The organism is Ensifer sp. ZNC0028 (assembly GCF_000799055.1).
In the GTDB taxonomy this organism is placed as follows: Bacteria; Pseudomonadota; Alphaproteobacteria; order Rhizobiales; family Rhizobiaceae; genus Ensifer.
Window position 1 is genome coordinate 1 of sequence record NZ_JTLA01000104.1, and the last position, 51595, is coordinate 51595.

General features: G+C 63.2%; 51 protein-coding genes and 1 riboswitch. Of the genes, 30 read left to right on the forward strand and 21 right to left on the reverse strand.

Features of this window, described 5'->3' with window-relative positions:
- Positions 1-335: 335 nt before the first annotated feature.
- A complete protein-coding gene (gene ispG, locus L981_RS24065; RefSeq protein WP_043622224.1) occupies positions 336-1589 on the forward strand; it encodes a flavodoxin-dependent (E)-4-hydroxy-3-methylbut-2-enyl-diphosphate synthase in 1254 nt (417 codons plus the stop codon).
- Between the two features lie 30 nt (positions 1590-1619).
- Here ispG and L981_RS24070 read toward each other — a convergent pair whose 3' ends face one another.
- The 3 genes from L981_RS24070 to L981_RS24080 form a co-directional block, all read right to left on the reverse strand.
- Entirely contained in the window at positions 1620-2261 is a 642-nt protein-coding gene (locus tag L981_RS24070) for a LysE family translocator (RefSeq protein ID WP_043622227.1), read from the reverse strand.
- Between the two features lie 85 nt (positions 2262-2346).
- On the reverse strand, positions 2347-3402 hold the full coding sequence (gene hisC / locus L981_RS24075; protein ID WP_043622230.1) for a histidinol-phosphate transaminase: 1056 nt from the start codon (positions 3400-3402) through the stop codon (positions 2347-2349).
- Positions 3403-3406: 4 nt separating this feature from the next.
- Complete coding sequence (locus L981_RS24080; protein WP_043622232.1) at positions 3407-4321, reverse strand: polyprenyl synthetase family protein; 915 nt, start codon at positions 4319-4321, stop codon at positions 3407-3409.
- Positions 4322-4466: 145 nt separating this feature from the next.
- On the opposite strand from L981_RS24080, the gene mtgA reads away from it, so the two are divergent.
- From mtgA to L981_RS24105, 5 genes are all read left to right on the forward strand, one after another.
- The gene (gene mtgA, locus L981_RS24085) at positions 4467-5240 is read left to right on the forward strand and encodes a monofunctional biosynthetic peptidoglycan transglycosylase (RefSeq protein WP_043622235.1); all 774 of its coding nucleotides are present in this window, start codon (positions 4467-4469) and stop codon (positions 5238-5240) included.
- A 102-nt stretch (positions 5241-5342) separates the two neighbouring features.
- Positions 5343-6077 carry a DUF1868 domain-containing protein gene (locus tag L981_RS24090; protein ID WP_043622238.1) on the forward strand — a complete coding sequence of 245 codons (735 nt, stop codon included), beginning with the start codon at positions 5343-5345 and terminating at the stop codon, positions 6075-6077.
- Positions 6074-6721 carry a glutathione S-transferase family protein gene (locus L981_RS24095; RefSeq protein ID WP_043622241.1) on the forward strand — a complete coding sequence of 216 codons (648 nt, stop codon included), beginning with the start codon at positions 6074-6076 and terminating at the stop codon, positions 6719-6721. The genes L981_RS24090 and L981_RS24095 overlap by 4 nt, the downstream gene beginning before the upstream one ends.
- A gap of 145 nt (positions 6722-6866) precedes the next feature.
- On the forward strand, positions 6867-7052 hold the full coding sequence (gene rpmF, locus L981_RS24100; RefSeq protein ID WP_034802928.1) for a 50S ribosomal protein L32: 186 nt from the start codon (positions 6867-6869) through the stop codon (positions 7050-7052).
- Positions 7053-7209: 157 nt separating this feature from the next.
- Entirely contained in the window at positions 7210-7611 is a 402-nt protein-coding gene (locus L981_RS24105) for a membrane protein (RefSeq protein WP_034802925.1), read from the forward strand.
- A 94-nt stretch (positions 7612-7705) separates the two neighbouring features.
- Here L981_RS24105 and phaR read toward each other — a convergent pair whose 3' ends face one another.
- Positions 7706-8284 (reverse strand): polyhydroxyalkanoate synthesis repressor PhaR, encoded by a 579-nt coding sequence (phaR, locus tag L981_RS24110; protein ID WP_043622245.1) that lies wholly within the window; start codon positions 8282-8284, stop codon positions 7706-7708.
- Positions 8285-8507: 223 nt separating this feature from the next.
- Here phaR and L981_RS24115 point away from each other — a divergent pair, with 223 nt between their 5' ends.
- The 8 genes from L981_RS24115 (at position 8508) to L981_RS24150 (ending at position 17711) form a co-directional block, all read left to right on the forward strand.
- Positions 8508-9689, forward strand: a complete 1182-nt coding sequence (locus L981_RS24115) for an acetyl-CoA C-acetyltransferase (protein ID WP_043622249.1) — start codon at positions 8508-8510, stop codon at positions 9687-9689.
- A gap of 13 nt (positions 9690-9702) precedes the next feature.
- Entirely contained in the window at positions 9703-10062 is a 360-nt protein-coding gene (locus tag L981_RS24120; protein WP_043622251.1) for a hypothetical protein, read from the forward strand.
- A gap of 17 nt (positions 10063-10079) precedes the next feature.
- Entirely contained in the window at positions 10080-10805 is a 726-nt protein-coding gene (locus tag L981_RS24125; RefSeq protein ID WP_043622253.1) for a beta-ketoacyl-ACP reductase, read from the forward strand.
- A gap of 669 nt (positions 10806-11474) precedes the next feature.
- Entirely contained in the window at positions 11475-14525 is a 3051-nt protein-coding gene (locus L981_RS24130) for a helicase-related protein (protein WP_043622323.1), read from the forward strand.
- 8 nt (positions 14526-14533) lie between these two features.
- The gene (locus tag L981_RS24135; RefSeq protein ID WP_043622255.1) at positions 14534-14947 is read left to right on the forward strand and encodes an RNA-binding S4 domain-containing protein; all 414 of its coding nucleotides are present in this window, start codon (positions 14534-14536) and stop codon (positions 14945-14947) included.
- A 270-nt stretch (positions 14948-15217) separates the two neighbouring features.
- On the forward strand, positions 15218-15556 hold the full coding sequence (gene fdxA, locus L981_RS24140) for a ferredoxin FdxA (RefSeq protein WP_034802896.1): 339 nt from the start codon (positions 15218-15220) through the stop codon (positions 15554-15556).
- Between the two features lie 410 nt (positions 15557-15966).
- Positions 15967-16536 carry a CarD family transcriptional regulator gene (locus tag L981_RS24145; protein WP_034802893.1) on the forward strand — a complete coding sequence of 190 codons (570 nt, stop codon included), beginning with the start codon at positions 15967-15969 and terminating at the stop codon, positions 16534-16536.
- Positions 16537-16844: 308 nt separating this feature from the next.
- The gene (locus L981_RS24150; RefSeq protein ID WP_043622257.1) at positions 16845-17711 is read left to right on the forward strand and encodes an RNA polymerase factor sigma-32; all 867 of its coding nucleotides are present in this window, start codon (positions 16845-16847) and stop codon (positions 17709-17711) included.
- A 192-nt stretch (positions 17712-17903) separates the two neighbouring features.
- Here the strand turns inward: L981_RS24150 and L981_RS24155 are convergent, their stop codons facing one another.
- The 4 genes from L981_RS24155 to thiB form a co-directional block, all read right to left on the reverse strand.
- Positions 17904-19376, reverse strand: a complete 1473-nt coding sequence (locus L981_RS24155; RefSeq protein WP_245281709.1) for a M48 family metalloprotease — start codon at positions 19374-19376, stop codon at positions 17904-17906.
- Between the two features lie 339 nt (positions 19377-19715).
- Complete coding sequence (gene thiQ / locus L981_RS24160) at positions 19716-20435, reverse strand: thiamine ABC transporter ATP-binding protein (RefSeq protein WP_043622263.1); 720 nt, start codon at positions 20433-20435, stop codon at positions 19716-19718.
- A complete protein-coding gene (gene thiP / locus L981_RS24165) occupies positions 20432-22057 on the reverse strand; it encodes a thiamine/thiamine pyrophosphate ABC transporter permease ThiP (protein WP_256364292.1) in 1626 nt (541 codons plus the stop codon). The genes thiQ and thiP overlap by 4 nt, the downstream gene beginning before the upstream one ends.
- Before the next feature lie 7 nt (positions 22058-22064).
- Positions 22065-23093, reverse strand: coding sequence for a thiamine ABC transporter substrate binding subunit (thiB, locus tag L981_RS24170; RefSeq protein ID WP_043622265.1), 1029 nt, complete (start codon positions 23091-23093; stop codon positions 22065-22067).
- Positions 23094-23144: 51 nt separating this feature from the next.
- Positions 23145-23263: riboswitch (TPP riboswitch) on the reverse strand.
- Between the two features lie 133 nt (positions 23264-23396).
- Between thiB and L981_RS24175 the strand changes: the two genes are divergently transcribed.
- From L981_RS24175 to L981_RS24195, 5 genes are all read left to right on the forward strand, one after another.
- The gene (locus tag L981_RS24175) at positions 23397-23882 is read left to right on the forward strand and encodes a GNAT family N-acetyltransferase (protein WP_043622268.1); all 486 of its coding nucleotides are present in this window, start codon (positions 23397-23399) and stop codon (positions 23880-23882) included.
- Positions 23883-23966: 84 nt separating this feature from the next.
- Positions 23967-24617, forward strand: coding sequence for a thiamine diphosphokinase (locus L981_RS24180; RefSeq protein WP_043622326.1), 651 nt, complete (start codon positions 23967-23969; stop codon positions 24615-24617).
- Between the two features lie 3 nt (positions 24618-24620).
- Positions 24621-26447 carry an ABC-F family ATP-binding cassette domain-containing protein gene (locus L981_RS24185; RefSeq protein WP_043622272.1) on the forward strand — a complete coding sequence of 609 codons (1827 nt, stop codon included), beginning with the start codon at positions 24621-24623 and terminating at the stop codon, positions 26445-26447.
- Positions 26448-26606: 159 nt separating this feature from the next.
- Complete coding sequence (locus L981_RS24190; RefSeq protein ID WP_043622328.1) at positions 26607-27110, forward strand: MarR family transcriptional regulator; 504 nt, start codon at positions 26607-26609, stop codon at positions 27108-27110.
- Positions 27107-28339 carry a multidrug effflux MFS transporter gene (locus L981_RS24195; protein ID WP_043622274.1) on the forward strand — a complete coding sequence of 411 codons (1233 nt, stop codon included), beginning with the start codon at positions 27107-27109 and terminating at the stop codon, positions 28337-28339. Before L981_RS24190 ends, L981_RS24195 begins: the two co-directional genes overlap by 4 nt.
- A gap of 99 nt (positions 28340-28438) precedes the next feature.
- On the opposite strand, the gene L981_RS24200 is transcribed toward L981_RS24195, so the two are convergent.
- Positions 28439-29656: an argininosuccinate synthase gene (locus L981_RS24200; RefSeq protein ID WP_034802869.1), complete on the reverse strand. Its 1218-nt coding sequence runs from the start codon at positions 29654-29656 to the stop codon at positions 28439-28441.
- A 172-nt stretch (positions 29657-29828) separates the two neighbouring features.
- Here L981_RS24200 and L981_RS24205 point away from each other — a divergent pair, with 172 nt between their 5' ends.
- On the forward strand, positions 29829-30470 hold the full coding sequence (locus L981_RS24205; RefSeq protein ID WP_043622278.1) for a LysE family translocator: 642 nt from the start codon (positions 29829-29831) through the stop codon (positions 30468-30470).
- A 261-nt stretch (positions 30471-30731) separates the two neighbouring features.
- Here L981_RS24205 and L981_RS24210 read toward each other — a convergent pair whose 3' ends face one another.
- The 7 genes from L981_RS24210 to L981_RS24240 all read right to left on the reverse strand — a co-directional run bounded on the left by L981_RS24210 (position 30732) and on the right by L981_RS24240 (position 36827).
- Entirely contained in the window at positions 30732-31526 is a 795-nt protein-coding gene (locus tag L981_RS24210) for an ABC transporter ATP-binding protein (RefSeq protein WP_043622281.1), read from the reverse strand.
- Positions 31523-32401, reverse strand: coding sequence for an ABC transporter permease (locus tag L981_RS24215; RefSeq protein WP_043622284.1), 879 nt, complete (start codon positions 32399-32401; stop codon positions 31523-31525). Before L981_RS24215 ends, L981_RS24210 begins: the two co-directional genes overlap by 4 nt.
- A gap of 214 nt (positions 32402-32615) precedes the next feature.
- A complete protein-coding gene (locus tag L981_RS24220; protein ID WP_043622288.1) occupies positions 32616-33569 on the reverse strand; it encodes an ABC transporter substrate-binding protein in 954 nt (317 codons plus the stop codon).
- A 140-nt stretch (positions 33570-33709) separates the two neighbouring features.
- Positions 33710-34945, reverse strand: coding sequence for a 23S rRNA (adenine(2503)-C(2))-methyltransferase RlmN (rlmN, locus tag L981_RS24225; RefSeq protein ID WP_043622331.1), 1236 nt, complete (start codon positions 34943-34945; stop codon positions 33710-33712).
- A gap of 234 nt (positions 34946-35179) precedes the next feature.
- Positions 35180-35683, reverse strand: coding sequence for an invasion associated locus B family protein (locus L981_RS24230; RefSeq protein WP_043622333.1), 504 nt, complete (start codon positions 35681-35683; stop codon positions 35180-35182).
- Between the two features lie 399 nt (positions 35684-36082).
- Complete coding sequence (locus L981_RS24235; RefSeq protein ID WP_034802857.1) at positions 36083-36460, reverse strand: YkvA family protein; 378 nt, start codon at positions 36458-36460, stop codon at positions 36083-36085.
- Positions 36461-36509: 49 nt separating this feature from the next.
- Complete coding sequence (locus L981_RS24240) at positions 36510-36827, reverse strand: 4a-hydroxytetrahydrobiopterin dehydratase (protein WP_043622291.1); 318 nt, start codon at positions 36825-36827, stop codon at positions 36510-36512.
- Positions 36828-36912: 85 nt separating this feature from the next.
- Here L981_RS24240 and L981_RS24245 point away from each other — a divergent pair, with 85 nt between their 5' ends.
- Complete coding sequence (locus L981_RS24245) at positions 36913-37389, forward strand: low molecular weight protein-tyrosine-phosphatase (protein WP_043622294.1); 477 nt, start codon at positions 36913-36915, stop codon at positions 37387-37389.
- Here the strand turns inward: L981_RS24245 and thpR are convergent.
- Both thpR and L981_RS24255 read right to left on the reverse strand, forming a co-directional pair.
- Positions 37326-37916, reverse strand: coding sequence for an RNA 2',3'-cyclic phosphodiesterase (thpR, locus tag L981_RS24250; protein ID WP_043622298.1), 591 nt, complete (start codon positions 37914-37916; stop codon positions 37326-37328). The two genes, L981_RS24245 and thpR, sit on opposite strands and share 64 nt — an antisense overlap.
- Before the next feature lie 114 nt (positions 37917-38030).
- A complete protein-coding gene (locus L981_RS24255) occupies positions 38031-38672 on the reverse strand; it encodes an arylesterase (RefSeq protein ID WP_052201995.1) in 642 nt (213 codons plus the stop codon).
- A 66-nt stretch (positions 38673-38738) separates the two neighbouring features.
- Between L981_RS24255 and L981_RS24260 the strand changes: the two genes are divergently transcribed.
- The 4 genes from L981_RS24260 (at position 38739) to L981_RS24275 (ending at position 43658) form a co-directional block, all read left to right on the forward strand.
- Entirely contained in the window at positions 38739-39464 is a 726-nt protein-coding gene (locus L981_RS24260) for an ABC transporter ATP-binding protein (RefSeq protein ID WP_043622338.1), read from the forward strand.
- Entirely contained in the window at positions 39461-42013 is a 2553-nt protein-coding gene (locus tag L981_RS24265) for an ABC transporter permease (protein ID WP_052201996.1), read from the forward strand. Before L981_RS24260 ends, L981_RS24265 begins: the two co-directional genes overlap by 4 nt.
- A 221-nt stretch (positions 42014-42234) precedes the next feature.
- Positions 42235-42981 (forward strand): Bax inhibitor-1/YccA family protein, encoded by a 747-nt coding sequence (locus tag L981_RS24270; protein ID WP_043622301.1) that lies wholly within the window; start codon positions 42235-42237, stop codon positions 42979-42981.
- Positions 42982-43103: 122 nt separating this feature from the next.
- Positions 43104-43658: a GNAT family N-acetyltransferase gene (locus L981_RS24275; RefSeq protein ID WP_043622303.1), complete on the forward strand. Its 555-nt coding sequence runs from the start codon at positions 43104-43106 to the stop codon at positions 43656-43658.
- A gap of 117 nt (positions 43659-43775) precedes the next feature.
- Here the strand turns inward: L981_RS24275 and L981_RS24280 are convergent, their stop codons facing one another.
- The 3 genes from L981_RS24280 to acnA all read right to left on the reverse strand — a co-directional run bounded on the left by L981_RS24280 (position 43776) and on the right by acnA (position 48164).
- Positions 43776-44180 (reverse strand): DUF2794 domain-containing protein, encoded by a 405-nt coding sequence (locus L981_RS24280; protein WP_034802844.1) that lies wholly within the window; start codon positions 44178-44180, stop codon positions 43776-43778.
- Positions 44181-44494: 314 nt separating this feature from the next.
- Positions 44495-45268: a thioredoxin family protein gene (locus L981_RS24285; protein ID WP_043622306.1), complete on the reverse strand. Its 774-nt coding sequence runs from the start codon at positions 45266-45268 to the stop codon at positions 44495-44497.
- 205 nt (positions 45269-45473) lie between these two features.
- On the reverse strand, positions 45474-48164 hold the full coding sequence (gene acnA / locus L981_RS24290) for an aconitate hydratase AcnA (protein ID WP_043622309.1): 2691 nt from the start codon (positions 48162-48164) through the stop codon (positions 45474-45476).
- 270 nt (positions 48165-48434) lie between these two features.
- Here acnA and ccmA point away from each other — a divergent pair, with 270 nt between their 5' ends.
- From ccmA to L981_RS24310, 5 genes are all read left to right on the forward strand, one after another.
- Positions 48435-49085, forward strand: a complete 651-nt coding sequence (gene ccmA / locus L981_RS24295; protein WP_043622312.1) for a heme ABC exporter ATP-binding protein CcmA — start codon at positions 48435-48437, stop codon at positions 49083-49085.
- Positions 49086-49148: 63 nt separating this feature from the next.
- A complete protein-coding gene (gene ccmB / locus L981_RS24300; RefSeq protein ID WP_043622315.1) occupies positions 49149-49808 on the forward strand; it encodes a heme exporter protein CcmB in 660 nt (219 codons plus the stop codon).
- 164 nt (positions 49809-49972) lie between these two features.
- Positions 49973-50740 (forward strand): heme ABC transporter permease, encoded by a 768-nt coding sequence (locus L981_RS24305; RefSeq protein WP_043622318.1) that lies wholly within the window; start codon positions 49973-49975, stop codon positions 50738-50740.
- Complete coding sequence (gene ccmD / locus L981_RS34025) at positions 50740-50916, forward strand: heme exporter protein CcmD (RefSeq protein ID WP_082006145.1); 177 nt, start codon at positions 50740-50742, stop codon at positions 50914-50916. The genes L981_RS24305 and ccmD overlap by 1 nt, the downstream gene beginning before the upstream one ends.
- A complete protein-coding gene (locus L981_RS24310) occupies positions 50913-51521 on the forward strand; it encodes a DsbE family thiol:disulfide interchange protein (protein WP_043622321.1) in 609 nt (202 codons plus the stop codon). Before ccmD ends, L981_RS24310 begins: the two co-directional genes overlap by 4 nt.
- Positions 51522-51595: the final 74 nt, after the last annotated feature.

Consider the following 51595-nt stretch of genomic DNA (forward strand, 5'->3'; position numbering starts at 1 on the left):
TCATCCGGCCTGCCGGCCACCTTCTCCCCGCTCGCGGGGAGAAGGAAACGCGCGGTCGGCTCCAGCCCCTCTCGCATCCTCGGCGTACGTTGCGGACAGAGTGACGAGGGCTCGGCATGTCCCTTCTCCCTGCTTGCGGGGAGAAGGTCGCGGCAGCGGGATGAGGGGCTTCGCACCAGAGGTCGCCATCAAATCGCCGTCAGGGCATGATGTCGCCGTTGACAATCAGGCTTTCCTCATCCACCTGATGGGCAAAGAGCTCGGGTACTTTGAGGAAAGTTAGTGCGGGTTTTGCCCGTATTCCCGCCCGGCTTAGTGACCACGAAGAGGCCCTTATGTCTTCCGCCTTCGATTTCGATCCGCAACCCCGTCGTGGCTCCGTCGCTGTCGATGTCGGCGGTGTCATTGTCGGGGGCGGGGCTCCGGTCGTGGTCCAGTCGATGACCAACACCGACACCGCCGATATCGACGGAACGGTGGCGCAGGTCGCGGCCCTTCACAAGGCCGGCTCGGAACTGGTGCGCATTACCGTCGACCGCGACGAGAGTGCGGCGGCGGTGCCGAAGATCCGCGAGCGGCTCGAGCGGCTCGGCCTTGATGTCCCACTCGTTGGCGACTTCCACTATATCGGCCACAAGCTGCTTGCCGATCATCCGGCCTGCGCGGAAGCGCTGGCCAAGTATCGCATCAACCCGGGCAATGTCGGCTTCAAGGACAAGAAGGACAAGCAGTTCGCCGAGATCGTCGAGATGGCGATCCGCTACGACAAGCCGGTGCGCATCGGCGTCAACTGGGGTTCGCTCGACCAGGAGCTGCTGACGCGGCTGATGGACGAGAACAAGGCGAACGGCTTTCCGCTCACGGCCCAGGAAGTGACGCGCGAAACGATCGTGCAGTCGGCGCTGCTGTCGGCCGAACTTGCCGAAGAGATCGGCCTGCCGCGCAACCGCATCATCCTGTCGGCCAAGGTTTCCGGCGTGCAGGACCTGATCGCCGTCTACGCCATGCTGTCGGCCCGCTCGGACCACGCGCTGCATCTCGGCCTCACCGAGGCCGGCATGGGGACCAAGGGTATCGTCGCCTCATCCGCCTCGCTCGGCATCCTGATGCAGCAGGGTATCGGCGACACCATCCGCATCTCGCTGACGCCGGAGCCCGGCGGCGACCGCACCCGCGAGGTGCAGGTGGCGCAGGAACTGCTGCAGGTCATGGGCTTCCGCCAGTTCATTCCGGTCGTTGCCGCCTGTCCCGGCTGCGGACGCACCACGTCGACCGTGTTCCAGGAACTCGCCCAGAAGATCCAGGACGATATCCGCCGCAACATGCCGGTCTGGCGCGAGAAATATCCCGGCGTCGAGGGCCTGAAGGTCGCGGTCATGGGCTGCATCGTCAACGGTCCCGGCGAAAGCAAACATGCCGATATCGGCATCTCGCTACCGGGCACCGGCGAAATGCCGGCCGCTCCGGTCTTCATCGACGGCGAGAAGGCGATGACGCTACGCGGCCCCAACATCGCCGGTGACTTCGAGACGCTGGTTTCCGACTATATCGAGAAGCGCTACGGCCGCGGCCAGGCGGCTGCCGAGTAAGCAGCCTCGCTTGGTCTGAGCGCGATGGTCTCAGAGCCGTGACGTCAGCAGCTTGAAGCCAGCAAAGGCGAAGAAGCCGGCCATCAGGCTCTCGATCAGCCGCTTGGACCTCAGATAAGCACGGTGGACCGGCGACAGCGAGAAGACGATCGCAAAGCCGCAGAAGGTCATCAGGCCGAGCACCATGCAGCCACCGATGAAGGTGGCAGTGACGCCGACGGGCGCACCTTCGGGCATCCCCAGCGAAACCAGCATGATCCAGGAGAAGATCGCCTTCGGGTTGGTCAGGTGAATGCCAAGCCCCTTGAGATAGAGCCGCTTCAGCGACGTCTGCGCCTTCGCCATCGGCACGATCGCGCTTTTGTCGCTGCGCATGGCGGCGCGCAGCGCGTTGTAGGCGAGCCAGAAGAGATAGCAGGCGCCGGCGATCTTCAGGACGATGATCGCATGGCCGTAGGCGCGGATCAGCGCCGATAGACCGGAGGCCGTCAGCATCGCCCAGGTGTAGCTTCCCGTGAGAACGCCGAGGGCAAGCGCCAGTCCGGCCTTGCGTCCCTGACTGACCGAGGTGGTGATGATCGCGAGGATCGCAGGCCCCGGTGAAGCGGTCGCGATCAGATAGGCGGTCCAGGCGATGAGCAACTGCGGCAGATAGGGCGTCAGATCGAACATGTCAGACAAAGCTCCGGCGAGGTCGCCGGAGGCTAGATCAGTTCGTCGCTGGTTTGAAACGGCGAAATGTCACCGAGACAAGATGTCAGACGATCTCGTCGAGCGCCTCGATCAGACGGGCGCATTCCTGATCGGTGCCGATGGTGATGCGCAGGAAATCGCCGATGCGCGGCTTGGCGAAATGGCGCACCAGCACGGCGCGTTCACGCAGCGCCTTCATCAGCGTTTCTCCGCTATGGCCGGGATGGAGGGCGAAAACGAAGTTCGCCGACGAAGGTAGCACCTCGAAGCCGCGCGCAGTCAGTTCGGCCGTGAGCCGGTCGCGCGACGCGATGATCTTGGCACGGGTCTCCTCGAACCAGGCTTCGTCCTCGATTGCGGCAATGGCGCCAGCCTGGGCCGGACGGCCGAGCGGATAGGAATTGAAGCTGTCCTTCACCCGCTCCAGCGCCTCGATCAGCGGTCGCTGGCCGATGGCAAAGCCGACGCGCAGGCCGGCAAGCGCACGCGACTTGGAGAAGGTCTGGACGACCAGCAGGTTCTCGAATTTCGAAACCAGCGTTGCGGCGGACTCTCCGCCGAAGTCGACATAGGCCTCGTCGATGACGACGGGCTGGTCCGGATGGCTTGCGACCAGCCGATCGATGTCGGCGAGCGGCAAGGCTATGCCGGTCGGGGCGTTGGGGTTCGGCAGGATGATCGCGCCTGAGGGCCGATCGTAGTCGGCGAGATCGATCTCGAAGCGATCGTTGAGCGGCACCTCGACCGTGTCGATCTCGAAGAGTCGCGCATAGGTCGAATAGAAGCTGTAGGAAATATCCGGGTACAGCAGCGGCGCGTCATGTTTCAACAGGCCGGCGAAGATATGCGCCAGCACCTCGTCGGAGCCGTTGCCGACGAACACTTCTTCGGTGGTCACGCCATAGCGCGTGGCAATCGCCTGGCGCAGCTTCAGCGCCAGCGGGTCGGGATAAAGGCGAAGATCGTTGCTCGCTGCCGCGGCGATCGCGTCGAGCACCTTCTCAGACGGGCCGTAGGGGCATTCGTTGGTGTTGAGCTTCACCAGGTTTTCGATGCGCGGCTGTTCGCCCGGCACGTAGGGTTTCAGCTTGGAGACGATCGGCGACCAGTACTTGCTCATGGATCTAGCTCCTGCGGTTGGCGATGAAACGGGCGGCTTCGACGAGAATGGCCGAGCGCTCGCCATAGGGCGCAAGCAGCACTTCGGCTTCTGCGACCAGTTGCTCCAGCCGCTCTTCCGCCCAGGCCTGGCCATGGAGGGCCACCAGCGTGCCCTTGCCGCGGGCGGCGTCCTTGCCGGTTGCCTTGCCCATGGTCTCCGCATCGGCGGTGAGGTCGAGCAGGTCGTCGGCAAGCTGGAAGGCAAGGCCGATCTTTTCGCCAAAGGCGCGAAGCCGCGCGCGATCGTCCCTGGAGGCGCCGGCGACGATGGCTCCAGCCTCGCAGGCAAAGCGGATGAGGGCCCCCGTCTTCATCGCCTGCAATGTGACGATCCCGGCCTCGTCCGGCGGCAATTTTTCCGCGGCCAGGTCGAGCGCCTGTCCGCCGGCCATGCCGCCGTGGCCGGCGGCGCGTCCGAGCGCCAGAACCAGTGCCACCTTCTGAGCATCCGAAAGCGAGGTCTCGGGGGCTGCGATGATGTCGAAGGCGAAGGTCAGCAGGCTGTCGCCGGCAAGGATCGCCGTTGCCTCGTCGAAGGCCTTGTGCACGGTCGGCTGGCCGCGGCGCATGTCGTCGTCGTCCATCGCCGGCAGGTCGTCATGGACGAGCGAGTAGCAATGCACGCATTCGAGTGCCGCGCCGACGCGCAGGGCCGCGTCGCGATTGCTGCCGAGCAGATCGGCGCATTCGATCACCAGGAAGGGGCGCAGGCGCTTGCCGCCGTTCAGCACGCCGTGGCGCATGGCACCCAACAGGTTTGCCGGCCGGGCGATTTCGTCGGCTTCCGTCGTCTGGCCGAGCAGACGTTCCAGCAGCGCCTCGACGGTGCGGGCATTGGCGGCGAGGCGACGGGTAAAAGGCGATGGTTCCTGGCTCATGCGCGCTCTTTGACATGGGCGAAGAGGGCTTTCAACGGGGATTCGTGTCGCAGCCGCGCGCTTTCCCTGGGACAGCCGCCTGCACGCCTTGCCTTTTGCCAGAAAGCCCGTTCAACTCTGCCTGCGCATGCACTAAGAGAAGCGGATGGACAGCGAGGTGAACAGTCAGGCCGCGAACGTCGTTCCGGAAGCGCGCGAGGAGGGCGAAGTGCCTTCCAGTCGCTGGTCTTCGCTTCGCCGGACGTTGCGCACGCGCCGCCGCCAGATCGTGCTCGCCGTGCTTGGCCTGCTCGTCCTTCCTTACGCACTGATCGTTCTCTATCTGGTGGAGTTCATTCATCCGGTTTCAACGCTGATGCTGCGCGATCTCGTGCTGCTGCGCGGCTACGATCGGCAATGGGTCGAGTTCGACGATATCGCCCCGGTTCTGGTGCAGTCGGTAATGATGTCGGAGGATGGCCAATTCTGTGCCCATGACGGCGTCGATTGGGGCCAGATGCGGGGCGTGGTCGAGGATGCGCTCGAAGGGGAATCCACCCGTGGAGCCAGCACCATTCCGATGCAGACCGTGAAAAACCTCTATCTCTGGAACGGCCGCTCCTTCCTGCGCAAGGGCATGGAACTGCCGCTGGCGGTTGCCGCCGACTTCGTCTGGAGCAAGCGGCGGATGATGGAGATCTATCTCAATATCGCCGAATGGGGCGACGGGATCTATGGTATCGAGGCGGCTGCCCGCCACCATTTCGGGATTTCGGCGTCGAAGCTTTCGCGACGGCAGGCGGCGCTGCTTGCTGTCTCGCTGCCCAATCCGAAAGAGCGCAACGCCGGCAAACCCGGCCGCGGTCTCAAGCGCCTGGCGAACCTGATCGAGCGCCGCGCCAGCCGCTCCGGCGGTTACATCACCTGCCTTTATAATTAGGATCAGACCTTTTCATTGGATGGGCTCACTGGGCGATGTCATGCTCGCGTTGTAGAGTTCTGCCATCTGGGCCTCTCTCCCCTTGAAAGGCCCGATCGCTCCATGACCTTGATTTCCCCCTCGCTTCTCGCCTTTGGCCGCAACGCCAACCATGCCCTGCCGAGACATCTCGGAACGCGCTACGACCCCGAAGGCCGCTTCCTGCCGGAACCGGGCAACACCGTCGTCTCTCACGTCACCGCTGGATCGCGTTCCGAGGTCGCCGTACTTGCGGTGCGCGACCGGTTGATGGCGATGCCCGAGGCGCGGCAGTTCGCCTTTACCCACCCGTCCAGCCTGCACATGACGATCTTCCAGGGCATCATCGAACACCGCCGGAAGCTTCCTTACTGGCCGGCTGGCATGCCGCTCGATACGCCGATCGAGGTGATGACGGCGTATTACCGCGAACGGCTTGCGGATTTTGCGCCGCTGGAGCAGTTCCGCGCCCGCGTGACTGAGGTTACGCCGACGGGCCTTGCGCTCGAAGGCGACGGTGCCGCCGACCGCGCTTGCCTTAAAGCCTGGCGCGACGCTTTCGCAGAAGCCTTTGGCTATCGCCATCCTGATCATGACGATTACGAATTCCACATCACCTATGCCTACCCCGTCGATTGGCTCGACGATTCTGCGCTACCGCGCTGGCAGATGATGCTGGACGAACAGCTCGCTTTTCTGCGCGAGCAGGTGCCGGTGATCGCGCTCGATCCACCCGCCTTCTGCTCGTTCGAGGACATGAACCATTTCGAGGAACTGATCGTTTTCTCGGAGAGACCAGCAACCAAGGAACGGAAATGACCGGACTTACGCTTTTTGTCGGCAACAAGAACTATTCGTCTTGGTCGATGCGGCCATGGATCGCGATGACGGCGGCAGGCATCGCCTTCGACGAGGTGGTCATCCCCTTCGACTTCGCCGCGGGAAACCCGGACATTCGCGCGGTCTCGCCGACGGGTAAGGTGCCGCTGCTTAGGCATGGCGATTTCCTTGTCTGGGAATCGCTGGCGATCATCGACTACGTCGCCGAGCTTTTTCCCGATGCAGGGCTGTGGCCGGCCGACCGTCAGTCGCGCGCCCGGGCGCGCAGCTATTCGATGGAAATGCTCTCCGGTTTCAGGGCGTTGCGCGGCGCCTGCCCGATGAATGTCCGCCGGGCGAAGAAGGCGCTGGACGTTGCCGAGGACGTCCGTTCGGATGTCGCTCGCATCGAGACGATCTGGCGGCAGGCGCTCGCCCAATCCGGCGGTCCGTTCCTCTTTGGCGCCTTCACCGCGGCCGATGCGATGTACGCACCTGTGGTCAACCGCTTCGACGTCTATGATCTCGTTGCGGATCCAGAAACGCTCGGCTACATGAACCGCGTAAAGGCACATCCGGCGTTCCTGAAATGGGAAGAAGCCGCCCGCGCAGAGCCTTGGGTCGTCATCGAAGACGAGATCTGAAAAGGTCGAGTCGAAAAATTGCCCGTGGGGACTGGTCAAACAGCAGCTGGCCATGTATAAGCGCGCCAAATTTCCGTGATTAACATCTGTTTTACACGGCCATTTCGGCTGCTGAACAGTGTTTGCCCGATAAGTGGAGAATGAAATGGCTGTACCTAAAAGAAAAACGAGCCCGTCCAAGCGTGGCATGCGCCGTTCGGCTGACGCTCTGAAGACCCCGACCTACGTCGAAGACAAGAACTCCGGCGAACTGCGTCGCCCGCACCACATCGACCTGAAGACCGGCATGTACCGTGGCCGTCAGGTTCTGACCCCGAAGGAAAGCGCATAAGCGTTTCCGTTCGCGGATTAGGTTCAAAGGGCTGGCTCTGCCGGCCCTTTTGTTTTGCATCTGACATGATCTTGCTTGGACGCCGTGGTATCGCTGGCGCCTTGCGTGACGACGCCGCACGAACATGGTCCCCCATAAACGCGGTCAAGGAGTTCTGATGCTTGCTGCCATACCGCTGCTGATCCTGCCTTTTGCAATCTACAATCTCGCGATGATCGGAATGTTCGGCGGCCTCGCCGGCCTGAACGCCGACATGGTGTCGCTCTCCATGCTTTCAGGCGCGACCTGGACGATGCGCTTCGGCGACCTCCTGATCGTCGGCGCCCTACTGCTGCTCTTCGTCGAGCTACTGAAGGCGACGCGCACGAGCAGCCGCGCACTGATGGATCATCTGCTGTCAATGATCCTGTTCATCGTCTTTTTGATCGAATTTCTGCTGCTCGCACCGGCGGCAACGCAGCTCTTCTTCATCCTGATGACCATCAGCTTCATCGATGTCATCGCCGGCTTTGCCGTGTCGATGCGCTCGGCCGGCCGGGATGTGTCGATCGGCCTCTAGGCCTGACGGTTCGGGGCGACGCCGCCCCGATTTCCGCGATCGCTGTTGCAGGTGAAGTGAAGGCGGGAAGCAGTTTTCCCTGCCTGGTCGTCCTTCAGCCGAGATTGTCGAGCTTGGTCTGGAGCGCGCGCAGCTGCTCCTTCAGTTCGTCGATATCCTTGGCTTCGGCCTTCTTCGTTTCCTTCACCGGCGGCGCGGTGATGAAGGGCGAAAACATCTGCATGGCCTGATGGAACATCTCGGTGTTGCGACGCACCTGTTCTTCGACAAGTTGCAGCGGAACCTGCAGGTTCTTACTGAGCGGCGTGTCGCCGAAGGCCTTGTTGATCTGCTCGCGCATCTGCGACTGCTGCTCGGTGAAAGCCTGCATCGAATGTTCGAGATAGCTCGGCACCACCATCTGCATCTGGTCGCCGTAGAACGAGATCAGCTGGCGCAGGAAGGAGATCGGCAGCAGCGTGTTGCCGGTCTTGGACTCCTGCTCGAAGATGATCTGCGTCAGCACGGAATGGGTGATGTCCTCGCCGGATTTTGCATCCTGAACGATGAAGTCCTCACCCTTCTTCACCATCACAGCCAGGTCGTCGAGCGTGACATAGGTGCTGGTCCCGGTGTTGTAGAGCCGCCGGTTCGCATATTTTTTGATAACGATCTGGCCTTCGTGCTTCGCCATCAGGGTCTCCTCTCCCCCATCATCCCGTCTTTATTGCGTTTTTCAGAGTATCCGCAAAAGCGCGCCGCTGACAATGTCTTTGTGCGTTGCGGCGACGCAAGTGCAAAATCTTGCGGTTGCGTTTTAGGTGACGCTTTTATGGCACTGCATCAAGGCGTTTGACTTGCGTCGCGCGCTTTGCCAGTCTGCCCGTATTAGGCCAGAAGATCTGAGGAAACGTCCCATGAGCAATCCCTCCATCGTGATCGCCAGCGCCGGCCGCACCGCGGTCGGATCCTTCAACGGCGCCTTCGGCAACACGCCGGCGCACGAGCTTGGCGCCGCCGTCATCAAGGGCGTGCTCGAGCGCGCAGGCGTCGAAGCCGGTGAGGTCGACGAGGTTATCCTCGGCCAGGTGCTGCAGGCCGGCGAAGGCCAGAACCCTGCGCGCCAGGCTGCGATGAAGGCCGGCGTTCCGCAGGAAAAGACGGCCTGGGGCATGAACCAGCTCTGCGGCTCGGGGCTTCGTGCCGTGGCTCTCGGCATGCAGCAGATTGCAACCGGTGATGCTGAGATCATCGTCGCCGGCGGCATGGAATCCATGTCGATGGCGCCGCACTGCTCGCATCTTCGCGGCGGCGTGAAGATGGGCGACTTCAAGATGATCGACACGATGATCAAGGACGGCCTGACCGACGCCTTCTACGGTTATCACATGGGCATTACCGCCGAAAACGTCGCCCGCCAGTGGCAGCTCAGCCGCGAGGAGCAGGATGCGTTCGCGCTCGCCTCGCAGAACAAGGCCGAAGCCGCCCAGAAAGCCGGGCGCTTTGTGGACGAGATCATTCCCTTCATCGTCAAGGGCCGCAAGGGCGACGTGACCGTCGACCAGGACGAATATATCCGCCACGGTGCAACGCTCGACCAGATGACGAAGCTGCGCCCCGCCTTCGACAAGGAAGGCACGGTCACCGCCGGCAACGCCTCGGGCCTCAATGACGGCGCCGCAGCAACGCTACTGATGACCGAGGCGCAGGCCTCCAAGCGTGGTATCCAGCCGCTTGCCCGCATCGTTTCCTGGGCAACCGCCGGCGTCGATCCGCAGGTCATGGGCACCGGCCCGATCCCGGCCTCGCGCAAGGCGCTGGCCAGGGCCGGCTGGGCGATCGGCGATGTCGAACTGGTGGAAGCCAACGAAGCCTTCGCGGCCCAGGCCTGCGCGGTCAACAAGGATCTCGGCTGGGATCCGTCGATCGTCAACGTCAATGGCGGCGCGATCGCCATCGGTCACCCGATCGGCGCTTCCGGCGCCCGCGTGCTCAACACGCTGCTGTTTGAAATGAAGCGCCGCGGCGTTTCGAAGGGGCTTGCAACGCTCTGCATCGGCGGCGGCATGGGCGTCGCCATGTGCGTCGAGCGGCTCTGATCGGTCTGGCGGCATGAACAGCGCCAGGTGGGTTGCATTTTCCCTGCTTCTGGCCGGTTCGCCGATCGTTTCTGCACATGCCAATCCCGCGCCTCTCGACGAGGCGCGGCTGGTACAGTGCATGCTGAAACACACGACTTCCGACGAGGAGAGCGTTTTCAAGGACGTGATGGTCGCGGCCTTGAAGGATGACAGCGGCGCGCTGAAGGTGTCGCTGGAGCAGCTCTCCGAGGTGATGATGGGTCTCGCGCTGGAAAAGTGCGAGGTGGCTCTGTCCGCGCTGGCTACGCCGCAGTTTCAAGCGGCCGCCGGGCTCTACGGGCAACAGGTCGGCGAAAAGCTGATGAAGAAGGCATTCGAAAAACTGAACTGATCAAGTGGGAGGCGCATATGAGCAGGGTAGCATTGGTCACGGGTGGGTCGCGCGGCATTGGTGCGGCAATTTCCATCGCACTCAAGAATGCCGGCTACAAGGTGGCTGCCAACTATGCCGGCAATGACGAGAAGGCCCAGGCCTTCAAGCAGGAAACCGGCATCCCGGTCTACAAGTGGGACGTCTCCAACTATCAGGCCTGCGCCGAAGGCATCGCCAAGGTCGAGGCCGACCTCGGTCCGGTGGACGTGCTGGTCAACAATGCGGGCATCACCCGCGACGCCATGTTCCACAAGATGACGCCGGAGCAGTGGGGCGAGGTGATCGGCACCAACCTCACCGGTCTCTTCAACATGACGCATCCGCTCTGGTCGGCCATGCGCGACCGCGGCTTCGGTCGCGTCATCAACATCTCGTCGATCAATGGCCAGAAGGGCCAGATGGGCCAGGCCAACTATTCGGCGGCCAAGGCCGGTGATCTCGGCTTCACCAAGGCGCTTGCCCAGGAAGGGGCGGCCAAGGGCATTACCGTGAACGCGATCTGCCCCGGCTATATCGGTACGGAGATGGTGCTGGCGGTGCCGGAGAAGGTGCTCAACGAGCGCATCATCCCGCAGATCCCGGTCGGGCGCCTCGGCGAACCGGAAGAAATCGCCCGCTGCGTGGTGTTCCTCGCCTCCGACGATGCCGGCTTCATCACCGGCTCGACGATTTCGGCGAACGGCGGACAGTTTTTCGTCTGAGCATCAGGCAAGCTGAACACCGGCGAACGGCGCCTTTCGAGGCGCCGTTTCCATGTGGTGGCGGCGCATGAGAATCCTGCTCGAAATCCTGAAGTTGCGCCGGCAGTTCCGTTGCCGGGGCGGGGCGTAGACACTATATCTTGTGGAGAACAAAGGTGGAATGACGCGCGGTCTGCGAGTCGCTGCCGAATGTTCCCGCACTGATCGCGACTCCAAGCTGCGATTCTCATTCTCTCGCTTGGGTGAATCCCTGACGAATTTCGTGAAAAATTTTCCAGGCTTTCCAGAGTCTTGGATTCGGAATCCTTGGACCCGTCAGGCAATGGGAGAGCCGGGATTGTTGCACGCCAAAGCGCCTGATGGGCGGAATCATTGCCAGATTCAGCATGTGGTGCAACGTTCGGTGTTGAAATCTATATGTAGTCGTGAACATACAGTGAATCACAATGAGTCGTCGATTCGTCGCCGATTCGTTCCACGGCTGTTCCAATTGTCGATTGTGCCGACCACAACAGGTGGTGCAATGGGCTGGGAGATGCCAAGCGATGGTTTTAGTTGTCTGCGCCCCTTGCGTTTGGCTCGGTGCGTGGGCATGTGTTTGCCGCCAGCGTGAAAAGACGCTGCCGTAATTTCTGAATGCCCGGGATCGATGACGTGTCCGTTCACCCCATGATCCTGAGCGGCCGCGGCGTCACCGCGGTGCTCGGGCCCACCAATACCGGCAAGACGCATTACGCGATCGAGCGCATGATTGCGCACGACAGCGGCGTCATCGGCCTGCCTCTGCGCCTCTTGGCGCGCGAAGTCTATACGCGCCTGGTCGAAAGGGTCGGCCACCACAACGTCGCGCTGATCACCGGCGAGGAAAAGATCACGCCGCACCGGGCGCGCTATTCGGTCTGCACCGTCGAAGCGATGCCGCGCGAGACGACGGCCTCCTTCGTGGCAATCGATGAAGTGCAGCTTGCCGGAGATCTCGAGCGCGGCCACATCTTCACCGACCGGATCCTGCACCTGCGCGGCCGCGGCGAGACGCTGCTGCTCGGTGCCGGAACGATGCGGCCGATCCTCGAGCAATTGCTGCCCGGCATCACCGTGGTCGAGCGGCCGCGCATGTCGCAGCTGCTCTATGCCGGCTCGAAGAAGATCACCCGCCTGCCGCATCGCACGGCAATCGTCGCCTTCTCGGCCGACGAGGTCTATGCGATCGCCGAGCTGATCCGCCGCCAGCGCGGCGGTGCCGCCGTCGTTCTCGGCGCGCTGTCGCCGCGTACGCGCAATGCCCAGGTGGCGCTCTACCAGGAAGGCGACGTCGAATACCTGGTCGCGACCGACGCGATCGGCATGGGGCTCAATCTCGACGTCGACCATGTCGCCTTTGCGCAGGACCGGAAGTTCGACGGCTATCAGTTCCGCAATCTCAATCCGGCGGAGCTTGCGCAGATCGCCGGCCGCGCCGGCCGGCATTTGCGCGACGGTACGTTCGGTGTGACCGGCCGTGTCGATCCCTTCGACAACGAACTCGTCCATCGCATCGAAGCGCATGAGTTCGATCCGGTGAAGGTGCTGCAGTGGCGCTCGAAGGCTTTCGACTACGCTTCGATCGCCGCTCTGAAGAAGAGTCTTGAGGCCGCGCCAACGGTTCCCGGCCTTGCCCGGGCGCTACCTGCGGTAGACCAGCAGGCGTTCGAGCATTTGGCCCGGTATCCCGAGGTCGTCGACATCACGACCAATGCCGAGCGGGTGGAAAAACTGTGGGAAGCCTGCGCGCTGCCGGACTATCGGCGCATTACACCGGCTCAACATGCCGACTTGATCTCGACGATCTACGCGGATCTTGTCCGCCGCGGTACCGTAAACGAAGATTTCATGGCCGAGCAGGTCAGGCGTGCCGATCATACGGACGGTGAGATCGACACACTTTCGGCGCGAATCGCGCAGATCAGGACATGGACTTATGTGTCGAACCGGCCCGGATGGCTGGCCGATCCGACACACTGGCAAGAAAAGACGCGGGAAATTGAAGATCGATTATCCGACGCACTACATGAACGGTTGACGAAACGCTTTGTTGATCGCAGGACATCTGTGCTCATGAAGCGCCTGAGAGAGAATGCTATGCTGGAAGCTGAAATCAGTGTGAATGGTGATGTCTTCGTCGAAGGACACCACGTAGGACAACTAACCGGTTTCCGGTTTACGCTGGCGACCGGCGGAGACGGCCCGGATGCCAAGGCCGTGCAGGGTGCGGCGCAGAAGGCGCTGGCGCTCGAGTTCGAAGCGCGGGCTGCCCGTCTGCATGCTTCCGGCAACAACGATCTGGCGCTTTCGTCGGATGGTCTGGTGCGCTGGCTCGGCGATCCCGTCGCCCGTCTGACGGCAAGCGACCACGTCATGCGCCCGCGCGTCATCCTTCTGGCCGACGATCAGCTGCAGGCGAACGCCCGCGAGCACGTTCTGGCGCGCATCGAGCGTTTCGTGAACCATCACATCGGCACGGTCTTGAAGCCGCTCGACGATATCTCGCGCGCCGAGGATCTCGAAGGTCTCGCCAAGGGCCTCGCCTTCCAGCTCGTCGAGAACCTCGGCGTGCTGTTCCGCCGCGATGTTGCAGACGACGTCAAGTCGCTCGACCAGGACGGTCGCGCTTCGATCCGCAAGTACGGCGTTCGCTTCGGCGCCTACCACATCTTCCTGCCGGCGCTGCTGAAGCCGGCTCCGGCCGAACTCATCACGCTCCTCTGGGCGCTGAAGAACGATGGCCTCGACAAGCCGGGCTATGGCGACCTCATCCCGATGCTCGCAGCCGGTCGTACGTCTGTCGTTACCGATCCGTCCTTCGAGCGGACCTTCTACAAGCTTGCCGGTTTCCGCTTCCTCGGAAAGCGCGCGGTGCGCATCGATATCCTCGAGCGCCTCGCCGATCTCATCCGGCCGCTCCTGCAGTGGAAGCCGGGCACGCAGCCGCGTCCGGAAGGCGCCTATGACGGCCGTCGCTTCACCGCGACCACCTCGATGCTCTCGATCCTCGGCGCAACGCCCGACGATATGGAAGAGATCCTGAAGGGCCTCGGCTACCGTGCAGACAGCGTCAAGGCCGAGGAGGCCCAGGCCTTCCTCGCTGGCCAGGATGGCGGTGCTGCCGTTGCTGCCGCCGCGTCCGAGCCGGCTTCTGCCGTCGATGATGCTGATGCCGGCGACAGTGCGGCTGAAGCCGAGACTGCCGTCGTCGAGGCGCCTGTTGCCGAGGCCGAGAAGGCCGAAGCTGAGGTTGCCGTCGCTGCCGACGGGCTCCAGCCTGCTGAGGCTCAGGTGACCGAGGCCCAAGTGACGGAGACCGGCGAGCCGGTCGAAGCCAAGCCCGTTCTGCTCTGGCGTCCCGGCACCCGCCAGGACAACCAGCGCCAGGGCGGTGGCCGCCACGAGGGTGAACAGCGTCGCGGCGGTCAGCGCCACGGGCGTGGTCAAGGCCAGGGCCAGGGCGAAGGACGTGACGGCGGCCGCAAGGGTGGTCAGCAGGCGCGTGGCAAGCGTCATGACGGTGGCAAGCCGGAAGGCGGGCCGCGTCAGGAACGCGGCGATCGTCATGATCGTCACGACCGCGGCGGCAAGCCGGGCCAGGGCAAGTTCGAGTCGCGTCCGCCGCGTCGCGAAAAGCCGGTGGATCCGGATTCGCCCTTCGCCAAGCTTGCTGCTCTCAAGGAGCAGATGAAGAAGTAAGGTAGACCATGGAAAAACAGCCTGCGTCCAACCCGGCCTCGCGCCAGCGTCTCGACAAGTGGCTGTTTTTCACGCGGCTGATCAAATCCCGATCGCTTGCGCAAAAGGCGATCGAGGATGGCCGCGTCGCCGTCAACGACGAGCGCGTGACGCAGTCTTCGTTTCAATTGAAGACGGGCGATATACTCGAACTCGCACTCGACCGGCGCAGTCTCATCGTCCGGGTTCTTGGCCCGGGCGAGCGGCGCGGTCCCTATGAGGAAGCGCGTCTGCTCTACGACGATCTGACGCCGGAGCAGCCGAAGGAGAAATTGTCGGCCTACGAGCTTGCCACGCGTGAACGTGGCGCAGGCCGGCCGACGAAGAAGGAGCGGCGGGAAACCGACCGGCTGAAGCCCGATTTCGATCCCCGCGACGACTGAAGGGCGTCTCGTTCCCTACCGGCCCCTGGCTGCAAAACGCTACGCACTTTTGCGCGACGGCCTTTAGAAAACTCTGCCTTTGCCGTGGCGTTTCGCGCATTGAATATTCTTGCAAAGGGTCCATAAAGCCTTTACCTGACAGACCCACGTTGGGTGCATCGGGTTTGCTTCGGCAGCTATGCGCGCCGGACATTCCTAGCATGCGCGGACGACGAGCATCACCATTGATTGCCGTCTGCCATCAAACGTGAGCATCGGCTGGAGTACCTCATGACGTATGTCGTGACCGACAATTGCATTCGCTGCAAGTATACCGACTGTGTCGAAGTCTGCCCCGTGGATTGCTTCTACGAGGGTGAGAATTTCCTCGTCATTCATCCTGACGAGTGCATCGACTGTGGCGTTTGCGAACCGGAATGTCCTGCCGAGGCGATCAAGCCGGATACCGAGCCGGGTCTTGATATGTGGCTGAAACTGAACGCGGATTTCGCTTCGAAGTGGCCGAACATCACCGTCAAGCGCGATCCGATGCCGGAAGCGAAGGAAATGGACGGCGTCGAAGGCAAGTACGAGAAGTTCTTCTCGACCGAGCCGGGCCAGGGCGACTGAGACGAAACGGTCGCCACCGTTCGCCGAGCCTGACGAAGCAGAACTGCTCCCGGGCGCAAAGCTGGGGAAAACACGAGCCGCGCTCGCAGTTGCGAGAATGGTGGCTTGATGGCTGCCATGCAGCAAATTATTGATTTCGGCACTTTTTTGTGATAGGTTCCTTCTACTGATCCACAGAGGGTGTTTTTGCGCGCCCGAAAACCATCACGAAAGCAAACGATCTCCAAAACGCGGTTTCTCCCTAGTACGCAACATGGCGTTGCTCTGTTGTGACCGCATTTTATGAGGCTGTTTGCATTCCTTGGACGGACCAGGATGTACCCACCCGGCGGTATCCCCGTCTATCCCGGGCCTCACTGACCCGGCCCCGGCCAGAATGGCCGGCGCGAAACAGGGAGTTTTTGAAACGAATGACGACCCAGCAGAAAAAATCTTCGACACGCCAGGGCTTCAAGACCGGTGAATCGATCGTCTATCCGGCCCACGGTGTTGGCCAGATCGTGGCGATCGAAGAGCAGGAAGTCGCCGGCATGAAGCTTGAGCTTTTTGTCATCGATTTCGAGAAGGACAAGATGCGCCTGAAAGTGCCGGTGGCCAAGGCCGTCAGCATCGGTATGCGCAAGCTCTCCGAAACCGATTTCGTCGACCGCGCGTTGAAGGTTGTGCAGGGCAAGGCTCGCGTGAAGCGCACCATGTGGTCGCGCCGCGCGCAGGAATACGATGCCAAGATCAATTCCGGCGACCTGATTTCCATCGCGGAAGTCGTGCGCGACCTCTACCGCGCCGAAAACCAGCCGGAACAGTCCTATTCCGAACGCCAGCTCTATGAAGCTGCCCTCGACCGCATGGCGCGCGAAATCGCTGCCGTCAACAAGATGTCGGAAACCGAAGCTGTTCGCCTCGTCGAGGCCAATCTCAGCAAGGGTCCGAAGCGCGGCAAGGCGATCGACGAAGACGACGCTCAGGACGAAGCTGCATAAGCCGTCCGACTGCACCGAGACTACCAAAAAGCCCGGCCATCGCGCCGGGCTTTTTCTTTGATCGCGTGGAACTTTTGCCGCCTGCGCGCATTTATAAAAGCCGGCAGAAACGCGCCGCTTGCGCGCCGGGCGATCTTGGTTCTGTGCTTCGTCACCGTTCAGGTTCGTGACTTGGAAGTTAGGGCGCCGCGTCGTTTCTTCAAGTTTCGACATCGCGGCGCGAGACGCCCCTGCTGCCGGACATCTTCTCCGTCCGGCCTTTTGGACTTCACACGCAATGGCGCCCGGCGCCAGTCACGGAGTGATCGATGAAGACTCTCACTGCAGACCGGCGGATGATCAAGATCGCAATGGAGGCGCCCTATCTCGAGCGCGACGAGGAGCATAAGCTGGCGCAAGCCTGGCGAAACGACAACGATCAGGAAGCCCGCAACAAGATCGCCATGTCGCATATGCGCCTGGTGATCTCGATGGCCGCGAAGTTTCGCAATTTCGGCCTGCCGATGGGTGACCTCGTCCAGGAGGGCCATATCGGTCTCCTGGAGGCGGCAGCCCGTTTTGAGCCGAGCCGCGAGGTCCGCTTCTCGACCTATGCCACTTGGTGGATCCGGGCGTCGATGCAGGATTATGTCCTGCGCAACTGGTCGATCGTCCGCGGTGGCACCAGTTCTGCGCAGAAGGCCTTGTTCTTCAACCTTCGTCGCCTTCGTGCCCGGCTTGCCCAGGGTGACAGGCAGCTTACATCGCAGGCTATGCACGAGGAGATCGCCGCTGCCCTCGGTGTCAGCATCGCTGACGTGCAGACGATGGATGCGCGGCTTTCCGGCAGCGACACCTCGCTGCAGGCGCCGGTCGGCGGCAGCGATTCCGATGGCGGTGAACGGCTCGATTTCCTCGCCAGCGACGCGCCGTTGCCGGACGAGCAGGTGAGCGAGATGATCGACGGCGAACGGGCCCGCGTCTGGCTGCGCGATGCGCTGGGAGCGCTGACGGAGCGCGAGATGCGCATCATCCGCGCCCGGCGACTGACGGAAGAAGGGGCGACGCTCGAAGAGCTCGGCATCGATCTCGGAATTTCCAAGGAACGCGTGCGGCAGATCGAAACCCGGGCCCTGGAAAAGCTGCGGGCGGCGCTCGCGACGAGAGCGCCGGCGCTGACCGCGGGAATTCATTGACCGTCTGACGCCGCCACGCCGGCTGTGCTCGGCGACCCGGCACTGAGCCGGGCTGCCCGTTGATGGCTTGGCAATGAGACGATTGGCGCTGGGCGTTTTGGGCAATCGTAGAGGCACCCAGCGACGCGCTTGCCTTACAGACGGCAGGCAATCACGCGCGCACCAACGCGCTGCAACCGCGCCCACCTCACGCTATTCGGAAACGATCTTCACCTTGTCGCCCGGCTTTATCGTCGAGCTGACCTGCATCGCATTGATCACCCGGAAGAGGTCGAGCTTGCGGTCGGTTCCCATCATGCGGGCCGACAACGTAGTGATCGTATCGCCGGGCCGGACCGTCACGACCCGGATCCGCAGCGGCTTCAGCGACTGCGTCTCAGCGGCCGTCATGCGGCGGAACGAGGTGCGCAACTGGTTTGCGGTCGGCTCGAGCGCGTTCGACCCCTTGGGCACGGCGGTCAGGAAGCGGTAGATCCGCGTATCGATACGAATGACCGTCACGTCGAAATCCCAACGGTCGGCGGAGGCGCGTGCGGTTGCGGCTTCCAGGCCGTTGACGCTGATCTGCCGGATCGTATCGGGCTTCAGGCCCGTCACCCAACCGCTGGCGATATAGTCGGTCAGGCTTCGGCCACCCGTGTCGGCGACGCCGTCGAAGCGCACGGCGATGTCGCCGGCGCCGGTCGCCAGAACCGCCTCGGCCTTGTTGTCGATCTGGAATCCGGCGGGCACGTCGAAGCGGATGCCGAGTTGGCCGTGCAGGAAGGTCTGCCCGCGCACATAGCCTTCCTGCGGGCTGTCGCCATAGAGCAGGCCGTCGATGCCGGCGAGATAGTAGTCGCGCCCGCGGTCGCCGCTGGTGCCTTCGGGACCGAAGGCACGGGCATGCCGGCGCGCGAGATCGACGCGCTGGGGCGCGTTCGGGTGGCTCGACAGGAAGTCGAGGCTCTGGTCGGATTCCGGATCGACCGCCGTGAAGCGGCTATAGGCGGCCATCGAGTCGAGGAAGCGCGCGGCGGCATAGGGGTCGTAGCCGGCCTCGCCGAGCATGCGCACGCCGATCACGTCGGCCTGGAGTTCCTGGTTGCGCGAGAAAGCCGCAAGCCGGAGCTTGCCGCGGGCGAGTGCCTGCTTGCCGGCGATATCGGAGGACAGCACCTCGGAGACCACCCGGCTGGCGATCACTTCCGCTTCCTCGCGCTGCTGCCTCTCGATGCCATGGTTGGCGGTGACGTGAGCCATCTCGTGCGACAGCACGGCTGCGACCTCGGAGGCGTCGTTGGCAAGCGCCAGCAGGCCGCGGGTGACGTAGAGATAGCCGCCAGGCAGCGCGAAGGCGTTGATCGCCGGCGAATTCAGGATGGTGATGCGATAGGACTGCTGCGGATTCTCGGAGACCGCCGTCAGCGCGCCGGTGATGCGCGCCACCAGGCGCTCGGTCTTGGCGTCCTTGTACTCGCCGCCGTAGCTTGCGACGATGCGCGGATGTTCGCGCGCGCCCAGCTGTGCGCGCGGATCGTTCTTCTGGACTTCCTCGACGATCTGCGGATTGGAGGAAGGCGAAACCGTCGGCTGATAAGTCTGCTCGATCACGGATTGGCATGCGGAAAGGAGCGTGGTCGCAAGCAATGCAACCACGGCGCGTCCACGCAGCCGTCCGCCCATCGGCGGGATCCGGTCGTGTGTGACTGTATGCCTCTCCATGCCTCAGCCCGTTTCCGTCCGTCGCTCCGCCCGCATCCTGCGGAAACGTGGAACGACGGCGTTGAAAGTCCTACTTTTTCAGCCCGGCAGCGTTGCTCTGCCGCGACCTTTCAGTCCTGGTCTTGCTGTATCTGATTTCAGCGCCACCTGCCTAGTTTGTCTCGGTAGAAATAGTTGCCCCGTGGTATCACGGCAACGGATGCGGGAATATTCGCGCCTTGCCGGATATTTCGCGCGTCGCATGGCGCCGCGGTCAAATTGTGGCAACCGGCCAAGGGCGCGGTGAATCCGATCCGTCCTTCAAGTATTGCCGAGAAAGCGGTCGATCGCCGCATTATCCCGCCGCTCCAGGAAACGGTCGAGGGTATCGTTTGCGATGATACGCCCCTGGTCGAGAAAAAGCACGCTGTCGGCCAGGGCTTTCACGTCTTCGGGATGGTGTGTGATCATCAGGATCGTGTTGCCCTCTTCCGCGTGCAGGTCCCGCAGGAGTGTGCGCATGCCGGCGCGCATGCCGGGATCAAGCGCCGCGAAGGGCTCGTCGAGAAGCAGCAGCGGGCGCTTTCGCACAAGCGCCCGGGCAAGCGCGACACGCTGGCGTTCGCCGCCGGAAAGCGTTGGCGGCAGCCTTTTGTCGAAGCCTTCGAGCCCGACGCGGCGGAGCGCGTCTTCGATCTTGTCGCGGTCGGTCGCGGTCAATCGAAGCGCCGGGTCGATGCCGAGGCCGATATTGGTCGTGACGTCGAGATGGGCGAAAAGGTTGTTGTCCTGGAAGATCATCGAGACCGGCCGTTCCGACGGCGCCCGATCGGCCACGTTCTCGCCGAGAATGCGGACCTCGCCGCGATCGGGGTCCTCGAACCCGGCAATAAGGTGGAGCAGCGTCGACTTGCCGGAGCCAGACGCACCGGCGACGGCGACGATGCCACCGGTGGCAATCGCGCAATCGAAGGTGAGCGCGGCCGTTTCGAAACGGACCTCGACATCGCGCAGCTCTATCGCGGGGACGGGGTGGGTCATGCTTTGCGTCTTTCCGGCCGGCTGTCATTCGCCGTGCCGAGGATGGTGAAGATCAGGCACAGAAGCCCGAGGAAAAGGGCGAGACCGGCGGCGTCGGCGGTGCGGTAGCTGCCCATGCGGCTGTAGAGCAGCCAGGGCAGCGTGACCATGTCTTGGCTGCCGAAGAGGGCGACGGCGCCGAGATCGCCGAGCGACAGCGCCATGGCGAAGGAAAGTGCCATCAGCAGCGGCTTGCGCAGCGCCGGAAAGTCGATCCATCGCAGGCGATCAAAACCACGGATGCCAAGGCTTGCCGTCAGCCGTTCCGATCGCGCCGCATGGGTCGCCATTGCCGGCGCGAGGATGCGATGGACGAAGGGAAGTGCCATCAGCGCATTGATCGCCACGACGATAACGGGCGCAAAACGCGCGACATCGCCGAAGGGACGCAGCAGAAGGAACCAGCCGGCACCAAGTACCACGGGCGGCACCAGCAGGATCAGCGAGGTGCTGGCGCCGATGGCGCCGGCAAAGCCGCGGGCGAGCGACGTCGCGTGACGCGGCGCGGTGACGGTCGCGGCTGCGCGGATCATCACGGCCGCCATGGTGACGGAGGCGAGGGCCGAGGCGAGCGCGATTGCCGCGCTGGTCAGTAGCGCCCGGTGCACCGCCGGGTCGCGCGCGAGCTTCAGCAGATCGGCTTCGAGGCCGGAGATGAGGACGGCGACCAGCGGTGCGCCGAGAAACAGAAAGGCAAGGGCGATCCAGGCGGCATCGCTCAGGCGCGCGATCCTGGATGCGCCATCGAAGCGGCGCACGGTGCGGCCACCGGTCATGCCCTCTTCCGGTTCGGTCGCCAGATAACGAAGCAGGAACAGCAGCAGGCCGGTCATGGCGATCTGCAGGGCCGATAGCGCGATCGCGCGGGGCGGATCGAAATCGAAGCGCAGCGCTTGGTAGATCGCGACTTCGATTGTGCTGGCCGCAGGCCCGCCGCCGAGCGTCAACACGAGGGTGAAGCTGGTGGCACAGAGCATGAAGACGAGGCCGGCGGCACCTGGAAGGAGGCCGCGCAGGACCGGCCATTCGATGAAACGGAAGAGTGCGCGCGACGGCATGCCGAGATTGGCGGCGCTGCGCCAGTACTCGGCGGGGATGCGCTCGAGCCCGGCCAGGAACAGGCGTGCCGCAAGCGGCATGTTGAAGAATACGTGGGCGAGCAGGATGCCGAACAGGCCGTAAATGCTGACGGGCTGCGCGAGGCCGAGCCAGCGCAGGCCGGAATTGAGGAAGCCCTGGCGCCCCCAGATCTCGATCAGCCCGAGTGCGCCGACGAGAACCGGCAATCCGAGCGGCAGCGCCATCAGGCGCAAGAGCCAGATGCGGCCGGGAAACTGCGGCCGTCGCGCCAGCGCCCGGGCGACGGGGATGGCAAAGAGCACCGACAGCAGCGTCGAGAGTGTCGCCTGCAGCAGCGTGAAGCGGGTGACGCGCCAGATATAGGCGTCGAAGAGCGCGTCATCGCTGGCGCCGCCCGTCTGGCTCAGCAAGGCGACGATCGCCAGGCCGACGAAAAGGACGAAGGCGCCGAGGCAAATTGCCCCGGCGACCACTGTCATGCGATTTTCGCGCAGTGCGAACAATCCGGCCTCAGTTCTTGCTCATGGCGGCGAGCCATTCGTCGATCCAGGCCTTGCGGTTCTTGGCGACTTCCTCCGAGGGCAGGAGGAAGGTGTTATCCGGCTTGACCAGCTTGTTGAAGGCGTCCGGCAGCGGCTCCTTGGTCGCCGCGACCGGCATCATCCAGTTGGTCGTCGGGATGATCGACTGGAACTCCGGACCGGTCATGAAGGCGAGGAACTGTTTTGCCAGTTCCGGCTCCTTGGCGTTCTTGGTCATGCCGGCGACTTCGATCTGGATGTAGTGGCCTTCGGAGAAGGCAGCCGCCTGATAGCGCTCGGTGTTTTCCGCGACCATGTGGTAGGCCGGCGACGTGGTGTAGGACAGCACCATCGGCGCCTCGCCTTTGGTGAAGAGGCCATAGGCTTCCGACCAGCCGGGAGTGACGGTCAGGACGCGGTCCTTCAGCTTCGCCCAGGCAGCACCCGCCTCGTCGCCATAGACGGCCTTGACCCAGAGCAGGAGGCCGAGGCCCGGCGTCGAGGTGCGCGGGTCCTCGACGACGATCTTCTGCGACGGGTCGCCTTCGACCAGTTCCTTCAGGCTCTTCGGTGGCGTCTTCAGCGTCTCGGTGTCGTAGACGACGGCGAAGTGGCCGTAGTCATAGGGCAGGAAGGTGTCGTCGGAGAAGTTCCCGGGCACGGTGACGCCGGTTGCCTCGATACCGTGCGGCGCGAAGAAGCCCGTTTCCTTGGCTTCCGCAACCAGATTGGTGTCGAGGCCGAGCACGATGTCGGCCTTGGAAGCCTCGCCTTCGAGCTTCAGGCGGGTGAGCAGCTCGACGCCGTCGGCGACGCCGACATAGTTGACCTTGCACTCGCAGGTCTTCTCGAAGGCTTCCGCAACCTTGGCGCCCGGTCCCCATTCGGTGATGAAGCTCTCATAGGTATAGACCGTCAGCGTCTTGTCGGCGGCGGTCGCGACGCCGGAGAAAACAAGGCTCGCGGCCGTCGCAAGGGCTAGCCGGCTAAAGAGTTTGAGTTGCGATGAATTGGACATGGCGAGGACCTCTCTCCCAAAGTTCGTTGTTGCATGGGAAAAGGGCGTATCGATCCGATCGCGTCTAATCCCTCCGCCGGTATGAGCCGGATCAGGTTCCGCGGGTTGGCGTTTTGACGCCTCTCAGCCTCCGGCCGCTGTGCGGTCGGGAGGCACCCCGTTAGAGCGGCAAGAGATTTACCGCTGCCAAGGCCCCAAGGCAAGCGATGTTTGCGGGGAAGCAAGGGCGGCTGGCCGGCACGACGGCGCATGTTTGCGTAAGCCGCCAACTGCGCTACACAACGGCAGCGAGGAGAAAATGTCATGCCCGATATGCTCGTTCGACTTTATGCCCTGCCGGCTGAGCCTCAGTCGAAGCTTGGTCCTGGCGTCAGCATTCGCCGCGCCATGGCGCCGGAGCGCCGCCTTGTCGTGTCCTGGATCGAAAAGACCTTTGGCGCCGGATGGGCGGGCGAGGCGGAAGCCGCCTTTTCCTCCACCCCGACGCGCATGCATGTCGCAGTCCGTGAGGAAAAGATTGTCGGCTTTTCCTGCCACGACGTAACGGCACTCGGCTTCTTTGGTCCGACCGGTGTCGACGAAAGCATGCGCGGGCAGGGCATCGGCGAGGCGTTGCTGCTTGCAAGCCTGACGGCCATGCGCGAGGCCGGCTACGGCTACGCGATTATCGGCGGTGTCGGGCCGGCGAAGTTCTACGAGCGGGTGGCCGGGGCCGTCGAGATTCCGGATTCGACCCCCGGCGTTTATGCCGGCATGCTGTTCCCCGATCCGGTGCCCGAGGGGCATTGACGGTCTGACCAAAATCTTAAGAACCGGTCGCCCGACGGTTTTCTTCGTTTTCCTTCGGCGGTCCTTTGCGCTATGGGCTTTGCCATGGCTCGATCGACCTTCACCATTCTGCTTGGCGGCGCCCTTTCGCTGACCGACCGGCTGGCTCACCAGCTGGCCGCAAGTCGCTTCATCGCGGCTGATGGCGGCATGCGCCATGCGCGGCTGCTCGGCATCGTGCCCGATGTCTGGGTCGGTGATTTCGACTCGACCGAGGAAGCCCTTCTTGCGGACTACGCCTCGGTTCCGCGCGAGCCCTATCCGGCGGCAAAGGCCGCGACGGACGGTGAGATCGCGGTCGAGGCGGCGCTGTCGCGCGGGGCCGATCGCCTGATCTTCGCCGGCGCGCTCGGCGGCACCCGCAGTGATCATGCGTTCATGCATCTGCTTCATGCCGTCGCCCTTGCCGAGCGTGGGCTTTCGGTGTTGATGACGTCGGGCGAGGAAGAGGCCTATCCGCTGCTGGCCGGCTCGCTCGAAGTCGACCTGCCCAAGGGCTGCCTCTTCTCGGTCCTCGGGTTGACCGAGCTGACCGGTCTTTCGATCGTCAATGCGCGTTATCCGCTCGACGATTTCACCCTGCCGTTCGGCTCGTCCCGAACCGTTTCCAACGTTGCGGAGGGTCACCTTCGCTTCACTCTCAAGAGCGGCCGTGCCCTCGTGCTTGCCCGCCCCTATGACCTTTCCGGAGCCTGAGCCTTGGCGCCTCCCATTCTGAAACTCGACGATATCTTCCTCACCTTTGGCGGCACGCCGCTGCTTGCCGGCGCCAATTTTCAAGTGGAGCCGGGCGACAAGATCTGCCTGGTCGGCCGCAACGGCTCGGGCAAATCGACGCTGATGAAGATCGCCGCGGGCCTTGCAGAGGCGCAGTCGGGCGAAGTGTTCCGCCATCCCTCGGCAACCATCCGCTATCTGCACCAGGCGCCGGATTTCGACGGTTACGACACGGTGCAGGCCTATGCCGAGGCGGGCCTCGGCCCGAGCGACGATCCCTATCGCGTCGCCTATCTGCTGCAGCATCTGGGGCTGACCGGCGAAGAGGATCCCAAGCGCCTTTCCGGCGGCGAAGCGCGTCGCGCAGCACTTGCCCGCGTCATGGCGCCGGAGCCGGACATCCTTTTGCTCGACGAGCCGACCAACCATCTCGATCTGCCGACGATCGAATGGCTGGAAGACGAACTGATCCGCAGCCGCTCGGCGCTGGTGCTGATCTCGCACGACCGGCGCTTCCTGGAAAAGGTCTCGACCGCCACCGTCTGGCTCGACCGTGGTCAGTCCCGTCGCCTCGACCGTGGCTTTGCCCATTTCGAGGCCTGGCGCGACGAGGTGCTGGAGGCCGAGGAGCTGGAGCAGCACAAGCTCGGCAAGGCGATTGAGCGCGAGGAACATTGGCTGCGCTACGGCGTGACCGCGCGGCGCAAGCGCAACATGCGCCGCCTCGGCGAGCTGCAGACCATGCGGGCGACCTATCGCGGCCACAAGGGGCCGCAGGGCACCGTGCAGGCGACTGCCGCCGACGCCAAGGAATCCGGCAAGCTGGTGATCGAGGCCGAGAAGATCACCAAGGCCTATGGCGAGCGCACAATCGTCGCGCCGTTCTCGATCCGCGTGCACCGCGGCGACCGCATCGGTCTCGTCGGCCCGAACGGTGCCGGCAAGACGACGCTCCTGAAGATACTGACCGGACAGATCGAGCCGGACACGGGCACGGTCAAGCTCGGCACAAATCTGGAAATCGCGACGCTCGACCAGAAGCGCGAAGACCTCAATCTCGACGATACGCTGGCGCACTACCTGACGGACGGGCGCGGCGACAACCTGCTGGTCAATGGCGAGCAGCGCCACGTTACCGGCTACATGAAGGACTTCCTGTTCCAGCCGGAGCAGGCGCGCACCCCGATCCGTGAGCTTTCGGGCGGCGAGCGCGCAAGGCTGATGCTGGCGCGCATTCTCGCGCGGGCGACGAACCTTCTGATCCTCGACGAGCCGACCAACGATCTCGACATCGAGACGCTCGACCTGCTGCAGGAGATCGTTGCCGGCTTTGCCGGAACGGTGATCCTCGTCAGCCACGACCGCGACTTCCTCGACCGCACCGTCACCTCGACGATCGCACCAGCCAATCCGGAGGCGCCGGATGGGCGCTGGATCGAGTATGCCGGCGGCTATTCCGACATGATGGCGCAGCGCAAGGGCGCGATCGAGGAGAAGCGCAAGGCCGAGAAGGCGGAGAAAGCCAAGGCCGATGCAGCCGCACCCACGGCCGAAGCGCCGAAGGCTGCCAAGGGCAAGCTTTCCTACAAGCAGAAGTTCGCGCTCGAAAACCTGCCGAAGGAGATCGCCAAGGCGGAGGCCGAGGCTGCCAAGCGCGAAGAAAAGATGGCGGATCCCAACCTCTTCACAAAAGATCCAAATGCTTTTGCGAAACTGGCACAGGAACTGGAAAAGCTGCGTGCCGACCTCGCTCGCATGGAAGAGGAATGGCTGGAGCTCGAGATGCTGCGCGAGGAGCTCGAGGGCTGAGATACAGCCAAGACGGCTCCATGCGTGAATGCGAAGGTAATACGTTGAATCCTTGCGGGTTTTACCGTTAAACTGGTAAGGGAAAGATGGTTTGCCGCGTTGAACGTTATCAGATGCTATGATAAGTAAAACTTATTATATCACCTGTGAACGATCATGATGCCCTTCAAGCTAGAATCCGAAACTATTGGGATGCTTCTGACCGATGTCTCGCGCCTCTTGCGCGGGGCCTTCGACCGCAAGGTCAATGCCATGGACCTGGGCATCACACCCGGCGAGGCGCGCACCCTGATCCAGGCGGCGCTTACCGAGGGCATCAAACAGGCCGAAATCGCAACGCGCATGGGCATTGAGCCGATGACGCTGTCGGCCTATCTCGACCGGCTGGAGACGAACGGGCTCGTCGCCCGTGTTCCCGATCCGGCGGATCGTCGCGCCAAGAATGTCATCATCACCGAAAAGGCGGGTCCGCTGCTCAACGAGCTGATGACCGGGCTTCGCGAAATGATGGATGCCTATACCGAGGGGCTGGATGCGGAAGCGCGCGCGCTTCTCTGTTCCAACCTGCGCATCCTGCGTGACAATCTGCGTCAGCTCGATCCGTGCCTTGCCGGCAAGGATACAGCGGAGAAGGCCGAGGTTCGGGTCGGAGCCGCGCAATGACGCGTCGCATGAGCGAGCGGCGCACGAGCATCATCGGCGCCTTCCTAGTGGCGCTCGGGCCCGTTTCCATGGCGCTCTATACGCCGGCGATGCCGGAACTGGTGCGGGCCTTCTCCTCCAGCGAAGCGGCGATCAAGATGACGCTGTCGCTCTATTTTGCGGGTTTCGCCTTCGCCCAGCTTGTCTCGGGTACGCTTTCCGACGTGATCGGACGCCGGCGCGCGACGCTGATCTTCATGGCCATCTACCTCGTCGGCAGCCTGATGGCGGCCTTTGCGCCTTCCGTCGCGGTGCTTTTGGCCGGCCGCCTGGTGCAAGGCATCGGCGCCTCCGTCGGGATGACCGTGGCGCGTGCGATCGTGCGCGACCAGTTCACCGGGACTGAAGCCGCACGCATCATGAACATGATTGGCATGATGCTGGCTCTCGGACCCGCCGTGTCACCGACGCTTGGCGGCCTGGCGCTCGGTCTCTTCGGGTGGCAGTCGATCTTCTTCCTGATGGTCGGCTTTGCCGCCATGGCCTGTCTCACCGTGCAGTTTTTCATGGCCGAGACCGCGACCCCGGATCCGGCCAAGGGCCACCTGAAGCCCATCCTTGCGGCCTATCGGCGGTTGGTGAGCGACAGCCGCTTCGTTTCCTCGACACTTGTGATCGGCGGAGCGGTCGGCGCACTTTATGCCTGGGCGACCATGCTGCCCTTCGTACTGATCAATGCAGTGGGGCTGACACCGACCGAGTTCGGCGTCGGCATGCTGATGCAGTCGGGCCTTTTCTTTTCGGGAACGGTGGTGGTGCGGCTGCTGATGCGGCGTTTCACGCCGCAGTCGCTGGTGCCGGCCGGCCTCGTCTTCATCGGTGCGGCCAGCCTCGCCCTTGCCTACACCATGCACATGCTGCCCCCGAGCTTCCTCTCGGTCATGCTGCCGATCGGGATTTATGCCTTCGGCATCGCCTTCGTCATGCCCTATATGATGACGGCGGCGATGGCGCCGTTTCCGGACATCGCTGGCACGGCGTCGGCAGTGATGGGTTTCGTCCAGATGGGCTCGGGGCTGCTTGGTGGCGCGGTCGCCGCGGCGGTCGGCGCTCCGGTGCTGGCGCTCGGCACGATCATTCCATGCTTCGGCCTCGTCTGCATCCTGAGCTATGTCTGGTATCGCCGCAACGTTCGCTCGCAGCCGCTCGCCGTGCCGGTCAAGGATCCGCTTTCGGAAGCGGCGGAGTAGAAATCTGGTGCGGCATCGGCATCGATACCGCTTCGCCCTGCATATGAAAAAGCCTCCGCGAACGGGTCGCGGAGGCTTCTTTTTTCAAAACGCGTCGTCTTAGCGGTTGCGCGCGGCCAGCGTGCGCAGGCGCAGCGCGTTGAGCTTGATGAAGCCGGCGGCATCCTTCTGGTCGTAGGCGCCCTGGTCGTCCTCGAAGGTGACGAGCTTGTCGGAGTAGAGCGACTTGTCGCTCTCGCGGCCGATGACCATGACGTTGCCCTTGTAGAGCTTCAACGTCACTTCGCCTTCAACATGCTCCTGGCTCTTGTCGATTGCGGCCTGCAGCATCTCGCGCTCCGGTGAGAACCAGAAGCCGTAATAGATCAGCTCGGCGTAGCGCGGCATCAACTCGTCCTTGAGGTGGGCAGCACCCCGGTCGAGCGTGATGCTCTCGATTGCGCGGTGCGCGGAGAGCAGGATGGTGCCGCCGGGGGTCTCGTAGACGCCGCGCGACTTCATGCCGACGAAGCGGTTCTCGACGAGGTCGAGACGGCCGATGCCGTTGTCGCGGCCGTACTCGTTGAGCTTGGCAAGCAGGGTTGCCGGCGACAGGCGTACGCCGTTGATCGAGACGGCGTCGCCGCGCTCGAAGCCGATCTTGATGACGGTCGCCTGATCCGGAGCGGCTTCCGGCGAGATCGTGCGCATGTGCACGTATTCAGGGGCTTCCAGTGCCGGGTCTTCGAGAACCTTGCCCTCGGACGAGGAGTGCAGCAGGTTGGCGTCGACGGAGAACGGCGCTTCGCCCTTCTTGTCCTTGGCAACCGGGATCTGATGCTTCTCGGCGAATTCGAGCAGGTCGGTGCGGCTCTTGAACGACCAGTCGCGCCACGGCGCGATGATCTTGATGTCCGGGTTCAGCGCATAGGCCGAAAGCTCGAAGCGAACCTGGTCGTTGCCCTTGCCGGTCGCGCCATGGGCGATCGCGTCGGCGCCGGTCTTCTTGGCGATGTCGATCAGGTGCTTGGAGATCAGCGGGCGGGCGATCGAGGTGCCGAGCAGGTAAACGCCTTCATAGACGGCGTTGGCGCGGAACATCGGGAAGACGAAATCCTTGACGAACTCCTCGCGGACGTCCTCGATGTAGATCTCCTTGATGCCGAGCATCTCGGCCTTCTTACGGGCCGGCTCGAGCTCTTCGCCCTGGCCGAGGTCGGCGGTGAAGGTGACGACTTCCGCGCCGAGTTCGGTCTGCAGCCACTTCAGGATGATCGAGGTGTCGAGACCGCCCGAATAGGCGAGAACGACCTTTTTCACGTCTTTATGCGATGCCATGGTTTCCGTCCGTCTGGTCTTGGGGAGGGCGGCGATGCCGCGTGCAAATCTGCGGCACTTTAGCCAGAACCTGCGGCGATACAAGCGCTAGAACGCCTGACGATGCGAATCCGCTGGCAAAAGCGCAGGCGCATGATTACTGGAGGCGACCCCCCGCGCCGAGGAAACGATGATGGACTTCATTCCCAGCCTGCCGACCCTCCTGACCTTCGCGGCTGCGACGCTGCTTCTGGCAGCCACGCCCGGCCCGGACATGACGCTTTCGATCAGCCGGGCCCTCGCCCAGGGCAAGAAGGCAGCCCTTTTCGTCGTGCTCGGTACCAGCTTCGGCATCGTCGTGCATACGCTGCTCGTCGCCTTCGGCATCTCGGCGCTGATCACCGCTTCGCCGACCGCCTTTGCCATCCTCAAGACCGGCGGTGCCGCCTATCTGCTGTGGCTTGCCATCCAGGCGATCCGCTTCGGCTCCAGCATTTCGGTGCAGAAGGTCGAGCCGACGGAAGGCAAGGCGCTTGCCAACATCTCGGCCGGATTCTGGGTGAACCTCTTGAACCCCAAGGTCATCATCTTCTTCATGACCTTCCTGCCGCAGTTCGTCAGCGCCGACGATCCTTCGGTCACCGGCAAGCTTCTGTTCCTCGGCGCGTTCTTCATCACCATCGGCATGCCGGTGAACATGCTGGTCGTCTTCACTGCCGACTGGCTTGCCTCCTGGCTGCAGCGCAACAGGGGCGTAATGCGGGCACTGGACTTCAGCTTCGCCGGCGTCTTTTCGGTGTTCGCGGTGAAGATCTTCATGACGACGGCGCGGTAATTTTTACCGGAAGCTTTGCCCCTCATCTGCCTACCGGCATCTTCTCCCCGTTCTGACGGGGAGAAGAGCGCATGCCGCACTGTACGGCGGGAAACGGGACCGTTGGTGATGCAGGCAAGCTTGGAGGACTGGCCGATTGCGGCCTATGCAAAGGCCTGATGGGGACCGAGCGATCGCCGCGGGTTTTCTTCTCCCCGTGTCTACGGGGAGAAGATGCCGGCAGGCAGATGAGGGGCAGCAACAGTTGTCGAGCAGGCCGGATCAGCCGATGAGCAATGCGTCGTCGTCGAGCGTCTGGCCGCGGATGCGGCGGAACATGGCGATGAGGTCTTCGACCTGCAGTTCCTTGCGGCTGTCGCCGGCGACGTCGAGCACGATCTCGCCACCGTGCAGCATGATGGTGCGGTGGCCGTAGTCGAGCGCCTGGCGCATCGAGTGGGTCACCATCATCGTCGTCAGCTTGCGCTCGGAAACGATCTTCTGCGTCAGGTTCATCACGAATTCGGCCATGCCAGGGTCGAGCGCTGCCGTGTGTTCGTCGAGCAGCAGCACTTCGGAGCCGGCAAGCGTCGCCATGACCAGCGAGACCGCCTGACGTTGGCCGCCGGACAGAAGATCCATGCGGTCGCCCATGCGGTTTTCAAGGCCGAGGTTGAGCTCGGCGATGCGCTCGCGGAAATGCTCGCGGCGCTTCGGGCCGAGGGCGGCCGCGAGGCCGCGTGCCTCGCCACGCTTGGCGGCGAGCGCCAGGTTTTCCTCGATCGAGAGCGCGCCGCAGCTTCCGGTCAGCGGATCCTGGAAGACGCGGGCGACGAGGCCGGCGCGGGCGGCGGTGCCCTTGCGGCTGACGTCGGTCTTGCCGATCGTCACCTGGCCGGCACTCGGCAGCACGTCGCCGGCGAGCACGCCGAGCAGCGTCGACTTGCCGGCACCGTTGGAGCCGATGACTGTGACAAACGAGCCCTGCTCGATCGTCAGGCTGACGCCGTTCAGCGCCTGCTTCTGCAGCGGCGTGCCTTTGCCGAAGATGACCTGGATATTGTTGACACTGATCATGCCGCACCTCCACGACGCAGGCGGGGAAGGACGAGGGCGAAGGTGACGAGGGCTGCGGTAACGAAATTGAGGTCGGAAGCCTGCAGCCCGAGCATGTCGGTCGAGAGCGCCAGCTGGATGGCGATGCGGTAGAGGATCGAGCCGAGCACGCAGCCGATGAGCGCGATCAGGATGCCGCGGGCGCCGAGCAGCGTCTCGCCGATGATGACGGCCGCAAGACCGACGACGATGGTGCCCACGCCCGAGGTCACGTCCGCGAAACCGTTGGTCTGGGCAAAGAGCGCGCCGCCGAAGGCGACGAGCGCGTTGGAGATCGCCATGCCGAGATAGATCTGGCGGTTGGTATCGACGCCTTGAGCGCGGGCCATGCGGGCATTGGCGCCGGTGGCGCGCATCGCAAGGCCGGCATCGCTCTCAAGGAAGCGCCAGACGATGATGACGGCGACGACGACGAGCACGCCGATGAACAGCGGCCGGACGTAGAAATCGCGCAAGCCCAGGCCGTAGAAGGGCGATAGCATCGTGTCGGCATTGATCAGCGCGACGTTCGGCTTGCCCATGACGCGCAGGTTCACCGAGAACAGCGCGATCATCGTCAGGATCGAGGCGAGCAGGTTGAGGATCTTGAAGCGCACGTTGAGCATCGCCGTGACGATACCGGCGGCGGCACCCGCCACCATGGCGACACAGGCCGCAAGCCACGGGTTGACGCCGGCGATGATCAGCACGGCGGTGACGGCTGCCCCCAGCGGAAAGGATCCATCGACGGTCAGGTCGGGGAAATCGAGCACCCGGAATGCGAGAAAGACGCCAAGGGCGACGAAGGCGTAGACCAGCCCCAGTTCCACGGCTCCCCAGAAAGCGATTAGACTCAACCCCAGACCCTCTTTTTACGTGTCGCGCGTGGTTGTCGTTATGGGCGCGACGCTCCCGCTTGGCACATGGGGCCCAAGGCCGGCGCATGTGCGGCTCAGAACTTTCGGAGCGGCCCCGAGATCCAAAGGATCGGGCCCCTCATAGCGAACCGCCCCCGTATGGAACGGAGGCGGGCAAAACGCAACAAACTTGAACCTGAAAAGGTCGAAAGCGTTATTCAACGACGCGGGTTGCGCGCTTTACGACACTTTCCGGAAGGGTGACGCCCATTTTCTCGGCGGCCTTCTTGTTGATCACCAGGTCGGAACCGGCAGCAACCTTGACGCCGATGTCACCCGGGTTTTCGCCCTTGAGGATGCGAACGACGATTTCGCCTGTCTGCTTGCCGACGTCGTAGTAGTTGAAGCCGAGGGCTGCGAGCGAGCCGCGGGCAACGGAATCCGTGTCGGCGGTGAAGAGCGGCAGCTTGGCTTCCTCGGCGACGGCGACGGCACCTTCGAGCGCGGAGATGATCGTGTTGTCGGTCGGTACGTAGATCGCATCGGCGCGGCCGACGAGAGCGCGGGCAGCACCCTGGACTTCAGCCGACTTGGTCGCGGCGGACTCGACGACGGTCAGGCCGGCCTTTTCGGCTTCGGTCTTCAGCACCGCGAGCAGCGAAACGGAGTTGGCTTCGCCGGAATTGTAGAGGTAACCGATCGACTTGGCGTTCGGCAGGATTTCCTTGATCAGGGCGACGTGCTCGGCAACCGGTGACATGTCGGAGAGGCCGGTGACGTTGCCGCCGGGCTTGTCCATGTCCTTGACCAGCTGCGCGCCGACCGGGTCGGACACGGCTGTGAAGACGACCGGGATATCACGGGTCGAGGAGACGACCGCCTGGGCCGACGGCGTGGAGATCGGAACGATCACGTTCGGGGCTTCGCCTGCGAACTGACGGGCGATCTGGGCGGCGGTCGCCGGGTTGCCCTGGGCCGACTCGTAGAGGAACTTGAGGTTCTCGCCTTCCTTGTAGCCGGCGGCGGCCAGCGCATCCTTCACGCCGTCGCGGGCGGCGTCGAGCGCCGGGTGCTCGACGATCGCGGTCACAGCGACGGTCACCTCATCGGCACGGGCGGGCAGAGTGAATGCCACCGTGGCGGCAAGGGCGATGAGAAGTGAGCGCATGGGTTGTCCTCCTGAATTGATTTCCCGCTTTCTTAGGAAACCGGGGACATGAAATCAATCGATAGGATCTGCATCACCCATCAAAGTTCTTCATCAATGGGTGATGGCAGAGCGGAGGAACCGCAAGCAGGCGCTGCGCCTCAGTCTTCGCCGTGGTTGGCGATCATCATCGCCTCGAAGGCGAGGCGGTCGACCTTGCGCATGCGTTCCGATTCCGACTTCAGCTGGCCGCAGGCGGCGAGAATGTCGCGGCCGCGGGGCGTGCGGATCGGCGAGGCGTAGCCGGCCTGGTTGATGAAGTCGGCGAACTTCTCGATGTGCTCCCAGTCGGAACACTGGTAGTTGGTGCCCGGCCAGGGGTTGAACGGGATGAGGTTGATCTTCGCCGGCACGCCCTTCAGCAGCTTCACCAGTTGCTTGGCGTCTTCCAGGCTGTCGTTGACGTCCTTGAGCATCACATATTCGAAGGTGATGCGACGAGCGTTAGAAAGCCCCGGATAGGCGCGGCAGGCGTCCATCAGTTCCTTCAGCGGGTACTTCTTGTTGATCGGCACCAGCATGTCGCGCAGGTCGTCGCGAACGGCATGGAGCGAAATCGCCAGCATGACGCCGATTTCCTCGCCCGTGCGGTAGATCTCCGGCACGATGCCGGAGGTCGAAAGGGTGATGCGGCGCTTGGAAAGCGACAGGCCTTCGCCGTCGGACGCAATCAGGAGCGCGGTCTTGACGTGCTCGAAATTGTAGAGCGGTTCGCCCATGCCCATCATCACGATGTTGGTAATCTTGCGGCCTTCGGCCGGCACGATTGCACCCTGCGGCGTGTCGCGCTCGGGGAAATCGCCGAGCCGATCGCGGGCAAGCAGCAACTGCGCGAGGATCTCCTCGGCCGTCAGGTTGCGCACCAGCTTCTGCGTGCCGGTGTGACAGAAGGAACAGGTGAGCGTGCAGCCGACCTGGCTCGAAATGCAGAGCGTGCCGCGGCCTTCTTCGGGAATGTAGACGGTCTCGATCTCGACTGGACGGCCGGCGCCGCGCGCCGGGAAGCGCAGCAGCCACTTGCGGGTGCCGTCACCGGAAATCTGCTCTTCGACGATCTCCGGGCGTGCGATGGTGAAATGCTGCTTCAGCATCTCGCGCATGTCCTTGGATACGTTCGTCATATGGTCGAAGTCGGAGACGCCGCGTACATAGAGCCAATGCCAGAGCTGGCTGACGCGCATCTTGACCTGGCGCTCCGGCACGCCCTTTTCGACCAGCGCCCTGGCCATGTCCTCGCGCAGAAGACCGATCAGCGATGGCTTTTCCGCCTCTACGGCTGCGCGCACTTGGGGCGCTTTGGCGATTTCCACCCGGTTCAGAATTTCAGTGGCTGCCATGCTCATGATGTCCTGTCATACGGCGTGAGGCCGTCCGGAGAGCGGGTCCGGAAATCGTCCTGATGCGCGAATTGAAATCGGTCGAGCCATCGAAAGCGGCCAATCGGGGCGCGGAGGCTCTCAAGTTGGGCCGGGCTTTAGCATTGTTTTGGCCCGGAGTCACGCGGCAGGGTCCGTGAACGCAAAAGGCCGGCTCTGCAGCCGGCCCTTTGCGCGTGACGTGTCGTCCCGTGATTACTTGCAGGCCTCGATCTGCTTCAGCGCAGCGGAGATACCCGAGAGCGAGTAGGAGTAGGACGTTGTCGTGCCCTTGCGCGATTTCGCGTTGACCGACATGGCCTTGCCGTTCTTCATCGCGGCGACGAGGGCCGGTTCTTCCGCTGCGTTTTCGACCCAGGCGGAGTTGCCCTTGGTGAACATCACGAAGGTGCGGCCGTCGATAACGACGTTGACCTTGGAGTTTTCCTGGAGGGGATAGCCCATCATCGCCTGGGGCTCGTAGCTGATGTTCTGGCCCGGGCGCTGGGAGACGAGGAAGAAGATGTCGCCATGGTCGACGCCGGCCGGGCTCTTTTCCTTTGGAACCGAGAGGACGTAGCAGACCTTGCCGCCGCCGGCGTTGTAGGAATAGGCGCCCCAGGCGTTGAACTGCTGGATGCGCGTCGGAGACTGGGCGGCAGCCATGCTGGCGGTCGCCAGAACGAGTGCGATTGCGGTTGCGATCTTTCTTACAAACATGAGGTCCTGCCGCTTTTCTTGCTCTTCGATCACCCGAAACAGGTTAGACGGGCGACGCGTAGTCATCATTTGAATTTGTTTTGACTTAATTCAGGTTACCAAACCGTCAACGATGGCCGAAAACCTCGGCTTTTAGCCCCGAAACGGAGCGGTTTGCCCCGTTGCGCAATGCTTTCCGACCGCCGCTTCGCATCTTCGCCGAATCGGGTTCGATGCCGGATGCGCCTTGCCTCGGAATGCCGTTCCGGAAGGTTTCCTGCCCCAAGCCAATCTTTGACGTCAGCCACGCCAAATCGCGCGGCCGGCGTCATTTGCATGTGTATGCCACAAAGAATTGGGCAAGAGTTTGACTTTTGGGCGGGAATGGGGCGCCACAACCGGACAGCCGTGCGTCCGACGTCAGCTCTCTGGTGTATCGGCCAGTGTCTCGTCGGCCTTGGTATAGTGCGTTTCCTTGATCTGCCCGCTGATCGCAGCAAAGGCCGCGGTCAAGACGGCCACGTCGTCGGAGAAGCCGACGACGGCCAGCACGTCGGGGATGATATCGATCGGCAGCACGAAGTAGGCGAGGGCGGCAAGCAGGATGCCGCGGGTGCGCGTCGGCGTCTTCGGATCGATGGCGCAGTAGTAGGCGGCGACCAGGTCGCGGCTGAAGGGGATCTGCCGGGCAGCCCTTCGAAAGGTGGGCCAGAAGCGGCGCTTCACGCGCTTTTCCCGCCGCTCCTGCTCGGATTCTTCGCCCGGCAAGAGAATTTCACCGATCTTGATGTCGTCCATCGTCCCGCTTCCGCTGTTGCAGCGCTTCACAATATGGGGATTGGCTGTTCTATTTCAAATGATCGGGCATGCGGCCGGCCGCTGCTTTGTCCATGCGCGCAGCCAGTTTGAAGTCGAGTTCGCTCAATCCGCCGGCGTCATGGGTCGTGAGCGTCACGTCGACGCGATTGTAGACGTTGAACCATTCCGGGTGATGGTTGAGTTTCTCGGCGACGATCGCGCATTCGGTCATGAAGCCGAAGGCCTCGACGAAGTTCTTGAAGCGGAATGCCTTCCAGATCGAGTTGCCGTCTTCGGCCCGCACCCAACCTTCCATCTTGTGCAGGTTGTCGGCAATCGCCGCCTCGTCCAGTTTCTCCGCTGCCATCGCTTGTCTCCTCCCATCCGTCTGTTCGAAGGCCGAGCTGTCGCGTATAAGCGTCCACTGTCTCCAGCCTTCGAATCTGAATAGCATGAAACCGGTCAGAGTTCTTTTCGTTTGTCTCGGCAACATCTGCCGGTCGCCGCTTGCCGAGGGCGTGCTCCGCGCCTTGGCGGAGCAAAAGGGATTGGCCGTCGCGCTGGAGATCGATTCGGCGGGAACCGGCGCCTGGCATATCGGCGATCCGCCGGACCGGCGATCAATCCAGGCGGCGCGGCGGCACGGCATCGATATTTCTGCGTTGCGTGGCCGCCAGGTGGCGGCGGCAGATTTCGACGATTTCGACATCATCCTCGGCATGGACGAGAACAATGTTCGTACGCTGAGAAGGCTCGCGCCTGCGGGCACGGCACAGAAGGTGCATCTCTTTCTCGACTATGCGTCAGGCAAGAGCCGGGACGTGCCGGATCCCTACTATGACGGGCCGGAAGCCTTCGAGGCGCTTCACCAGATGCTTGAGGCCGGATGTTCGTCGTTGCTCGAAAGGTTCGGCGAACGCACCTCATGAAGCGGGAAGACCTCTTCCGTCAGGTAGGGTCCGCCGCCGACCGAATCGCGCGACGAGAGCAGCACGAAGCGGGAAACGTTGAAGAGCGAGGTCATGAAGTTGCCGCGCCCGGAGAGGTACTCGACCACGTCTTCGACACGGCTGGAGCGCAGCCGGGCGAGCGTCACGTGCGGGGTGAACTTGCGCGGGTCCGGCCCCAGTCCGAGCCGCTGGCAGATGCGCTCGATTTCGGCCTGCAGCGCATACATTTCCGGATGATTGGTGACGCCGGCCCAGACCGAATGCGGCTTCTTCGAGCCGAAGGCGCCGGTGCCGGTCAGTTGCAGCTGGAATTCGGGACGTTCGATGCGATCGAGCTTGTCGATGATCTCGTCGGCGGTGCGCCAGTCGACGTCACCGATGAAGCGCAGGGTGATGTGGTAGTTCTCCACATCGATCCAGCGAGCTCCGGGAAGACCTCCGCGCAGCAATGAAAGACTCATTGCAGCATTGCGCGGAATTTCGAGGGCGGTGAATAGTCTCGGCATGGCGAGCTCCCCGAATCTCTTGCAGATGTCTTAGCGAATCACGCATCGCATCTGCACGCAACTGGTATTTGACGCTTCAGAATATTAACGTTGTCTTAACTGTGGACGATGTCATCACTCCGTCTTATTCAGCGTTGCCAGAAACCGTTCGACGACGGGCAGGGCCTTCTCGACCATGACGCCGACGCCGTCGCCATTGGGATGCATGCCGTCCTCAAGCTTGAGCTTGGCCTCGGTCACCACGCCATCGAGAAAGAACGGATAGAGTTCCAGCCCGTATTTTTCGGCGAGTTCCGGATAGATCGGGTTGAAGCGGGCGGCGTAGTCTGCGCCCATGTTCGGCGGCGCCATCATGCCGGCCAGCAGCACGGCGATGCCGCGGTCCTTCAATCGGGTAATCATCGCCTCGATGTTCTTGCGGGTCTCTTCAGGCGCAATGCCGCGCAGCGCGTCATTGGCGCCGAGCTCGAGGATCACGCCCTTGGTGCCATCCGGCACCGACCAGTCGATGCGGGCAAGACCGCCGGAACTCGTGTCGCCGGAAACGCCAGCGTTCGCGATCGTCACGTCGAAGCCCTTTTCCTTCAGCGCCTTTTCCAGCCGGGCCGGGAAGGCGTCCTCCGGCGGGAGCTGATAACCCGCCATCAGGCTGTCGCCGAAGCCGATGAGGCTGATCGTCTCGGCGCGTGCCGTGCATGATAACGCAAATGTCATCATCAGTGCCAAGAAAACCCGTTGAAATCCTTTTAATGCCATGGGCCTGTTCCTAAATCCCGAATGCCGTTTCTGTTCCCCACTTCGTTTCATATAGGGTTGTTTCGCTTGGCCAGCACCATCATCGAACTTAAAAACGCGGATCTGACGCTGGGCGAGGCGGCCGCCTCGGTGCATGTGCTGAAGGGTATGAGCCTGACGATCGATGCCGGAGAATCCGTCGGCATCGTCGGCCCGTCCGGTTCGGGCAAGTCGACATTGCTGATGGTGCTTGCCGGGCTCGAGCGGCTGGATCGCGGCGAGATCGTTATCGACGGCACGCCGCTGCACCGGCTCGACGAGGACCGGGTCGCGGACTTTCGCGGACGCAATATCGGCATCGTTTTCCAGTCCTTCCACCTCATTCCCAACATGACGGCGCTCGAAAACGTCGCCGTGCCGCTTGAGCTTGCCAATGTCCCCGGCGCCTTCGAGATTGCGCGCAAGGAGCTTGTCGCCGTCGGCCTGGGCGAGCGGCTCAGCCACTATCCCGGCCAGCTCTCGGGCGGCGAGCAGCAGCGCGTTGCGATCGCACGGGCGCTTGCGCCCTCGCCGAAGCTTCTGATCGCCGACGAACCGACCGGTAACCTCGACGCCGAAACCGGACGGCAGATCGCCGACCTGCTTTTCGCCGAACAGCGTGACCGTGGCATGACACTCGTGCTCGTGACTCATGATGCCGCCCTTGCGGACCGTTGCGCGCGGCAGGTACGGGTGCGCTCGGGCGAGATCGTTGCCGGCGGTGCGGCGGACCCCGTGGCGGTGGCGCCGGTTCAGCAGGCGGCCTCCGCATGATCGGCGCGCCTTCGGTACGGCTGCGGCCGCTGCTTGCCCTCAGGCTGGCGCTGCGTGAAATGCGCGGCGGGCTCAAGGGCTTCTACATCTTCCTCGCCTGCATTGCGCTCGGGACCGCGGCGATTGCCGGCGTCAACTCGCTGTCGCAATCGATCACCGCGACGATCGCCTCGCAAGGGCAGGAACTGCTCGCAGGCGATATCCGCTTCGAGCTCAATAATCGTGTCGCAACGGCCGAAGAGCGCGCCTATCTCGATGGCTTTGGAACCGTTGCGGTTTCCGCTGGCCTCAGATCGATGGCGCGGTTGCCCGATGGTTCCAACCAGGCCCTGGTGGAACTGAAGGCCGTCGATGCGGCCTATCCGCTCTACGGCACGCTGGAAAGCGAACCCGACCGGCCGTTGCACGACCTCATCGCCCGTGACGGCGACGTCTTCGGTGCGGTCGTGGCGCCTCTGCTGCTCGACCGCCTCGACGTCAAGGTCGGAGACGAAATCCTTCTCGGCAACGCCCGTGTCCGGATCGCCGGCACGATCACACGCGAGCCGGACGCGCTTTCCGACGGCTTCGGCTTCGCGCCGCGCCTGATGATCTCGGAAGAAGCCCTGGCGGCGACGGGACTGGTGCAGACCGGAAGCCTCGTCGAGCACACATACAAGGTGAAGCTTGCCGACCCGGCAGGGGTCGCCGCCATTCGCACCGAGGCGGAGAAAAGCCAGCCGGCCGCCGGCTGGTCGATCCGCACCAGCGGCAACGCGGCACCGGCGCTGACGGCCAACATCACCCGCTTCTCGCAGTTCCTGACGCTTGTCGGCCTGACGGCGCTGATCGTTGGCGGCGTCGGCGTCGCCAATGCGGTGCGCGCCTATCTCGATGCCAAACGCAGCGTGATCGCGACCTTCAAATGTCTGGGCGCGCCTGCCGCCTTGGTGGCGATGATCTATCTCGCGCAGATCCTGATGATCGCCCTGATCGGCATCGTCATCGGGCTTGTGCTCGGGGCACTGATCCCCTTTGTCGCGGCGCAATTCCTGGCCGACCTGCTGCCGATTTCGACCGCTTTCCATCTCTATCCGGGGGCACTCGGGCTTGCCGCGCTGTTCGGTGTGCTGACGGCGCTGACCTTCGCCATCCTGCCGCTCGGCCGGGCGCGCGCCATTCCGGCGACGGCGCTCTTCCGCCAGCAGGGCTTCGACCCCTCGGGCTTTCCGGCATGGCCCTATCTGCTCGGTGCCGTTGCGTGCCTTGCCGCGCTCGCAGGGCTGGCGATCTTTACGGCCTACGACCGCTACATTTCGCTCGTCTTCCTCGGCGCGATCGCCTTCGCCTTCATCGTGCTTCGGGCCGTTGCGCTGGCGATCGCCTGGCTCGCGCGCCGCAGCCCGCGGGTCAATTCGCCGGCTCTCAGGCTGGCGATCGGCAACATTCACCGTCCGGGTGCGCTGACCTCCTCGGTGGTGCTGTCGCTCGGCCTCGGGCTTGCGCTGCTCGTGACGCTGGCTTTGATCGACGGCAACCTGCGCCGCGAACTCACCGGCAGCATGGCGGAGCGCGCGCCGAACTTCTTCTTCGTCGATATCCAGGGCAGCGAGATCGAAGGTTTCCGTTCGGTGCTGAACCAGGCGATCCCGAAGGGCAAGGTCATCGAGGTGCCGATGCTGCGCGGCCGCATCACCGCCTTCAACGGCGAGGACGTGAACAGCCGCAACGTGCCGCCCGCAGGACAATGGGTGCTGCGCGGCGACCGCGGCATCACCTACGCCAAGAACAAGCCGGAGAACTCGACCTTGTCCGAGGGCACCTGGTGGCCGGCCGACTACAGCGGCGAACCCCTGGTTTCCTTCTCGTCCGAGGAGGCCGGCGAACTCGGCCTGAAGATCGGCGATACGGTCACCGTCAACGTGCTCGGCCGCAACATCACCGCCAAGATCGCCAATTTCCGCAATGTCGAGTGGGAATCGCTGTCGATCAACTTCGTCATGGTGTTCTCGCCGAATACCTTTGCCGGCGCGCCGCATGCCTGGCTGGCGACGGTGATCGATCCGTCGGCGACGCCGGAAGAGGAGGCGGCGGTCCTGAAGGCCGTCACCAATGCCTATCCGACGATCACCAGCGTGCGGGTGAAGGACGCTCTCGACATTGTGAATGGTCTGCTCGGACAGCTGGCAACGGCGATCCGGGCGGCGGCGGCCGTGGCGCTGGTCGCTTCCGTGCTGGTGCTGGCCGGCGCGCTTGCTGCCGGCAACCGGGCGCGCGTCCATGACGCGGTCGTCCTGAAGACGCTGGGGGCAACGCGGGTGACGCTCATCAAGGCCTTCAGCTACGAATACGCAATCCTCGGTCTTGCAACCGCCGTTTTTGCGCTGTTTGCCGGCGGTATCGCCGCCTGGTTCGTCGTCAACCGCATCATGACGCTACCCTCGAGCTTCCTGCCCGACGTGGCGATCGTGACGGTTGTAGCGGCGCTGGTGATGACGGTCGGCATCGGACTTGCCGGTACATGGCGCATTCTCGGGCAGAAGGCGGCGCCCGTCCTGCGCGAACTTTGACCGGGCCGAGTTAACCGTAAATCCCTATTGCACCGGACTGAATCGGTCCGGTGCAACGGAATCCGGGAGTGCCGGGTCTTGTGTGCAGCGGGTTTCGGCATCATATTTGTCCACAGGCATGCTGGAGCTCCGCAGCGGCGCCTGGGCGTGGAAGCTCATCTTCCAGGGCGATACTCGCCGCCCGACACCGTAACATCCACCGGAGCTTGAATGAGGAAACAATGGCTGATCTGAGAAATTACCAAACCCGAATGTCGCCCGCCGGCGCTCAGGCGGGTGCCGTGATTGACGAAGGCCTTCGCGCATACATGCTGAAGGTCTACAACCTGATGGCGCTTGGTCTGGCGATCACTGGCGTCGCGGCCTACCTGGCCTTCCAGATGGCGTTTTCGGATGGCCAGCTGACTGCCTTCGGTGCTGCGATCTACACGAGCCCGCTGAAGTGGGTGGTGATGCTGGCGCCGCTGGGACTCGTGTTCTTCATGAGCTTCCGCATCAATAGCATGAGCGTTTCTGCCGCGCAGACGACGTTCTGGATCTATGCCGCCCTGATGGGCCTGTCGCTGTCGTCGATCTTCGTGATCTACACCGGCCAGAGCATCGTTCAGACGTTCTTCGTGACCGCAGCTTCGTTCGGAGCCCTGTCGCTTTACGGCTACACCACGAAGAAGGACCTGTCCGGCATGGGCTCGTTCCTGATCATGGGTCTGTTCGGCGTCATCATCGCGTCGATCGTCAACATCTTCCTTGGCTCTTCGGCGCTCGCCTTCGCGATCAACGTGATCGGCGTGCTGATCTTCGCAGGCCTCACCGCCTACGACACGCAGAAGATCAGGGAAATGTACTTTGAAGCCGATGACAGCACCGTTGCCGGCCGCAAGGCGATCATGGGCGCGCTGACGCTCTACCTCGACTTCATCAACCTGTTCATGTTCCTGCTCCAGTTCATGGGCAACCGGAACAACTAAGTCTGAACAGCAGACGGAAAAGGCGGCTTCGGCCGCCTTTTTTGTTTCTTGAAGCAGCTTGAAAGCGTCCGGGCTCCGTGGGAGTGAAAGGACGACGAAACCTTGGGATCAAGTCTAAAGCCATGTCCCTGACCCTGCGCGACGCCACCCTGGCCGATCTTCCCGTCATCACCGAGATCTATCGCGAGTCCGTGTTGCACGGCGTCGCGACCTACGAGATCAACCCGCCATCCGAAAAGGAGATGCGGGCCCGGTTCGAAACGATCATCGGCAACGGCTACCCTTACATGGTCGCGGTAGACGAGGGCGGGACGATCATCGGCTATGCCTACGCATCCGGTTTCCGCACGCGCACGGCCTATCGCTTCCTGGTCGAGGATTCCATCTACCTGGCGCCGGAAGCGCGCGGCAAGGGCGCCGGCAAGGCGCTGCTGGTCGAACTCGTCCGGCGTTGCACGGAGCTCGGCTTCCGCCAGATGGTCGCGGTGATCGGCGGTGCCCATCCGGCCTCGATCGCCGTACACCGGTCGCTCGGCTTCGAACTCCAGGGCACGATGAAAGCGACCGGCTTCAAGCACGGCCGCTGGCTCGACACGACGATCATGCAACTCGCGCTCGGCGAGGGACAGGCGACCGACCCGCCGGAAGACATCTATCCGGATACGCTCTACCAGTGATCGTCGCTTGCTGAAGGGTCTCGGTCGGCGAAGCGCGCTCGCAGCGCGCATACGCAAATCGTGCCGTTGCCGCCTGTGACGTCGGCGTGCGCCTTGATCGCACCCTTTCCCGGGTGGTCAGGTTTCCACCAGCCTCAGCACCTTGTCGAATACCTTGAGCACTTGGGCGAGCTCGTGGCCGCGTTTCAGGATCGTGCCGTGAATGTTCAGTACGCTATAGGCGCCCTGTTTCGCGGCCAGTTTCGGGTTCTTCTCGATCCGGTAGAGCGGCATTTCGCCCGAACGCTTGAACACTGAGAAGACCGCGCGGTCCCTCAAGTGGTCGATGGCATAGTCCCGCCACTCGCCTTCGCCGACCATGCGGCCGTAAACCCACAGGATCTGGTCCAATTCGCGGCGATGGAAAGTGATGGGGGGAGCGTTCTTGGCGTTCTTGTATTCGTGAAGATCGACGACCACTTCCGAGGTGGTCTCGCGCTGATGGCGCGCCTCGCCTTGCGGCAAATCCGGCTCATCGGTCATCGGCAATCCGGCCTTCTGTTGTGACAGAACGATTACAGTGTGCCTGACACGAGCCGAAAAGCAAGCCGGAAGCCATGGGACGGTGAGGTCATTTCTTGCCTCTGCCCCATTTCAGTCAAACCGGCGCCCCAATTCATCGCAAAACTCGCGGGCGCTGACGGACAGAGTCGTTGCCACCGTATGTCCGGTCAGATCGTCATGCTGCGGGAGTTCACCGAACGCAGTTATGGCCGGTTCGGTCCGGTAACTTCGAACCCTCAGCCCCAGCCCCTCGATGCTGCCGGGCCGAACCAACCCCTTGCGCTTCGCCGTCCCTACAATTTGCCCTGAGGGCCGGCGAGCACGGCCGCAGCGCCGATGATGGCGCCCGGCGTTTCCTTGTCCTTCATCGATTGCAGCAGGATCGCGCAGCCGCTGTTTCCGGGGCGCTCGGTCAGCACCGTCGCCGGCAGCGTAAAGGTCGCAGGCTGGCCGTCCCACATGCCGATCGTCTGAATGTCACGCACCGCATGCCAATAGGGGACTTCCTTGCCGCTGTTTTCCCCCTTTTCCATCTTCACGATCTTGGCGCGATCGAAATAGACGACGACGACATTGGCCTTGCCGATGCCGCTGCCGACGGTGATTTGGATTTCTTCACCGAGGATCTTGGCGTCGACGGGAACGGCAAGCCCCTTGCCTTCCGCCTTCATCGTTTCCAGCCGCGTCTTGATTGCCTGCAGGTTGCCGCCGTTCAAATGGTCGCGGCCATTCAGGATCGCCTGCGGCGTGTAGACGCCGTTGCGACCGAGCATGCGCGCATAGGCATATTGCCGCTCGGTGTTTTCCTTCGATGCCAGCGTGTCGGCCCAGCCGAGATAGTTCCAGTAGTCGACGTGATAGGCGAGCGCCACCACATCGCCTTCGTCGACCAGCGACTTCAGCGCCGCATCCGCCGGCGGACAGGACGAACAGCCCTGGCTGGTGAACAGCTCGACAACGCCCTTGACCGCCTGTTTCTCCTGCGCCCCGACGGGGGTACTGGCGGCTGCGAGCAGCCCGAGAGCCAGTGCAACAGGACGAATGAAAGAACGGTCTGCGGATGTCATGGCGTCACTTCGTTACCGGCCGTCGGCCTACTCCTTGTGGGGGAGTTCACTACATACGACGCCCCTGCATCAACGGGAAGTCACGTTGGAGTGAGGTGGCAAGTGAGTGCGATCTAGCAGCCGGATCGCGGCAGTTGCACCTCAAAGAAAGAGCCGGGGCGCCTTTCGGCGTCCCGGCTCAAGAGTCTTGTCTGCGCTCGCGCGATTAAGCAGCGAGGTCGCGCAGAACCGTCTGCAGGATGCCGCCGTTGTTGACGTAGGTCACTTCATCGAGCGTATCGATACGGCAGACCAGCGGCACGTCCTTCACGCTGCCGTCGCCATAGGTGACCTTGGCAACGCGCTTTTCGCGCGGCTGGACGTTGGCGAGGTTTTCGATCGTGACGATCTCATCGCCCTTGAGGCCCAGCGATTCCCAGGTCGTGCCTTCTTCGAAGACGAAGGGAATGACGCCCATGCCGACGAGGTTCGAGCGGTGGATACGCTCGAAGGACTGCGCGATGACGGCCTTGACGCCGAGCAGGTTGGTGCCCTTGGCAGCCCAGTCGCGCGACGAGCCGTTGCCGTATTCGACGCCGGCGAAGATGACGAGCGGAACGCCCTCTTCCTTGTACTGCATGGCAGCGTCGTAGATCGACATCTCTTCCTTCGACGGATAGTGGATGGTGTAGCCACCTTCCTTGCCGTTCGGGCCGAGCATGTGGTTGCGGATGCGGATGTTGGCAAACGTGCCGCGCATCATCACCTCATGGTTGCCACGACGCGTGCCGTACTGGTTGAAGTCGGCAACGCCGACGCCATGACCGATGAGGTAGGCACCAGCCGGCGAGGCAGCCTTGATCGAACCGGCCGGCGAGATGTGGTCGGTGGTGATCTTGTCGCCGAAGAGACCAAGCACGCGGGCGCCCTTGATGTCGGAGATGCCCGAACCGGACTTGCCCATGCCGACGAAGTAGGGCGGGTTCTGCACGTAGGTCGAACCGTCGTCCCAGGCGTAGGTCTGGCCCGGAGGAACCTGAACGGCCTGCCAGTTTTCGTCGCCCTTGAACACGTCGGCGTACTTGGTCGCGTAGAGTTCGCGGGTGACGTACTTGAAGATGAACTCCTGGATTTCCTTGGAGGTCGGCCAGATGTCCTTGAGGAAGACCGGCTTGCCGTCCTTGTCTTCGCCGAGCGGCTCGCTGGTGAGGTCCTTCTGGACGGAACCTGCAAGCGCGTAGGCGACGACGAGCGGCGGCGAAGCGAGGTAGTTCGCCTGGACGTCCGGCGAGATACGGCCTTCGAAGTTGCGGTTGCCCGAGAGAACGCCGGCGGCGATCAGGCCCTTGTCGTTGATCGTCTTCGAGATCGGCGCCGGCAGCGGGCCGGAGTTGCCGATGCAGGTCGTGCAGCCGAAGCCGACGAGGTTGAAGCCGAGCGCGTCGAGGTCCTTCTGCAGGCCGGACTTGGCGAGGTATTCGCCGACGACTTGGCTTCCCGGTGCGAGCGAGGTCTTGACCCAGGGCTTGGACTTCAGGCCCTTGGCGACCGCATTGCGGGCGAGAAGGCCGGCAGCGATCAGGACCGACGGGTTGGAGGTGTTGGTGCACGACGTGATCGCGGCGATGGCAACGTCGCCGTGGCCGAGATCGAAATCGGTGCCTTCGACGGCGTAGCGGTTCGAAAGCTGGCCCGGCTTCTTGTAGTCGCCTTCAAGTGCAGTTGCGAAGCCCGAGGCGATGTTTTCGAGCGGGATGCGGCCTTCCGGACGCTTCGGACCAGCCATGGCCGGAACGACGTCGCCGAGGTCGAGTGCGAGCGTGTCGGTGAAGACGAGCTCGGAGCCGTCACCGTCGCGCCACATGCCTTGCGCCTTCGAATAGGCTTCGACGAGAGCGATGCGGCTCTCTTCGCGGCCGGACATGGTGAGGTAGTTGATGGTTTCGCTGTCGACCGGGAAGAAGCCGCAGGTCGCGCCGTATTCCGGGCCCATGTTGCCGATGGTGGCGCGGTCGGCGAGCGTCATGTTGTCGAGGCCCGGGCCGAAGAATTCGACGAACTTCGAGACAACGCCCTTCTTGCGCAGCATCTGGACGACCATGAGCACGAGGTCGGTCGCGGTAACGCCTTCCTTGAGCTTGCCGGTCAGCTTGAAGCCGATGACCTCGGGCAGGAGCATGGAGACCGGCTGGCCGAGCATCGCGGCTTCCGCCTCGATACCGCCGACGCCCCAGCCGAGAACGCCGAGACCGTTGATCATGGTGGTGTGGCTGTCGGTGCCGACGCAGGTATCCGGGTAGGCGGTGATTTCGCCATCTTCTTCACGGGTCCAGACGGTCTGGCCCAGATACTCCAGATTGACCTGGTGACAGATGCCGGTGCCCGGAGGCACGACGCGGAAGTTCTTGAATGCCTGCTGGCCCCACTTCAGGAAGCGGTAGCGCTCGCCGTTGCGCTCGTATTCGAGTTCGACGTTGCGGGCGAAGGCGTTCGGCGTGCCGAATTCGTCGACGATGACGGAGTGGTCGATGACGAGGTCGACGGGAACGAGCGGGTTGATCTTCTCCGGGTCGCCGCCGAGCGAGACCATGGCGTCGCGCATCGCTGCGAGGTCGACGACGGCCGGAACGCCGGTGAAGTCCTGCATCAGCACGCGGGCCGGGCGGTAGGCGATTTCGTTTTCAGCCGTGCCCTTGTCGTTGAGCCAGGCGGCAATGTTCTCGATGTCCTTCTTGGTGACGGAGCGGCCATCTTCGTTGCGCAGCAGGTTCTCGAGCAGAACCTTCATCGAGTAGGGAAGCTTGGATACGCCGGCGAGACCGTTCGCCTCAGCCTTGGGCAGGCTGTAATAGACGTAGTCCACACCGTTGACGGTGAGCGTGGAGCGACAATTGAAGCTATCTAGGGACTTGGACACTGGATAATACCCCGTTCCGTCTGATCGCCAAAAACTGACGTACGAACGCCCGAGCGCCTGTGAAGCGCGAATTGGGATGCGGGTGCGGCCATTTCCGCTGTCCGTACGTGGAAATTCTTTCCATGTTCGGCGCTTGGATGAAATTCACGCCGACCGCTGGCGTGTTGGCCGCCTTATAGATAATTTCTCCAAAACGTGCCAGAGCAACGAAGGTCGAAAGGGGACTTTTTTTGCCCTGCGACAAGGAGAGTGAAGGGAAGCTGATAGTTCATGCGCCTCATGGCTGAAGGGTTGAGCGCGAAGCGCGGTGAGGATCTGATTTTTAACGATATTTCCTTTGTTCTCGACGCCTCGGAAGCCCTTGTCGTGACAGGCCCGAACGGGTCGGGAAAGTCGACTTTGCTGCGGGTTCTGGCGGGGTTGTTGAGGCCCGAAAGCGGGCATCTGAAACTTGAGAATGGCCCCCCGGAAATAGCCCATCCATCCGAGCTCAGCCACTATCTCGGACACCGCAACGCGATGAAGCGCGAACTGACCGTCGCGGAAAATCTCTCCTTCTGGCGGGACTTCATGGGTGATTCACCAGAGGGGAAGGGCGCGACGCTCACCGAGGCCGTCGAAGCGGTCGGCTTGCCGGATATCGCTCATCTGCCCTTCGGCTATCTCTCGGCCGGACAGCAGCGGCGCATGGCGATGGCGAAGCTGCTCATTGCCTATCGGCCGATCTGGATCCTCGACGAGCCGACAGCAGCCCTTGACGCCGGCGCCGACCGGCTGTTTGCCGACCTGGTGAAGGCACATCTTGGCAAGGGCGGCATCGTCATTGCGGCGACCCACCAGCCGCTCGGGCTCGACCGCAAGAAGGAACTGCACATGACGGGGTTCGAGCATCTGGCGGGAGACCACTGGCATGATGCATAGGGACGCGATGCCTGGACGCCCATTGCCGGAAAACGCGCCCGTGCCCAACCGGACACTGCCGCTATGATCGCGCTCTTCTTCCGCGATCTCAAATTGTCGATCCGCGCCGGCGGCGGGGCGATGATCGGCGTGCTCTTTTTCATGACGGTGGTGGCTGTCATTCCCTTCGGCGTCGGTCCGGACCTGAACCTGCTTTCGCGCATCGGACCCGCCATTCTCTGGATTGGGGCGCTGCTCGCCTCGCTGCTCGGTCTCGATCGGCTGTTCCAGGCCGAGCGCGACGATGGCTCGCTCGACCTGATGCTGATGCAGGAAATGCCGCTGCTTGCCACCGTCTTCGTCAAATGCGCGGCTCATTGGGCGGCGACCGGCCTGCCGCTGGTGATCGCCTCGCCACTGCTCGGGCTCTTCATGAACATGAGCGAGATCGCCATCGGCGCCACCATGCTGACGCTTCTGATCGGCACGCCGGCGATCACCTTCATCGGTGCAGTGGGTGCGGCCGTTGCCGTGTCTTTGCCGCGTGGGGGGCTGCTGGTATCGATCCTGGTGCTGCCGCTGGCGATCCCGGTGCTGATCTTCGGCGTCAGCGCCGTCTATGCGGCGATCGAAGATCCGGCGCCGTTCCTGCCGCCTTTGATGATCCTTGCGGCGATCACCCTGTTCTTTGCCGTCATCGGCCCGGTCGCCGCCGCTGCCGCCCTTCGGCACGCGTCCGATTGACGCAATCGCGCCAGAACGGGCGAAAGTGTTTGCGGCGTTCCCATGGATTTGGCGCTAAACTGTTCAGATCGAACACCTTTATGGTCCGCGCTCCAACTCGATCGTGATCGGGCGATTGACGCGGATCAATTGCAGCCGGGCGCCTTAAGCGTTAAAGAGCCAACATGAGCGAAAACAGCCTGGCCATCCGCAAATTCAGCGATCTCGCCAACCCGACGCGGTTCCTGGCGTTGGCCGACCGTCTGCTGCCCTGGCTTGCCGGGTTGACGGCGCTGTTCTTCGTTGCTGGCGTCTGGCTTTCCTTCACGACGGAAGGCGACTACCAGCAGGGCGAGACGGTGCGCATCATGTATGTGCACGTGCCGGCCGCCTGGCTGTCGATGATGTGTTATTCGGTGATGGCCCTCGCCGCCCTCGGTACGCTCGTCTGGCGCCATCCGCTTGCCGACGTCTCCTCGCGCGCTGCAGCGCCGATCGGTGCCTGTTTCACCTTCCTGGCGCTCGTCACCGGCTCGCTCTGGGGCAAGCCGATGTGGGGCACCTGGTGGGTCTGGGACGCGCGGCTGACCTCGGTCTTCGTGCTGTTTCTCATGTATCTCGGGCTGATGGCGCTCAACCGCGCGATCGACGATCCCGCCCGGTCCTCCAAGGTTTCGGCCATTCTGGTCCTGGTCGGCTTCGTCAACATCCCGATCATCAAGTTCTCGGTCGAATGGTGGAACACGCTGCACCAGCCGGCGAGCGTCATGCGGCTCGACGGGCCGACGATCGATCCGGAATTCCTGCGGCCGCTGATCGTGATGGCGATCGCGTTTACGCTGCTGTTCTTCACGCTGCACATCGCCGCCATGCGCAATGAAATCCTGCGTCGGCGCGTCACAGCACTCAGGCGTCTCGCGGCCCGTGCTGCCGGACGGGGAGCCCGCGCGTAATGATGAGCCACGCCGCCTATGTTTTCACAAGCTACGGCATCGCGACGGTGACGGTGCTCGGGCTGATCGCCTGGGTCGTTTTCGACGGTCGCGCCCGCCGTCGCGAACTGGCCGAACTTGAGGCTTCCGGCATCCGCCGGCGCTCCGCCGGTCACGCCCCGGGAGAAACGCCATGAGAAACATCCCCGCCCCGCGCGGCGAGGAGCGTAAGCCTGGGCCGATGCGCTACATTTTGGCGGCGCTGCCGCTGATCATCTTCGCTGCGCTTGCCGCGATCTTCTGGAGCCAGCTCAATTCCGGCAAGGATGTGAGCGAAATCCCCTCGGCGCTGATCGGCACCAAGGCCCCGAAGCTCGACATGCCGGTGCTCGAAGGCGCCACCCGTGACGGCCAGCCGATGCCGGCTTTGACCGATGCGGCGATCAAGGGCAAGCTGACGCTCGTCAACGTCTGGGCCTCCTGGTGCGTGCCCTGCCGGCAGGAGCATCCCTTCATCCTGGAACTGTCGAAGGATCCGCGGCTGACCGTCGTCGGCATCAACTACAAGGACCAGAACGAAAACGCGCTCAGGTTCCTCGGCGAACTCGGCAATCCCTTCTCCGCCATCGGCGTCGATCCGCGCGGCAAGGCAGCGATCGACTGGGGCGTCTACGGTATCCCAGAATCCTATCTCGTCGGCGCTGACGGCACGATCCTCTACAAGCGCGTCGGCCCGTTCGACGAAAATAGCGTGAAAACCGGTCTGCTGCCGGCGATCGAGAAGGCGGCTGCGGGCTCGTGAGCGCTTGGGCGCTGTCGTCGGAAACTGCCCCCTCATCCGGCCTGCCGGCCACCTTCTCCCCGCTCGCGGGGAGA

Coding starts and splice junctions, on each gene's coding strand:
- ispG (WP_043622224.1), top strand. CDS start 336: ATGTCTTCCGCCTTCGATTTCGATCCGCAACCCCGTCGTGGCTCCGTC.
- L981_RS24070 (WP_043622227.1), bottom strand. CDS start 2,261: ATGTTCGATCTGACGCCCTATCTGCCGCAGTTGCTCATCGCCTGGACC.
- hisC (WP_043622230.1), bottom strand. CDS start 3,402: ATGAGCAAGTACTGGTCGCCGATCGTCTCCAAGCTGAAACCCTACGTG.
- L981_RS24080 (WP_043622232.1), bottom strand. CDS start 4,321: ATGAGCCAGGAACCATCGCCTTTTACCCGTCGCCTCGCCGCCAATGCC.
- mtgA (WP_043622235.1), top strand. CDS start 4,467: ATGGACAGCGAGGTGAACAGTCAGGCCGCGAACGTCGTTCCGGAAGCG.
- L981_RS24090 (WP_043622238.1), top strand. CDS start 5,343: ATGACCTTGATTTCCCCCTCGCTTCTCGCCTTTGGCCGCAACGCCAAC.
- L981_RS24095 (WP_043622241.1), top strand. CDS start 6,074: ATGACCGGACTTACGCTTTTTGTCGGCAACAAGAACTATTCGTCTTGG.
- rpmF (WP_034802928.1), top strand. CDS start 6,867: ATGGCTGTACCTAAAAGAAAAACGAGCCCGTCCAAGCGTGGCATGCGC.
- L981_RS24105 (WP_034802925.1), top strand. CDS start 7,210: ATGCTTGCTGCCATACCGCTGCTGATCCTGCCTTTTGCAATCTACAAT.
- phaR (WP_043622245.1), bottom strand. CDS start 8,284: ATGGCGAAGCACGAAGGCCAGATCGTTATCAAAAAATATGCGAACCGG.
- L981_RS24115 (WP_043622249.1), top strand. CDS start 8,508: ATGAGCAATCCCTCCATCGTGATCGCCAGCGCCGGCCGCACCGCGGTC.
- L981_RS24120 (WP_043622251.1), top strand. CDS start 9,703: ATGAACAGCGCCAGGTGGGTTGCATTTTCCCTGCTTCTGGCCGGTTCG.
- L981_RS24125 (WP_043622253.1), top strand. CDS start 10,080: ATGAGCAGGGTAGCATTGGTCACGGGTGGGTCGCGCGGCATTGGTGCG.
- L981_RS24130 (WP_043622323.1), top strand. CDS start 11,475: ATGATCCTGAGCGGCCGCGGCGTCACCGCGGTGCTCGGGCCCACCAAT.
- L981_RS24135 (WP_043622255.1), top strand. CDS start 14,534: ATGGAAAAACAGCCTGCGTCCAACCCGGCCTCGCGCCAGCGTCTCGAC.
- fdxA (WP_034802896.1), top strand. CDS start 15,218: ATGACGTATGTCGTGACCGACAATTGCATTCGCTGCAAGTATACCGAC.
- L981_RS24145 (WP_034802893.1), top strand. CDS start 15,967: ATGACGACCCAGCAGAAAAAATCTTCGACACGCCAGGGCTTCAAGACC.
- L981_RS24150 (WP_043622257.1), top strand. CDS start 16,845: ATGAAGACTCTCACTGCAGACCGGCGGATGATCAAGATCGCAATGGAG.
- L981_RS24155 (WP_245281709.1), bottom strand. CDS start 19,376: ATGGGCGGACGGCTGCGTGGACGCGCCGTGGTTGCATTGCTTGCGACC.
- thiQ (WP_043622263.1), bottom strand. CDS start 20,435: ATGACCCACCCCGTCCCCGCGATAGAGCTGCGCGATGTCGAGGTCCGT.
- thiB (WP_043622265.1), bottom strand. CDS start 23,093: ATGTCCAATTCATCGCAACTCAAACTCTTTAGCCGGCTAGCCCTTGCG.
- L981_RS24175 (WP_043622268.1), top strand. CDS start 23,397: ATGCCCGATATGCTCGTTCGACTTTATGCCCTGCCGGCTGAGCCTCAG.
- L981_RS24180 (WP_043622326.1), top strand. CDS start 23,967: ATGGCTCGATCGACCTTCACCATTCTGCTTGGCGGCGCCCTTTCGCTG.
- L981_RS24190 (WP_043622328.1), top strand. CDS start 26,607: ATGCCCTTCAAGCTAGAATCCGAAACTATTGGGATGCTTCTGACCGAT.
- L981_RS24195 (WP_043622274.1), top strand. CDS start 27,107: ATGACGCGTCGCATGAGCGAGCGGCGCACGAGCATCATCGGCGCCTTC.
- L981_RS24200 (WP_034802869.1), bottom strand. CDS start 29,656: ATGGCATCGCATAAAGACGTGAAAAAGGTCGTTCTCGCCTATTCGGGC.
- L981_RS24205 (WP_043622278.1), top strand. CDS start 29,829: ATGGACTTCATTCCCAGCCTGCCGACCCTCCTGACCTTCGCGGCTGCG.
- L981_RS24210 (WP_043622281.1), bottom strand. CDS start 31,526: ATGATCAGTGTCAACAATATCCAGGTCATCTTCGGCAAAGGCACGCCG.
- L981_RS24220 (WP_043622288.1), bottom strand. CDS start 33,569: ATGCGCTCACTTCTCATCGCCCTTGCCGCCACGGTGGCATTCACTCTG.
- rlmN (WP_043622331.1), bottom strand. CDS start 34,945: ATGGCAGCCACTGAAATTCTGAACCGGGTGGAAATCGCCAAAGCGCCC.
- L981_RS24230 (WP_043622333.1), bottom strand. CDS start 35,683: ATGTTTGTAAGAAAGATCGCAACCGCAATCGCACTCGTTCTGGCGACC.
- L981_RS24235 (WP_034802857.1), bottom strand. CDS start 36,460: ATGGACGACATCAAGATCGGTGAAATTCTCTTGCCGGGCGAAGAATCC.
- L981_RS24240 (WP_043622291.1), bottom strand. CDS start 36,827: ATGGCAGCGGAGAAACTGGACGAGGCGGCGATTGCCGACAACCTGCAC.
- L981_RS24245 (WP_043622294.1), top strand. CDS start 36,913: ATGAAACCGGTCAGAGTTCTTTTCGTTTGTCTCGGCAACATCTGCCGG.
- thpR (WP_043622298.1), bottom strand. CDS start 37,916: ATGCCGAGACTATTCACCGCCCTCGAAATTCCGCGCAATGCTGCAATG.
- L981_RS24255 (WP_052201995.1), bottom strand. CDS start 38,672: ATGGCATTAAAAGGATTTCAACGGGTTTTCTTGGCACTGATGATGACA.
- L981_RS24265 (WP_052201996.1), top strand. CDS start 39,461: ATGATCGGCGCGCCTTCGGTACGGCTGCGGCCGCTGCTTGCCCTCAGG.
- L981_RS24270 (WP_043622301.1), top strand. CDS start 42,235: ATGGCTGATCTGAGAAATTACCAAACCCGAATGTCGCCCGCCGGCGCT.
- L981_RS24275 (WP_043622303.1), top strand. CDS start 43,104: ATGTCCCTGACCCTGCGCGACGCCACCCTGGCCGATCTTCCCGTCATC.
- L981_RS24280 (WP_034802844.1), bottom strand. CDS start 44,180: ATGACCGATGAGCCGGATTTGCCGCAAGGCGAGGCGCGCCATCAGCGC.
- L981_RS24285 (WP_043622306.1), bottom strand. CDS start 45,268: ATGACATCCGCAGACCGTTCTTTCATTCGTCCTGTTGCACTGGCTCTC.
- ccmA (WP_043622312.1), top strand. CDS start 48,435: ATGCGCCTCATGGCTGAAGGGTTGAGCGCGAAGCGCGGTGAGGATCTG.
- ccmB (WP_043622315.1), top strand. CDS start 49,149: ATGATCGCGCTCTTCTTCCGCGATCTCAAATTGTCGATCCGCGCCGGC.
- L981_RS24305 (WP_043622318.1), top strand. CDS start 49,973: ATGAGCGAAAACAGCCTGGCCATCCGCAAATTCAGCGATCTCGCCAAC.
- ccmD (WP_082006145.1), top strand. CDS start 50,740: ATGATGAGCCACGCCGCCTATGTTTTCACAAGCTACGGCATCGCGACG.
- L981_RS24310 (WP_043622321.1), top strand. CDS start 50,913: ATGAGAAACATCCCCGCCCCGCGCGGCGAGGAGCGTAAGCCTGGGCCG.